Here is a 51,794-nt window from a genome sequence, read left to right on the forward strand (position 1 = left end):
GCGGACGCGAGCCGGGTGCTGCGCATGGGAGTCGCTCCTTCGAGGACGGTGGCCGGAACTGTGTTTCCCGGCTTGTCATGAGTGATTCGGTACCGGTCGGACACCGGATTGGTCGAAGCCGGAAAAAAGTCGGGCCGTCTCCGGGGCGACCGCGGTGATTCCTCAGACCAGCGGGAGGACCACCACGGTCGGGGTCGTGGGTCGGGGGGACCCGCCTCGTGGCTCCACGGTCAGGCCCACGGCTTCCCGGCCGGTGAAACCACTGGCCAGCAAGGGATCCGGTGGTCGGTCGGAGGACGCGAGCAGACCTGCCGGACGCGGTCCGTCGGCACCGATCAGCCACAGCTGGTACGTGCGGTCCTCCGGCAACCGCGCGAGCCCGTGGGCGAGGAACACCACCTGTCCCCTGGTCGACGACGCCACGACGGTGCCCGTGCCACCACCGGCCACGTCACCCCGCACGAGCTTGGCGTCCGGTGCGGCCAGCAGGTCGGCGACCTGGCTGTTGCGGGTGTTGACCTGCTCCAGGGCGCGCAGGTCGCGTTCGAGTCGGTTGTTCGTGTCGACGGCCTGGACGCCCAGCGTCACGGCCACCGCGATACCCGCCGCGGCGGCCAGCGCCGCCGTCCCGCGCGACCACCTCGATCGCGTTCCCAATCGGACGGTCACGGTGTCCGGCCGCAACTGTCGGGTGTGGACGACGGCGGCCAGCACCCGGTCGCGCAGGTGGGCGGGCGGTTCGACGGTGGCCTCACCCGCCAGCAGGGCGGTGGTCTCGAGCAGTTCGGCGGTCTCCTGGGCACAGCCCGAGCAGCCCGCGAGGTGGTCCTCGAAGAGGCGCCGCTCGTCGTCGGAGAGCGCGTCGAGCACGTAGGCGCCGATCAGCGTGTGCGCTTCGATGCGCGCGGTGTCGTCGGTCATCGGGTCACCCCCAGGCAGTCTCGGAGTCTGATCAAGCCGTCGCGCATCCTGGTCTTGACCGTGCCCAGCGGGATGCCGAGCACGGAGGCCGTCTCCGGATAGGTGTAGCCCTGGAAGTAGCCGAGCAGGATCGACTCGCGCTGCAGGTCGGTCAACGTCGACAGGCACCGCCGCACCTGCCGCCGTTCGATGCGTGCCGCGACCTGCTCGCTGACCGCGTCGAACGGCGTCTCCACGTCGAGGCGGGCGGCGAGGTCCTCCCGGCGGGTCGCGGCCTGCGCGGACCGGACCCGGTCCACGGCCCGGCGGTGCGCCATCGTCATCACCCACGCCAAGGCACTGCCCCGGCCCGGGTCGAAGCGGGCAGCGGTGCGCCACACCTCGACCAGCACCTCCTGCGTGACCTCCTCCGACTGCGCGTGATCACGCACCACGCGGCGAACCAGGCTGAACACCCTGCCCGCCACCACGTCGTACAGCCGCGCGAACGCCTTGTCGTCACCGCGCGCGACCTGGGTCAGCAGCTCGTCGGCGGTGGCCTCCTGCCCGGCGGACACGGCCTGGAGCTTGCGCTCACGCCCTGCCATCGTGCCCCTTGCCGACCCGCCGGTTGACCGACCGAAACATGAACCCTCCTCAGACTGAGCGCACCGCTATCCCTTGTTCGTCTCCCGAGGCGGATCGGATTGGTTCGCGTGGTCGCCGTCACCCGGCGGCGCCCGGCCGTCTCGGTACGGGAACCGATCCAGGATCCCGAACGACCCTCTGCACAGCACGACAAGCCGCCGGTTCACGCCACCACCCACTTCCGGAGGCAACCTGTGAGGCCAGTGACGTCGTATCCGCACGAACGGGAGGTCGACCAGGGCGAAGCCGTCGACAGGACCGCGGGCGCGCGCGACACCGCGACCTGCCGGATCACCGGCCGTGACTCCTCCGTGCTCGGTCCGGTCCTCATCCGCGCCGGGCTGGGCATCGCCGGCCCGGGACCGGCCGACGTCGAGGTCAGGTCCGGTCGCGAGGGCTACGTCGGGCTCGCGGACGGGCGGCGAACCGACCTGCCCGACGTCACGGCCGTGTTCCGGTGGGCGCGGGCGTTGCCCACCGGCCCGCGGGCGATCCGGCGTGCCGACCCCGCCGAGATCGCCGCCACACCGGCGTCGGTCATCGGCGCGTACCTCGCGGTTGACGACAGCGGCGAGCCGTTCGACTCGTTCCACGACGACCCCGACGCCTTGGCCGAGGCCGTGCGACGGGTCGGCGCGAAGTTCGGGATGGCGGAAGCTCGCGCCGCGGCCTCGACCCTGCAGTTCCTCGTCGCGGCCGGGCTGTGGTCGGTGGCCCTCGGCGCGCTGGCCCGCGGCGGAGTCGTACCCGACCTGGACGGGCTGCGGTACCGCCTCGGCGAGGACGCTTCCGTGCGACTGGCCCTGGGCGAACCCGGCGGCTGGACCACCACCGACGACCCCGCGCCGCTGCTGCTGAGCGCCGTGGTCGAGGAGCACTTGAAGCCGTTCCACGCGAGGTTGCGCACCGTCGCCAAGGTCGCCGAGGGTTTGCTGTGGGGCAACGCCGCCGCAGCCCTGCGCAGCGCACTGCGACCACTGCCCGCCGGTCTGCACGACCTCGGCGCCCGTCTGCTGACCACAGCGGAACTGCGCGACACGGTGTCCCCTGACGGCGCCCGCCGCAGCTGCTGCCTGTTCTACCGCACACCCACCGGCCACACGTGCCGCACCTGCCCGCTCGTCGGCGCCACCGTCATCCGGCAACGAGGACACCACGCCTGAGCAGCATCGTCGCGTCACCCGATCCACGTGGGCGGCTGCGTGACGATGCGGGGGTGCTTCGTTCACCGGCTGACCGCTGGGGATCACAGGTTGCTCGACGTCGCGGTGCGGACGTTCCGCGGGATCGTGGTCGAGGACGAGGTGGACGGGTGGGTGTGGGGCTGCCGGCAGCCCCACGTCGGTGGGTACTCGCAGTCGGTCCGAGGGGATTTCGGCGTCAATCGTGGTCCGGACGGCCGGTGAGGTGGTGGTCGGCGGTCTCGACCGCTTCGGCCAGCAGCCGCCGCACGTGGCCGCCCCGCACCCGGTAGACGGCGCGGCGGCCCTCGCGGCGCACGGACACCAGGCCGGCCAGCTTCAGCTTCGCCAGGTGCTGGGACACCGCGGGCCGGGCGATCCCCACCGCGGCGGCCAGGGTGGTGACGTCGTACTCCGCACCGCACAGCAGCCACATCATCCGCAGCCGGGTCGCGTCCGCCAGCATCCGGAACCCGTCGACGGCCGCCTCGACGTGTCTGCCAGTAGGTAGCTGTTGCCAGTCATGCGTTGTTGCAACGTCGTCGCGTGCGTACATGAGCACGTATGGTGTCACCCGGTTCCGCCCAGCGCCAGCCGACCGGAGGTGCGCACCAATGCCCGGGGTGTTGTCGAATCGCACGTACCGACGCCTGTTCACCGCCCAGGTCGTCGCCCTGGCCGGCACCGGCCTGGCCACCGTCGCCCTGGGCCTGCTGGCCTACGACCTGGCCGGACCGGATGCGGGCGCGGTGCTCGGGACGGCGTTCGCGATCAAGATGGTGGCCTACGTCGGCATCGGTCCCCTCGCGGCGGTCCTGGCCGCCCGCTTCCCGCGCAAGCACCTGCTGGTGGGCCTGGACCTCGTGCGCGTGGCGGTCGCGGCCGCCCTGCCGTGGGTGGCCGAGGTGTGGCAGGTGTACCTGCTGATCTTCCTGCTCCAGGCGGCCTCGGCGGCGTTCACCCCGACCTTCCAGGCCACCATCCCCGACGTCCTCACCGAGGAACGCGACTACACCCGTGCCCTGAGCCTCTCGCGCCTGGCCTACGACCTGGAGAGCCTGCTCAGCCCGCTGCTGGCCGCCGCGGTCCTCCTGGTGGTCGGCCACGACTCCCTGTTCGTCGGCACCGCGACCGGGTTCGCCGCCTCGGCGCTGCTGGTGTCGGCGGCGGCCCTGCCCCGATCACACCGCGCGGCGGCGGGCCGCTCGATCACCGCCACCACGCGTGGCCTCCGCGTCTACCTGGGCACACCGCGCCTGCGCGGCCTGCTCGCCGCGCACCTGGCCGTCGCCGCCGCCGGGTCGGTGGTCCTGGTCGATACCGTCGTCTACGTCCGCGACCTGCTCGGGCGCGGCGAGACCGCCGTCGCCGTCGCCCTGGCCGCCTACGGCTCGGGTTCGCTGATCGCGGCCCTGGCACTGCCCCGCGTCCTGGACCGCCGGCCCGACCGCCCGGTCGTGCTGCGCGCGACGGTCGCGCTCGCCGCACTGCTGGTGGTCGCGGTTCCGGCCACCGCCTTCCTCGACGACCTGCGGTGGTACGCCCTCCTGGCGCTGTGGGCCGCGCTCGGCGCCGCCGGGTCGTTCGTGCTCACCCCCGGTGGACGGCTGCTGCGCCGGTCGGCGCACCGACCGGACCTGTCGGCCGTCTTCGCCGCCGATTTCACCCTCTCCCACGCCTGCTGGCTGGTCTGCTACCCCCTGGCCGGGTGGCTGGCCACCGTCACGTCGATGACCGCGACCCTGCTGGTGCTCGGCCTCGTCGCGACCGCCGCCGCCACCGCCGCGATCCGGCTGTGGCCCGCCCACGACCCGGAGGTCGTCGAACACGAGCACCACGGCCTCGACTCCGACCACGACCACCTCCACGGCGCGGTGATGGTGGGCGAGTGGCACCGACATGCGCACCCGTACCGGATCGACGACCTCCACGCCCGCTGGCCGGCCGACGTCCGGCGTTGACGGCTTCGGGTCACCAGGTGACGGGGAGTCGGTCCAGGCCGCGTGCCATCCGGCCGGGCCGCCAGGACAGCTCGTCCGCACCGACCGCGAGGCGCAGGTCGGGGAAGCGGCGCAGCAGGGAGCCGATGGCCACGCGCAGCTCGGCTTTGGCCAGCTGCGCGGCGACGCAGTAGTGCGGGCCGAACCCGAACGCCAGGTGCGGGTTCGGTTTGCGGGTCAGGTCGAGGTCGTCGGGGCGGTCGAAGACGCGGTCGTCGCGGTTGGCGGCGTCGGGGTGCACCATGACCGCGTCGCCGGCGCGGACGAGGACGCCGCCCAGTTCGACGTCCTCCAGGGCGATGCGGGTGAAACCCGCCGAGGTGACCAGGGGGTTGAAGCGCAGCAGTTCGTCCACCGCGCGGTCGACGAGCGAGAGGTCGGCGCGCAGCGCGGCGAGTTGGTCGGGGTTGGTGAGCAGGGTGTAGACGCCGTTGCCGAGTTCGCTGGTCGTCGTCTCCAGACCGGCGTAGAGCAGGGTCACGCCGAGCACGACCAGTTCGTCCTCGCCGAGCCGGTCGCCGGTGTCCCGCGCCTCGACCAGGGCACCGAGCAGGTCGTCACTCGGCGCACGGCGGCGGGCGGCGACCAGGCCGGCGACGTAGTCCTTCAGCTTCGCGAACGCGTCGTGGATCTCCTCGCTGGAGAACGCGGTGGTGGCCAGGGCGACGTCGATCCAGCCGGCGAACCGGTCGCGGTCGGCCACCGGCACGCCCAGCATCTGGCAGATGACCGCCACCGGCACCGGCACCGCGAAGCCGGCGATCAGGTCCGCGGGCGGACCCTGGTCCTCGATGCGGTCGAGCAGTTCGTCGGTGACGCGTTGGGCGTGGTCGGCCAGGTGCCCGATCCGCCGGGGGCTGAACGCGGCGGCGACCAGGCGGCGCAGCCGGGTGTGCTCGGGCGGGTCCACCGTGTGCAGCGTCGCGTCGGTGTGCCTGCGGGGTGAGGCGCGGGGCACGTCGCGGTCCAGGAGCGCGGCCCGGCTGAACCGGGGGTCGCTGAGCACCGTGCGGACGTCGGCGTGCCGCACGGCCAGCCACGCGTCACCGCCGTGGGGCAGGGAGATGCGGCTGAGCGGTTCGTGGTCCCGGAGGTGGGTGTACTCCGGTTCGAGCTCCAGTCCGGTCGGTTCGCGGAACGGGTAGGCGCGGGCTGCCTGCGTGGGTCGCATCGGTGTCCCCAATCCCGTGAGGTCCGGTCACCGCCAGTGGTCGTCCTGACGGGTCGCGAAGTTCCCGGACCGCTCACCGCGGGAACCGATCGGCACCCGCCGACGACCAGTGGGACGGAGCGGTCCGCGCGATCACACGACCTGGATGGAGCGGCATGGGCTGGTACGAGGACGACGACCTGTGGGTGAGTTTCGCCGAGGTGATGTTCCCGCCGCGCCGCGCGGTGGAGGCGGAGCAGCTGGTGGCCACCTCGCCGTTGTTCGAGGTCGCCCCGGGCGATCGGGTGCTCGACCTGGCGTGCGGCCCGGCGACGCACCTGGTGCCGTTGGCCCGGCGCGGGGCGGTGGTCACGGGGGTGGACCTGAGCGAGGCGATGCTGGCGCGGGCGCGTGAGGCGTGCGAGGAGGCGGGAGTCCAGGCGCGGTTGGTGCGGGCGGACATGCGGGAGCACGTCGAGCCGGCCACCTACGACCTGGTGATCAACGTGTACACGTCGTTCGGCTACTTCACCGACCCCGGCGAGAACCTGGCCGTGCTGCGCAACGCCCACGCCAGCCTGGCACCCGGCGGCCGACTGCTGGTCGACGTGATGGGCAAGGAGGTGTTCGCCGGGTGGGTGGGCCGACCGCAGGCGGTGGACGTCGCCGGTGGCACGGTGTTCATGCGCGACACCGTCCTGGACGACTGGACGCGCGTGCGCAGCGACTGGACCTGGGTGCGCGGTGACGAGGTGCGGCGCACGTCGCTGTTCTCCACCCTCTACAGCGCCGCCGAGCTGCGCGGGTTGTTCGAGGCGGCGGGGTTCGGCGAGGTCGAGTGCTTCGGCGACTTCGACTGCTCCCCCTACGACAACCGCGCCCGGCGGCTGATCGTGCGGGGCACCCGCGCCTGACGGTCGATCAGGACGAGCGGGCGAAGCAGGTGCCCTCGGCGCCCGGGAACAGGTCGGGTGCCAGGCCGATGGCGATGTCCCGGATGAGCACGTCCACGTCGAGGTAGGTCTTGGCGCGGCACTCCTCGAAGTTCTCGTCCACACCGGCGATGAAGCTGTTCTCCCTCAACGGCCGGAACTGGTTCGTGCGCGGGTCGGCCTTGAGCGCGTCACGGGTCATCTTGATGGGGTCGTAGACGATGAAGAAGTCGGCATCGGCCGCGGTGCCCACGGCCTTCTCGAAGTCGTACGGTTGGCCGTTGGGCGCCGGGTTGTCGGGCGCGAACACGTTGTCCACGCCGAGTTGGGTGAGCAGCCTGCCGACCAGGGTTTCGGCGCCGTGCCCGTGGACGAACTCGCAGCCGCGCTCGGGCGCGACGCAGAGGTAGCCCACCCGGCGGTTGTCGATCTTGCCGGAGACGGTGGCGACGACCTCGTCGTAGCGGGCCTTGATGCTGTCGAACTCGGTGTTGGCGGCGGCTTCGGCGTTGTAGAACGCCGCCACCACCTTGATCCACTCCGCGGAGGCCAGGGCGTGGCGCTCCAACCGGTTGGACACGCTCACGCCGGGCATCCCGGCGGCGCGGGCGTTGCTGATGTCGTCGAAGCCCTTGCCGAACCCGGACATCAGGATGACCTGGTTCTCCAGGCCCAGCACGGCTTCCTTGTTCAGGTCGGTGTACTCGCCGATCGACATCGGCTTGCCCGCGGCCTCGACCACCCCGGCGTACCACTCGTCCTTCTGCGCGTTGCCCAGCAACTGGCCGCTCAGCCCGGTGATGCTCTTGTTCTTGCCCAGCCGGTCGACCATGGCGAGGGCGTTGAACGAGGTGACCGACACGTTGGTGACCGGGACCTGGACGACCAGCGCGCCTTCGAGGTCGCCGGTGGCCTCGGGTGCGGGTGTGCCGCACTGGTAGAGCACGTACTTCAGCTCGGGGCCGCCGGCGTTCTCGGTGTCGGCGAGCGTGATGGTCTTGTAGGAGTCGTGGTAGCTGATCTTCCACAGCTCGGACTCGGTGACCGTGCTCTTGTCCGGGAAGTAGTCGCGTCCCTCGGCGTAGTCGGTGACGCAGCCCTCGGCCTCCGCCGGGCTGCCCGACGCGCCGGAACCCGGGCTCGCGCAGCCGGCGAGGGCCAGGGGTAGCGCGAGCAGCGCGACGACCGAGCGGGTGAGTGTGTTCACGGTGGTGCTCTCCTGCGTGCGTGAGTGGTTGGTGGCGGGCGCTCATCCGGTCCGCGCGTCTTCGCGCAGGGGTGTGGCGCAGCCGCGCAGGTGGGTGACGAGGGAGTCGAAGCCGATCCCGTGCGCGCGGGTCGCGTCCGGCACGTGGGTTCCGTCGACCCGCCAACGACAGGGCGTACCGGGTTCGACGGTCAGGACGTGGTCGGCGGCGTCCGGGGTGGGTGTCCAGCCGGCCCGCCGGGCGGCGTGCTCGGCCCACTGCCGCGGCCGTCCCTCGCCGACCACCCGCACGGTCGCGCCGGGCACCTCGTCATCGGCGACGACGATCGTGGCGGCCGCGTCGTCGAACGACATGTTCTCGCCGGTGAAGGCGCGGGTGATCGCGTCGCCGCACGCGAGGTCCTCGGGCGCGCCGGCGGTCACCGTGCCGTCGCCGCCGACCAGCCACACCTGGTCCGCGCGGCGCAGCGCGAACGCCAGGTCGTGGGTGGACAGCACGATCGCCGTGCCGGTGGTCGTGCTCAGCCGGGTCAGCATCGCCGCGAACTCGATGCGGCGGGCCACGTCCAGGAACGCGGTGGGCTCGTCCAGCACCAGCACCGCGGGTTCCTGGGCCAGGGCGCGGGCCACCATCACCCGCTGCCGCTCGCCGTCGGACAGGTCGGTCAACGGGCGGTCGCGCAGGTCGGCGACCCCGGCGTCGAGCAGCGCCCGGTCCACCGCGGCCCGGTCCCGCGCGTTCTCCCGGCCGATCCACGACCGGTAGGGAATCCGGCCCAGCGCCACCACCGCGTCGACGGTCATCTGCCCCACGTCGACGGGCTCGGTCAACGTGACCGCGAGCCTGCGGGCACGCTGGCGCGGTGAGAGCGCCGCGAGGTCGCGGCCGTCGAGCAGGACGTGACCGGCCAACGGCGGCTGGGCGCCCACCAGGGTGCGCAGCAGGGTCGACTTGCCCGCGCCGTTGGGGCCGATCAACGTGATCAGCTCCCCTGGCCGGGCCGCCAGGTGCACGTCGCGCAACACGGTGACGGCCGGGTGCCGGCGGCGTCGCCGGTAACCCGCGCTCACCGCGACCGCCTGCAGCGCCGGACGGGGTTCGACGGTCATCGTGCCTGCCTCCTCGCCCGACCCGACAGCAGCACCCACAGGATCACCGGCGCGCCGACGAACGCGGTCACCGAGTTCAGCGGCAGCGACGTCCTGGTCAGCCCGTTGCCGCCCGCGACGTACTCGGCCACCAGCACGATCACCGCGCCGATCAGCGCACTCGCCGGCAGCACCAAGCGGTGGTCGCTGGTGCGCAGGAGCCCTCGCGCCAGGTGCGGCGCGGCCAGGCCGACGAAACCGATGGCACCGCAGTAGGCGGTGATCACGCCCGACAGCACCGCGACGCTGGCCAGGGACAGGAAGTGGACGCGGCGGACGTTGACGCCCAGGCTGCCCGCGTACCGCTCGCCCAGCAGCAGGGCGTTGAGCGGCTGGGCCAGGAACACCGACAGCACCAGCACCACCGCGCAGGACACGGCGACGACCTGCAACTCGTGCCACGTCACGTTGCGCACGGAACCGCGGGTGAAGGTGGCCAACGCCTGCAACCGGTCCGGGTCGGTGTAGTAGACGAGCATGTCCACCACGGCACCGGCCAGGTAGCCCAACATCACGCCCACCACCAGCACCACCACCGGATCGCCGACGCGACGGGCGATGCCCAGCGCGATCAGCAGCACCCCGGCGGCCCCGGCGACCGCCGCACCGGTCACCCCCAGCTGGCTGACCACGCCCAACCCCGACAACCAGCCCACACCGCCGGTACCGAGGATGACGATCGCGGCGCCGAGGATCGCACCGGAGCTGACGCCGAGCACGAACGGGTCGGCCAGCGGGTTGCGGAACAACGTCTGCATCTGCGCGCCGCCGACCGCCAGCGCGGCACCGGCCAGCAGCCCGGCCACCACCTTCGGCAACCGCGCGTCCAGCACGATCGTGCGGTTCACCGCGGACTCGGCGTCCTGACCGGTCAGGATCCGCAGCACCTCCCCGACCGGGATGGGGATCGAACCCTGGGCGATCAACACCACCACGACGCCCAGCAGCAACAAGACCAGCAGGCCGAACAGCCCGGCCACGTACCCGACGCGGGACCTGTGCCGGCGCCCCGGCGCGGCCCGGGACGCCACCTCGTCCTCGGTCATCTCCTCGACACCCGTGCCACTACCCGACACCGCGCACCCTGTTCCTCCCTCCGGTGTGGAACCGGCCACCACCGTAGAAGTCGTGCCGCGGCGGCATCCGGTTCCCGGCGATCGGGGAAATACACCATGGCGTTCGTCGTGTTCAGCACCTTCTTCTTCCTGCCGGACCAGGGTGTGTCGGGCATTGGGGGGATCGGGTGGAGGAGCGGGTTCCGGCGCGCAGCAGGACGGCCAGGTAGGGGTAGACCGCGAACGTGCCGATGTTGACCAGGCACCCGCCCACCAGCAACGCGGTCTGGGCGCCGGTGAGGCCCCAGCCCGTCCCGGGGCACCGGGAACGGGTTCCCGCACGACGCGACACCCCGGTGACCCCCTGCCCGCGCGTGGTTCCCCTTCGGCACAGCAGTGGTCGTTCCGCCACGCGGGGAAGTTCCCCGGCGCCCGATTCCACCGCCGCGGGAACCGACGACGCCTCGCCAACGACCACTAGGACCGGAGCGTTGCGGCCGCGTGGAGGGATGTGCGAGGGGCGGACCGCGGTGGCCCCCGGACTTCCACGACCCGCACCGACGACACGACCACACCCGAGAGGGCTCGACCATGATCCTGACACGCGCGACACCGGGCACGATCCGCTGCCCGGGCTCGATCGGAAGGTGAGGACCGTGCTCGACCACCACGCCGTGGCCCCGCCGGTCCACGAGCACATCACCGACGCCGTCAAGACACCGGCGCTCGTCCGGCTCACCCCCAACACCGTGCTGGTCCGCTTCGAGACGCTCAAGGTCTACGCCGCCCTCGGCGCGGTGCGCCACCTGCTGGACACCGGGGTGATCAGGCCGGGGCAGACGGTGGTGGACAGCTCCAGCGGCATCTACGCCCTCGCGCTGGCGATGGCCTGCCACCGCTACGGCCTGCGCTGCCACATCGTCGCCTCCACCACGGTCGACGACACCCTGCGCGCCCAGCTGGAGATCCTCGGCGTCAGCGTGGACCAGATGCCGCCGTCGGACGACCTGCGCCTGGACCAGAGCCGGCGGGTGGCCCGGGTGCGGGAACTGCTGGCCCGGCGGCCCGACATGCACTGGATGCGCCAGTACCACGACCCCGTGCACCACCTCGGCTACACCGAGCTGGCCGAGTTGCTGCTGCGCGCGTTACCCGGCGAACCGCTGACCGTGGTGGGCAGCGTCGGCACCGGCGCCTCCACCGGCGGGCTCACCCGCGCGCTGCGCGAGCACGACCCGCTGACCCGGCTGGTGGGCGTGCAGCCGTTCGGCAGCGTCACGTTCGGCAGCGAGCGGTTCACCGACCCGGACGCGATCATCGCGGGCATCGGCAGCGCCATCCACTTCGACAACGTCCACCACGAGCTGTACGACCGCATCCACTGGCTGGACTTCCAGCACGCCATGGCCGCCGCGGTCGGCCTCCTGCGCGACCACGCCGTCTTCGCCGGCCTGTCCACCGGCGCCGCCCACCTGGTCGCCACCTGGGAAGTCGCCCGCGATCCCCTGCGCACGCACGTGGTCATCGGCGCCGACACCGGCCACCGCTACACCGCGCGCGTCTTCACCCGCCACCGCGAAGCCCTCGACCCCGCGCTGCTGGCCCCCGTGGAGATCGACTCGCTGGACCGGCTGGCCCCGCCGTGGGCGGCGATCGACTGGGCACGGCGCACCCGCGGACCGGCCGTCCCCGCCCAGGAACGTCCTCACGAACGCAGGAAGGACCCCGTGCCGTGACCATCGTGCTGCTGGAAGCCCTCACCTTCGGCCTCGGCCGCCTCGCCGACGCGGCCCGCGCCCACGGCCACGACCTGGTCCTGCTCACCGGGGATCGTTCTATCTACCGCCACGAGCTGTCCCGCCACGGTGACCGGGTCCGGGTGGTGGACGTCGACACCACCGACGTCGCCGCGTGCGAGAAGGCGTTGCGGGACGTGCCGGACCTGTCCGGGCTGATCAGCTCCACCGACACCTGGGCCTTGCCCGGCGCGGACCTGGCCGAACTCCTCGGCCTGCCCGGCCCCTCCCCCGACGCCGTCCGCACCCTGCGCGACAAGGCCGCGGTCCGGGCCAGGCTGCACGAGCACGGCCTGAGCCGCAGCGGCCCGCTCGACCCGGTCACGACCGAGGTGTTCCCGTTGGTGCTCAAGGATTCCGCGGGCACCTCGTCGCGCGCGGTGTGGCTGGCACGCACGCCCGCCCAACGTGACGCCGCCCTGCTGGAGGCCGCCGCCACGCCGCTCAAGGGCCGCCTGATCGCCGAACCGTACTTCGAAGGCCCTCTCTACAGCGCCGAGACCATCACCTGGGAGGGCGAGACGCGGTTGCTCGGCTTGCTGAGCCGGGTGATGTCCCCCGAACCGCTGCGCCGCGAGGAGGCTTCCGGTTTCCCGGTCGCCTTCCCCGACGCCGACCACGCCGCGCTGGCCGACTGGATCGGCCGGGTGCTGCACGCCGCGGGGCACGAGCGCGGCTTCGCGCACACCGAGTTCGTGCTCACCGCCACCGGTCCCGAGGTCGTCGAGGTCAACGCCCGCATCGGCGGCGCCCTCGTCGGCGAGGCCCTGTGCCGGGCCTTGGGCGTCAACGCCTACGACGCGATGGTCCAGGTCGCGCTCGGCACGCGACCCGACCTGCTCGACCACCCGGGCGACACCGGCACCGCCACCGGCTTCATGGTCGTCTACCCGCGCCAAGCCGGCGTGCTGGAAGGCTGGACGGGCCTCGACCGCCTGCCCGGACTGCCCGGCAACCCCGAGTGGTACCCCACCGCGAGCCCCGGCGACGTGCTGGAGCACCTGACCGACCAACGCTCCGGCACCGGCATCGTCCTCGCCGAGGGCCCCACCGCCGAACTCGCCCTGCACCGCGCCCAAGCCGCCGCCGGTGGCGTCATCCCGGTGGTCCGGGTCGCCGAACGCGTCGACACACCGGCGTGACCGCGTCACCGGCGGCCGGCCGCACAGCTCCCGGTGCGGTCGGCACCCTCTTCGGTGATCGTCCGGGCGGCCGCGGGGGTGTGACGCCGGGACAGTGGGTGAGGACCGTCCCGGCGTGTCAGGCGGCTCGACGGTGGGCGGTGGGGCGCAGGTGGCCGCCCCGCCCGCGGCGCCCGCCGGGCTGGGGCGTGACGTCGTCGTCGTCGGAGTTGTCGCGGTGGTCGCGGTCGTGGTCGTGCTTGGCGGGGGTTCCCGGTGTCGGCCGACGCCGGTGGGCGCGGGCGACGAGGTAGAGCAGGACCAGGCCGGCCACCAGGGGCAGGTGCGAGACGACGCGGGTGGCGGTCGCGGTGCCGGTGAGCAGGTCGTTGACCGAGAACGCGACCAGCACCGCGACGAAACCACCCAGGGTGGGCAGGAGGCCGGCGGCGCGGTGCGCGTGCACCGCGGCAACCGTCAAGCCGATGCCCAGCGCGAGGTTCCACGCGGCGCCCTCGTTGAACAGGTGGGTGGAGGGCCCGTGCCCGGACTGCCCGCCGGTGGCGCCGGCGAGCAGCTGGTCGAGACCGAGCCACAGTTGCACGATGGCGACCGCGGCGAGGGCCAGGCGTGGTTTCAGCGCGATGTGGCGGGGTGGGGCGGCGGCCAGCACGGCGTCGACCAGGTCCGGTTCCGGCTCGACGGGCCGGACGCGGATGGTCCTGGTCAGCGCCTGTGCGCTCGCCTGCCACCGGGTGCAGGCGGGGCACTGTGCCAGATGCGCGTCCGTCTCGGCGGCGGGTACGGGCTCGGTCTCGCCGTCCAGGCGGGCCGAGAGCGCTTCACGGCAGGATTGGCAGTCCACACACCTATAGTCGCTCCATTCGGCTCACCGGTTCCCGACAGGGTGTCGTTACCATCCGAATCGTGAAAGCCTTCGACGACGAGGCAACGCGCTGGGCACTCGACGCGCGCTCCGGCGACCGCACCGCCCTCGAGCGGTTCGTCCGCGCCACCCAGCGCGACGTGTGGCGGTTCATCGCCCACTTGTCCGACGTGGGGCTCGCCGACGACCTCGCGCAGGAGACCTACGCCCGCGCCCTCACCAGCCTGCACCGCTTCGCCGGACGCTCGTCGGCCCGGACCTGGCTGCTGGTCATCGCCCGCCGCGTCGTGGTGGACCACATCCGCATGGCGCAGTCACGACCTCGGCTCTCGTCGGGCGCGGACTGGGCGCAGGAAGCCGACCGCAAGGCCGCCGACACCGGCTTCGAGGACACCGTCGCGCTGAACATGCTGCTCGACGCGCTCGACCCGGACCGCCGCGAAGCGCTGGTGCTCACCCAAATCCTGGGCCTGTCCTACGCCGAGGCCGCCGAGATCGCCGGCTGCCCGGTGGGCACCATCCGCTCCCGCGTCGCACGGGCCCGCGGCGACCTGCTGCGGGCCAACGGCGACGACGAGGCGACCGAGGTCGGCTGACGTCGAGGGCGGTGCCCCCGGTCGCGGTTCGGCGGGCCGCGCCAACGGTCACTTGCCGTGTTCGGTGCCTCCGTCGTGGCCGGTCTCGGGCACGACCGGTGAGGGCTGGTCGCCGAACGGGCCCACCGCCGCGCCGAGGGTCCAGGCGGCGGACGCCACCAGCACCAGCACACCTCCGAACGCAGCCAGCTTCAGCATCGGCGTCATCCGCGCGACCAGGTCGCCGGCGCCGCCCATCCCGATCACCAGGCCGCAGCCTGCCACCAGGATCACCGCGAGCACAGCCGCCACGGCCACCATCACGAGCGACCCATCACGCCGACCAGCCGGATCATGCACCGAGCGTACCGGCTTGCCCGGTCACCGCCTCCGCACAGCACCAGGCCCGGGCGGGCGGCCACGCCGGGGTCAGCTCCGGTAGGCGGTCATCAGCATGTAGTGGGGTTCTCCGGTGCGGGCGCAGTTGGTGAACACCGAGTCCAGCGCGGCGACCGTTTCGGCCCCGTACGCGGCGGTCAGCTCGTCGCGGTGGGCACGCAGGCGTTCCAGCAACATCGGGTAGTGCCGGTCGGTCTGCTCGCTGATGTCGAGGTACTCGATCAGGTGCAGGCCCGCGTCCCGCAACATCGGCGGGTACTCCTCCAGCCGGTGGAACGGCGTGTTCAGCGCGGCCCGGCGGTACTCCTCGATCATCGTCAGCCGCTCGCCGGTGAACGGGATCCGCTCGTAGAAGTCCGTCAGCGCCAGCCGTCCCCCCGGTCGCAGCACCCGGCCGATCTCCCGGAACACGCGTGGCCGATCGGCCATGTGCACCAGGGACTCGATGGCCCACGCCGCGTCGAACGAGGCGTCCTCGAAGGGCAGGTGCTCGGCGTCGGCGACCTCGAAGCGCACCTGACCGCCGAGGCCGGCCGCCCGTGCCCGCGCGGTCGCCTCGCGGACCATCGCGGGGCTCGTCGAGATCCCGACGACCTCCACGCCGCGCGCCCGGGCCAGCCGCTGGGCGGGCGCACCGAGCCCGCACCCGACGTCGAGCACCCGGCGGCCCGCGGTGACGCCCAGGCGCTCGATCATCACGTCGGTCAGGTTGTCCATGGCCTCGTGCAGCGTGCTGGTGTCCTCGCGGGAGTGCCAGTACCCGTAGTGGACGTTGTCACCGGCCAGGTTGGCGATCAGCGGCAGGGCGTTGTCGTAGAACGCCACGACCTCGGCGCTGCTGGGAACGTACTGGGTGGTCATCGGTTGCCTTCCGGGCCGGTGCGTCGGCGTGCGACCGGGTGGACGTGGTCGGGCGGGATCGGTCAGCCGGGCCGGTGGCCGGCCACCAGCAGGTAGCCGAGCTTGGCGCGGCACACCTCGAGCACCGGGGCCAGGCTGTCCTCGAACGCCCGCATCCGCTCGGATCCGTAGGCATCGGCCATGGCCTCGCGGCGGTGGTGGAGCAGCGAGAGCACTTCGTCGTAGGTGCGGCGAGCGCGGGCACCCCAGTCCCGCCGCTGCTCCACCACGAGCCCGGCGTCGGACACGAGGTCGCACAGCGCCGGGGCGGTGGGCGGGTCGAAGATCCCGTGCGTGGCGATCACCTCCCGGTCGGCCGGCGTCAGCGGCACCTCGGCGGTGTAGTCGGTGAGGGCGAACCTCCCGCCGGGGCGCAGCACCCGGCCCACCTCCCGGAGCCACTGTCCTTTGTCGACCGCGTTCGGCAGCGAGTCGAGGGCGAGCACGGCGTCGAAGGTGGCGTTCGGGAACGGCAGCGCGCCCGCGTCGGCCTGGCGCGCGGTCACCAGCCCGCCCACACCGGCGGCGGTGACACGTCGGGCGGTTTCCTCGACGTGCCAGGCGCTGTTGGAGATCCCGGTGATCCGGACGCCGGACCGGGCCGCGATCCGGATCGCGGGCTCCCCCACGCCGCACCCCACGTCCAGCAGGTGCTGCCCCGGAGCGAGCTCCAGCGCGTCGACGACGAGGTCGGTCATCCGCTCCAGCGCGTCGCGCAGGGGCGTCGGATCGTCGTCGTCGGCCCAGTAGCCGAGGTGGATGTTGCCGTAGTAGACGTCGACCAGGTCGCTCATCTCGTCGTAGATCTCGCCGACCTCGTCGGCTTCCTGCCTGGTGGGGCTGGACACGACCCGATCTCCTCCCGTTCACGAGCGCACGAGCCGCTCGCGGCGGCGACTGCCCTCACCCGCATCTAACTACAACATCATTCAACTTCCCGGTGCGACCGGCGCCATGTAGCCGGACGGGTGAACCGGCAACACTGGTCCCTCTAGTGAGTGAAATGGCCTCATCACCCTCCTGCACACACCGCACGCCAGGCGAAGTCAGTTGAGAAACTGATAGCTTGTGGATGTTCGGGTGACCACTGCCACGGGAGTCCTGGATGACCGACACCAGCGCACTGGGCGCCGAGGTCGCGCGGATGTACGAGCGGACCACCGCGCTCGTCGAGCTGATCTGGGGCCCCAACCTCCACTTCGGATACTGGGCCGGCCCGGACGACACCAGCGACAAGGGCCGGGCGCAGGAACGCCTGACCGACCTGATGATCGAGCGGGTCCCGCTCGTCCCGGGGCAGCGCCTGCTGGACGTGGGGTGCGGCGTGGGCCACCCGGCCCTCCGGTTCGCGCGCAAGACCGGCGCCGACGTCGTCGGCGTGACGATCGCGCCGGGCCAGGTGGCCGCGGCCACCGAAGCCGCGCGCGAGGAAGGGCTGCGGCACCGGGCCACCTTCGAACTGGCCGACGCCGCCGCGCTGCCCTTCCCGGACGACAGCTTCGACGGCGCGTGGGCCTTGGAGAGCATGCCGCACATGCCGGACCGCGCCGCGGTGCTGAGCGAGACCGCCCGGGTGCTGCGGCCGGGGTCGCGGCTCGCGCTGACCGACGTGGCCCAGTGCGGACCGCTCAGCGAGCAGCAGCGGCACGACCTCCGCGAGCGGATGCTGATCACCGCGCCACCGCGGCCGGAGCTGCTGAGCCTGCTCGGCACGGCCGGGTTCGAGGTCCTGGAGGTCGTCGACATCACCGCGAGCACCGCGCGCACCACGGAGTTGACCAGGCAGGCCTTGGAGGGCAACGCCCACGAGTGGTCCCGGCGGTACGGCGCGGACACCGTCGAGCACATGGCGCGCGTGCTGGACGTCTACGACGACGCCGTGGCCACCGGGATGGAGTACCTCCTGATCACCGCCCGCCTCGCGGCCGAGGCCGGACGACCGTGAGCGCGACCATGCGCGAGATGTCCGACGCGGAGTGGCGGGCCTTCATCGGCCACGGGACGCGCACCGGCAAGCTGGCCACCGTCCGCACGGACGGCCGGCCCCACGTCGCGCCCGTCTCGTTCGTCGTGGACGGCTCGGAGGTGCTGTTCTTCACGGGTCCGGACACGGTGAAGGGCAGGGCGCTGCGGCACCACCCGCACTTCGCCCTCTGCGTGGACGACGAACGGCCGCCCTTCGCGTTCGTCCTCCTCGAAGGTGAAGCGCGGGTGGACGGCGAACGGGAGCAGGTGCGGACCTGGGCCCGGCGCATCGCGACGCGGTACCTGGGCGAGGCCCACGCCGACGTGATCGCGCTGCGCAGCGAGGAGCTCGGCGAGGTGCTGGTGCGCGGCCGGATCACCAAGGTCATCGCCCGAGCCGGGCTCGCCGTCCCGGACGAGGCGGCGCAGCCGGTGAGCACACCGTGACGGCCACCGGTGGAGCAACTCCGCCCGGCACCACGCGGGCCACGATCGGCCGGTGATCACTCCGGATCACCCGGCTTGACCGGACTGTGCCGCGCACCGCCCAGGAGCGAACGGGCCACCGGCGGTGTGTCGAGTGAAGGAGACGACAGATGACCAGCGACCTCAAGCAACGCAAGTACGACAAGGTCTTCGAGCGGTTCGACGCCGACCACGACGGTCGGATCGACCAGAGCGACATCACGGCGTTGGCCGACAAGTGGCGCAAGGCGCTCGGGGTGACCACGGCCTCGCCCGAAGGGGCCAGGCTCGCCAAGCTGGCCTCCGACATGTGGGCGGGGATCCAGCGGCACACCGACCGGGACAGCGACCAGGCGATCAGCAAGGAGGAGTGGGCCGCCGCCGCCCAGGACCCCGGTTTCGTGGACAACGTCGCCGTGCCCTTCTCCCTGGCCGCCTTCGACGCGGCGGACGCGGACAGCGACGGCAAGATCACCCTGGAGGAGATGGTCGCGGCGCAGACCCAGGCCGGTATGTCCGAGAGCGAGTCGCAGGCGGTGTTCGACAGGTTGGACAGCGACCACGACGGCTTCGTGACCCGGAAGGAGTTCGCCGCCGCCACCAAGGAGTTCTACCTCAGTGACGACCCGAGTTCCGTCGGCACCGAACTGGCGGGCAGCCTGTGAGCCGTCGAAGTCGGTGAGCGGATTCATGACGCGGCCGCCGGGTGTTCCCGGCGGCCGCCGTCACCCCGGCCGCGGAGTCGCGGCCGTGCCGGTTCATCCTTTCGTGGCAACGAATTCTCGCTCGCCCGGTTCCTGCTCTAGCTTCGACGGGGTGTCCGGCTCATCCCGCACGGCAACCGCGACCGCCCGCCTGCTCGCCGAGGCGGCGTTGGAGGGTGCCCGCCGGCTCGGCGCGCGGCACGCGTCGTTCCGGCTCGACCGCGTGCGGACCGGCCGGCTGGTGCTGTTCGACGGCTCCGTCCACACCGCGCACGATTCCACGGTCACCGGTCTCTCGGTGCAGGTGTGGCACGACGGCGCCTGGGGGTTCGCCGCGTCGGGCGAGGTGACGGCGCGGTCGGCGCGCGACACCGCCGGTCGTGCGGTCGACCAGGCGAGGTTCTGCTCGGCGCTCGGCCGGGAGGAGGAACCCGTTCCCGAGCCCGTCCACGACGGCACCTGGTCCTCGGGCTTCCGGATCGACCCGTTCTCGGTGCCCGAAGCCGAGCGCGCCGACCTGCCGGCGGCGTGGAGCGCGCGACTGCTCGCCGCGCCGGGGGTCGCGCACGTGCACGCCAAGGTCGTCGCGGTGCGGGAGGACAAGTTCTACGCCGACCTCGCGGGCACGTCCACCGCGCAGCGACGCGTGCGCGTGCACCCGCAGGTCGTGGTGGCCGGCGGGTCCACCGCGCTGCGCACGGTCGGGCCGCCCACCGGACGGGGCTGGGAGTACCTGCTCGGCGAGGGGTGGGACTGGGACGCCGAACTGGCCGCCCTGCCGGGTCTGCTGCGCGCCAAGCAGCACGCGCGGCCGGTGGTCCCCGGCACGTACGACCTGGTGATCGACCCGTCGCAGTTGTGGCTGACGATCCACGAGTCGGTGGGTCACGCCACGGAACTGGACCGGGTGCTCGGTCACGAGGCCTCCTACGCGGGCACCAGCTTCGTCCGCCCGGGCGACGTGGGCGGGCTGCGCTACGGGACACCGCTGATGACGGTCACCGCCGACCGGACCACCCCGCACGGCCTGGCCACCGTCGCCTACGACGACCAAGGGGTGGCCGCCCAGTCCTGGGACCTCGTGCGCGACGGCGTGCTGGTCGGCTCGCAGTTCGACCGCCGCACCGCACGCGTCGCCGGTGCGGCGCGCTCGGTGGGCTGCGCGTTCGCCGAGTCGGCGCTGAGGCCCGCGATCACGCGGATGCCCAACGTCTCGCTCGCGCCCGCTCCCGGCGGTCCCACCACCGAGGAGCTGATCTCGGCCGTCGACGACGGCATCTACCTCGTCGGGTCCGACAGCTGGTCGATCGACGCACGGCGGGGCAACTTCCAGTTCACCGCCCAGCAGGCGCACCGCATCCGCCGCGGCGAGCTGGCCGGCCAGCTCGGCGGCGTCGCCTACCAGTCGGAGACCCGGGCGTTCTGGGGTGCGCTGTCGGCGATCGGCGGTGCGGGGACCTACCAGGTGTTCGGCGCCGACCTGTGCGGCAAGGGCCAGCCGGTGCAGACGGCCGCGGTGAGCCACGGCTGCCCGACCGCGGTCTTCCAGGGCGTGCGGGTGCGGAACACGGCGGGGTCGTGGTGACACCCCAGGAGATCGCGGAGTCGGCGCTGGCCGGCCGGGGTGACCGGATCGCGATCGTGGACGAGACCTCGACCGCGCACCTGCGGTGGGCGGGGAACGCGGTGATCGGCAACGGTGTCGTGCACAGCCGCACCCTCACCGTGATCGAGTCGGTGCCCGGGGCGGGGATCGGCGTGGTGTCCCGTGAGGGGGCGCTGGACCGGGACGCGGTGCGGTCGGCGGTGGCGGAGGCGAGGGCCACCGCGAGCCGGGCCGCGCCCGCACCCGACGCCCATCCCCTGCCCACCGCCGCGGAACGGCACTGGTCGCGACCCCCGACCGGGACGTCCTCGGCGGCGTTGGCCGGGGTCGTGGGGCAGTTGGCGGAGGTCTTCGACCGGGCGCGGGCGCGCGGCGAGTCCGCATCCGGTTACGCCGAGCACGAGGTGCGCACGACCTACCTCGCGTCGTCCTCCGGGCTGCGCCTGTGCCACGCGCAACCGGGCGGCGTGCTGGACCTGACCGTGCACCGGGCCGACCACACCGCCTCGGGGTGGGCGGGCGCCGACCTGGCCGACCCGGCGGAGGCGGACCTGCTGGCGGGCTACACCGGCATCGCCGCCCGGCTGGACGCGCCACGCCACCACGTCGACCTGTCCCCCGGTCGCTACGAGGTCATCCTGGCACCGTCCTGCGTCGCCGACCTCATGATCCACCTCCACGGCGCCGCCGACCTCCAGGAGGCACTGGCGGGCGGCACGGTGTTCAGCGGGCCGGACGGCGGCACGCGCCTCGGCGAGCGGCTCGCCGAGGCCCACTTGACCCTGGCGAGCGACCCCGCCGCGCCCGGTCTGGACTGCCTGCCGTTCACCGTCGTCCGCGCACCGGGGCCGGGGGCGTCCTGCTTCGACAACGGCACGCCGCTGCGCCGCACCGAGTGGATCAGCGACGGGACGCTGGCCAACCTGGTCGGCACGCGGCACGCGGCGCGGTCGACCGGTCTGCCGTGCACGCCGCGGATCGGGAACCTGGTGCTGTCCGGCCGCGCCACCGATCGCACGCTGGACGACCTGGTGGCGGGCACCGACCACGGCCTGCTGGTGACCTCGCTGTGGTACCTGCGCGAGGTGGACCCGGCGCGGCTGCTGCTCACCGGCGTGACGCGGGACGGCGTGCACGTGGTGAAGGGCGGCGAGGTCGTGGGCACGGCGCACGACTTCAGGTTCGACGAGAGCCCGGTCGAGCTGCTGGCCCGCGTCGTGGAGATCGGCCGCCCGGAGCCGACGCTACCCAGGGAGTGGGGCGACCGGGAGTACCGGACCGCCATGCCCGCCCTGCGGGTCGAGGACTTCACCCTGTCGTCCGCCGGCACCGGGGTGTGACGGCGGGCGATCCCCGAGCGCCACGCGCAGCGCGTCGATGTGGGCCGGGGTGCTGCCGCAACAACCGCCCAGCACGGCGACGCCGTAATCGGTCCGCCACCGGCTCAGCGTGGCCGCGAACCCCTCCGGTTCGACGGCCGTGGGCAGCAGCTCGTCGGAGTGCCCGCCCGAGCGCTGTTCCAGGTTCGGGTAGGCGCCGATCGCACCGGCGCAGTTCGCCCGCAGCGCTTCCAGGCAGCTCTCGGTCCGCGTGAACGGCGTGCAGTTGACCAGCACGGCCTCCGCGCCTTCCTCCTCGACCACGCGGGCCGCCCGACCCAGGTCCTCCCCCGACAGCAGCGTGGCGCCGTCCCCGCACACGAAGCTCACCCAGGCGCGGGCGCCCACCGACCGGACGGCCTCCAGTGCGATCCGCGCCTCGCGCAGGGTGTTCATGGTCTCGATGAGCACCAGGTCCACCCGTGCCCGCACCAGCTCGGTCGCCAACCAGGCGTGTTCGCGGCGCAGGTCGTCGTCCGGTGGCACCAGGTCGGGGCGGTAGCAGTCCTCGACCGGCGCGATCGACGCGCCGACCAGTGCGTCCGGCGCCTCCGCCGAGCGACGCGCGGCCTGCGCGACGCCGACCGCGGCGTGCACCATCCAGCCCAGCCCCGCCGCCTGCAACCCGTTGGCGCGCAACGCCCGCTCGTTGCAGCGGAACGTCGCGGCGGTGATCACCCGCGCGCCCGACCGCAGGTACCGCTCGTGCACGTCGCGCAGCACCGCCCGGTTGGCGTCGGTCAGCAGCGCCCTAGTCGTCCACCACGGGCGGCGCACCGGCAGTCCGGCACGGTGCAGCTCCGTCGCCAGCCCGCCGTCCAGCAACACAGTCATCGTGCGCCGATCCTCTCCACGTGCGGGGCCGCCGCCATCGCGGCGGACAGGTCCTCCACCAGGTCCACGGGGTCCTCGATGCCGAACGACAGCCGAACGAGGTTGTCCGCGATCCCGGCCCGCGCCCGGACCTCGGCCGGCACCGGCCGGTGGCTCATCGAGGCGGGGACCTCGATGAGCGACCGGACACCGCCCAGGCTCACCGCCGGCGCGAACAGCTCCATGCGGCGCAGCAGTTCGCGCACGTCGCCGAGGTACTCGAAGCCGACCATCGACCCGGGCGCCGACATCTGGCGCGCGGCCAGCTCGAACTGCGGGTGGCCGGGCAGCCCCGGGTAGTGCACGGCGCCGACGAACGGTGACGCCGTCAACACCTCGACCACCGCCCGCGCGTTGGCCACCTGCCGCGCGACCCGCAGCGACAGCGTCTTCAGGCCCCGGTGCACCAGGTAGCAGTCGAGCGCACCGGGCACGCCGCCGACGACCGTCCGGTGGTCGACCAGCCGTCGGTGCAGGGCCGGGTCGTCCAGCACCAGCGCGCCGCCGAGCACGTCGGAGTGGCCCGCGATGAACTTGGTCGTGCTGTGCAGGCTCACGTCCGCACCCGCGGCGAGCGGTTGTTGCAGGGCGGGACTGGCGAAGGTGTTGTCCACCACGACGACGGCACCGGCCCGGTGGGCGGCGGCGCTGATCGCGGCGATGTCCGCGATCTTCATCAACGGGTTGGTCGGTGTCTCCACCCAGACCAGGTCGACCTCGCCGGACAGCGCCGCCGCTGCCGCGTCCACGTCGGACAGGTCGACCTGCCGGACGTCCACCCCGCGCCGGCGGCACAGCTCGAACAGCGCGTACGTACCCCCGTAGACGTCGTCCGACGCGATCACGCGGCTGCCCGGCTCCAGCAGGGACAGCACCGCCGACGCGGCCGCCTGGCCGGACGAGAACACCGCGGCGAACCGCACGTCCTCCAGCGCCGCCAGGCAGGCTTCCAGGTCTTCCCTGGTCGGGCTTTCCCCCCGCGCGTAGTAGTACCGCGCCGGGTCCTGGGCGAACTGGTCGAAGGTCACCGAGACGTGGATCGGCGGGACCACGTCGCCGGCACCGGGCCGCGTCCGCTGCCCTTCGTGGACCAGTTTCGTGTCGAACCGCATCGGGCGGCTCATCCGGTCGGGGCGGTCGCGCGCAGGCACAGGGCCGTGCTCGGCAACGGGACCGGGCCGTCCGGGCGGCGGCGTTCGGCGGCCGCCGCGGCGACGTCGGCCCACAGGCTCCGCTCCTCGGCGCCCAGCAGGTCGCGTGCCCGCTCCCGGATGCGCGCGGGGGTGACGGCCTCGGTGAACCGGGCGTAGGACTCCGGCGAGCCCAGTTCGAACGGCACCTCCACCTCGGTGATCGACACGTCGGTGAAACCCGCCTCGGTCAACTGCCGTGCCACCGCCTCGGGATCGGACATGCTGAACGGACCGGGTTCGCCCGGCTTCCCCGCCGGCAGGTCCAGCCGCCCCGCGAGCACGCGGTAGCCGAGGGAGAGCATCGGCACGGTCTCGGGCGGTCCCCAGGTCGACGCCGCGAGCACACCGCCCGGCGCGAGCACCTCGGCGATCGAGCGCAACGCCGCCGCCGGGTCGGGCACGAACATCAGGCTCCACCGGGCGAGCACCACGTCGAAGCCGCTCGCGGGCAGGTCGAGCGACTCGACGTCGCCGACCAGGAACTCCACGTTGCCCATCCCGCCGCTGCGCCGTCGCGCCAAATCGACCATGGCGGGCGAGAGGTCCACGCCGACCACCCGCCCGGTCGGTCCGGCGGCGACGGCGGCGGCGAGCGCGGGCTCGCCGACACCGGTGCCGACGTCGAGGACGGAACTGCCCGGTCCCACCCCGCCCAACTCCAGCAGCCGCGCGGTCACCACCGCCGCGCCGCGCTCGAACGTGTCGAGCACGGACAGCCAGCCGGTGCTGATGGCGTCCCAGTGGACCCGCTGGCCCTCTTTGAACCGGATGTGGTCGAGCTGTGTGGTGACCATGGGCCCTCTCGCGGGTGTCGGTGCGGTCAGAGGAAGCGCTCGGTGGGGTGCTCGGCGGTCCACGTGCCGGGCCGCACGGTCTTCAGCACCGACCGGAGGTACTCGATCTCCTCCAGCGTGTTGTAGACCGCGAACGACAGCCGCACGGTGCCCACCAGGCCGAGGCTGTCGAGGAAGGTGCTCGCGCAGTGCACGCCGCAGCGCACGGCGATGCCGTGGGCGTCCAGGTGGCCGCCGACGTCGTAGGGGTGGATGCCGCGCACGGACAGCGACACGATGCCGCACGGCACGGCGCCCGGGTCGCCGACCACGTCCACGTCGTCCAGGTCCGCGACCGCCTCGAGCACCGCCGCGACGAGGCTCTCGTCGTGGGCGCGGACGGCCGGTCCGCCGAGGTCGAGCAGGTACTCCAGCCCGGCCGCCAGCCCCACCGCGCCCGCCACGTCGGGCGTGCCCGCCTCGAACCGCGCCGGCGCCGGGACGTAGTGCACCGGCTCGTCGTGGCGGACGCCCTTGACCGTGCCCCCGCCCACCCGGAACGGTGGCAGGTCCGCCAGCAGGTCGTGCTTGCCGTACAGCACGCCCACGCCCATCGGCCCGTACACCTTGTGGCCGGAGAAGCAGTAGAAGTCCGCGTCCAGCTCACCGACGTCCACGGCGAGGTGCGCGACGGCCTGCGCGCCGTCCACTACCACCAGGGCACCGTGGCGGTGCGCCACCTCGGCCATCTCCCGGACGGGATTGACCGTGCCCAGCACGTTGGACACGTGGGCCACCGCGACGATGCGCACCTTCGGACCCATCAGCGCGGTGAAGGCGGGCAGGTCGACCCGCCCGGCCGGGTCGGTGGGCGCCACCACCAGCCGCGCGCCGACCTGGTCGCACAGCCGCCGCCACGGCAGCAGGTTGCTGTTGTGCTCCATGCCGCTGACGACCACCTGGTCACCGCGGCCGACGACCCGCCTGCCGACCACCTCCGCGAGGAGGTTGGTGGAGTCGGTCGTGTTGGCGGTGAACACGATCTCCTCGGGGTGCCGCGCGCCGAGGAAGCGCCCCACCGCGGCCCTCGCGCTCTCGTAGCGGTCGGTCGCGGTCAGCGCGAGCCGGTGGTGGCCGCGGCCGACGTTGCTGTTCGCCGTGCGGTAGTAGTCCACCACGGCGTCCAGCACCACCTGGGGTTTCTGGGTGGTGGCGGCGTTGTCGAGGTAGACCGGCGCGTCCTCGCCGCGCAGCAACGGGAAGTCGGCCCGCACGGTCGCGGGCAGCACGCCCGGGTGAAGCTGGCTCATCGCGACTCCTCCGTGGTGAACAGCGCGCCGAACCGGTCCAGGTAGCGCCGGTCGAAGGCGAACACCTTCGGTTGCGGGTACGGCCTGTGCCGGGCGGGCACGTAGCCCTCGTCACCGGGCGGGCGCGGCACGCCGGAGCGGTCCCGCAGGTGCGGGCCGAAGAAGAACCAGCAGACCTGCCCTATCTGCTCGGTGAACAGCGCCGACCGCGCGGACACCGGGTACATCCGCGCGTGCAGGTAGGTGGCGGTGAACTCGCCGCGCGGGCCGAAGCCCTGGTCGAACGCCACGTGCCCGAAGACGTCGTGCACCACCCGGAACACGTCGTTGTGGCACAACCGCACGCCGTCGACCTCGACGCCCGAGTCCGCGCGCATCGGGTGGTCGTCCGGTCCGGGAACGGAGCCGTGCCCATCGGCGGTCAGGTGCAGCTTCAGCACCCGCGTCCGGCGCACCTGCCCGCGCAGTTCGGCGGAATCGCGGTACGGGAGGCCGCCGCCGCGCCACGGCTCGACGCGGATGCCGCCGGCCACGACGAGCTCGAACTGCCGCAGGCTCACCCGCTGCAGCGCCCGGTAGCTGCGGGCGAGTTCGCGGTCCGGTGCCCACGTCGGCGCGCGGTCGTAGACGTCGGCGATCTCAAGGCAGAAGTTCTTGTCCAATCGGAGGTCTAACACGTCGGGGCGTATTCGATCCACAATAGACTCGAACAACAGGACAACCTCCCGGGGGCCGGGTTGTCGAACACTTCGACTGTATCAGCTGCTATATGTTCCTAAAGGCACCTGATCGAGTGGACGGTCCGCCTCCTGCGGCGGCGAGCGCGGGCCGTTTTCGCATTGCCGACTCCGCGCCCTCCGGTTACGTTCCGGTCATGCCGGTCCGCGGGGGTTCGACGTACGAGCCGGAAGTTCGCGCGTACCTGCGGATCGGCCTGCTCCTGGGCCGGATGGTCGACGGCTTCGTGGACTGCTGGTTCGGCGACCCGGAACTGGCCGGGCAGGTACGCGACGAACCTCTGCCGACCGCCGCGGAGCTGGCCGCGCAGGCCACCGAGGTCATGGCCCGCGTGGCGGACAGCGCCCTGCCCGATCGGCGCAAGCAGTTCCTGGCCGCGCACCTGACCGCGATGAGGTGCTCCGCCCTGCGGTTGTCCGGCCGGCCGGTGCCGTTCCGCGCCGAGGTCCTGGACTGCTTCGGCGTCGAGATCGGGACGGGTGACCAGGACCGCTACCGCGAGGCGCACGACGAGATCGGCGCCCTGCTGCCGGGCACGGACGACCTGCGTGCCCGGTTGGAGCGGTTCCACGACACCAACACCGTCGACCCCGAGCACCTCCAGCGCGCCGTGCAGTCGGTCTCCGACGCGCTGCGCCCGCTCGTGCGTGCCCGGTACCGACTGCCGGACGGCGAGCACGTCCGGTACGAGGTGGTGCGGGACAAGCCCTGGAACGCCTTCAACCGCTACCTCGGCGGCTACCGCTCGCTGGTCATGCTCGACTCGCGGGCGGGCCGCAACCTCGCCGCCCTGCCGCTGCTGGCCACGCACGAGTCCTACCCGGGCCACCACACCGAGCACTGCCTCAAGGAGGCCGGGCTGGTCGAGCGGCGCGGCGAGGGCGAACACACACTCGTCGTGGTCAACACCCCGCAGTGCCTGCTCGCCGAGGGCGTGGCCGAGATGGCGCTCGCGGGGTCGATTGGTGACGGCTGGGGCGCGTGGACGGCCGCGATCCTGGCCGAGCAGGGCTTGCGGGTCGACGGCGAGCGGCTGGAGGCGGTGATGCGCTCGTGGTGGAGGTTGCTGGGCGTGCGCCAGGACGCCGCGATCATGCTGCACGACCGCGGCGCGGAGCCCGAGGACGTCGTGGACTACCTGGTGCGGTGGCTGCTGCTGCCCGAGCCGCGAGCGCGGCACGTGGTGCGCTTCCTGACCGATCCCCTCTGGCGCGCCTACACGACCGCCTACGTGGAGGGCAGGCGCCTGGTCTCCGACTGGCTCGACGCCCGGGGCGAGGGCGAGACCGTCGCGGACCGGTTCCACCACCTGCTGGAGGAGCCCGTGCTGCCCGACGACCTGCGCGGTGCGGCGGTGCCGAATCACCCCATCGGGCAAGGCCCGGTGGTTGTGCCGCGCACCGCCGATGGGCAACGCTTTGTTCGCGGTGCCCGGGTTCCGGTGCGCGGGGCCACCACCGTGCCGTCCACTGCGGACGGACCCACCGCCGACGTGGAAGGGGCGAGATGAGCGGCACCCGGGATCAACCCGTCCTGCCGATCTGGCCGACGGGCGCGAGCCCGGAGTACCAGGCCGCCCGCATGGAGCTGGCCAGGGCCGAACGAGCGCTGCGCGACCAGGTGGAGGCCGTCGCCGCGGCCCGCCGGGCGATGCCGCCCGGACCGGTGCTGCGCGACTACGACTTGGCCGAGGACGGTCCCGAGGGCCCGGTCCGCACGCCGCTGCGCGAGCTGTTCGACGGCCACGACACCGTGTTCGTCTACCACCTGATGTTCCACCCCGACCACGACGCCGCGTGCCCCATGTGCTCGATGTGGGTGGACGGGCTGCGCGGTGTGGCCACGCATTTGGCCCAGCACACGGCGTTCGTGGTGATCGCCAAGGCACCGCTGGACAAGCTGCGCGCCTGGGCCGATCGGCGTGGCTGGTCCGGGTTGCGCCTCCTGTCCAGTTACGGCACCACCTTCAACGCCGACCTGAACGCCGAGCGGCCCAACGGGGAGCAGCGGCCGATGGTGAGCGTGCTGCGCGACGAGGGTGGCTTGGTGCGCCACCTCTACTCGCTGCCCGCGAACCACTTCGACGGCACCGAGCGCGGCATCGACCTGCTGAACCCGGTGTGGAACGTGCTCGACCTGCTCCCGGCCGGACGCGGCGACTGGTACGCGAGCAACGACTACATCCCCGCGCACGCGGGCGACCGGATGGCCGGGTCGTCCTCCGCGTGAGGCCCGGGTGGTCCGCACTGGTGTCCGAACGGTCGCACGAAGGGGACGGACCGTGGCCTTGAGCATCGACTTCGACGTCGACACCGACCTCGCCTCCGCGTCGTGGGAGAGGATCCGGGACATCTTCGCGCTCGACCCGACGACGACGCACCTGAACACGGGCACCATCGGCGCGATACCGCACGAGGTCGCGGAGACCTACGAGCAGGTCACCAGGGAGTGGGCGGGCGGCCTGGCCAACATCTACCCGCCCAGCCTCTACCCCGACTACCGGGCGCGGATCGCCCCGGACTTCGGTGTCGACCAGGACGAACTGGTCATCTGCCACAACGCCACCGAGGGCATCTCACGGATCATCGCCGGCCTCGACCTCGGTCCGGACGACGCCGTGCTGACCACCTCCCACGAGTGCTTCTCGGTGCTGTCGAACTTCAACCTCGCGCACAACCGCTTCGGGGTGCGGGTCGACCTGGTCACCCTGCCGTCCGGCCCGGACGTCACCGCCGAGCAGGTCGTCGCCACGTTCGAGGCCGCGCTCACCCCGCGCACGAAGGTGATGGCCTTCGCGGCGACCACGCTGTTCACCGGCACCCGGATGCCGATCCGCGCGCTGTGCGACCTCGCCCAACGGCACGGCGTCATCACCATCGCCGATGGTGCGCTGCTGCCGGGCGTGCTGGACGTGAACCTGCGCGAGCTCGGCCTGGACTTCCTGGCGGGCTCGGGCTCGAAGTTCCAGTGCGGCCCGCTCGGGACCGGTCTGCTGTACGTGCGCAACAAGGTGTTCCCCGAGCACAACCCGTTGCCGCTGCCCCGGTTCTGGCCGGTGGTCTCCACCTGGTACCCGCTCGTGGGCGACATGCCCAAGCGCACCACCACGTCCGTCGAGACCTGCAACATGGGCGACTACCTGCAGAGCGCGGGCAGCGCGAGCATCGCCCGCGCCGCCGCGCTGGCCAAGGCGTGCGAGGTCTGGAACCGGATCGGCAGGCGGCGCATCGAGGAGCGCGCCCTGGAACTCGGCTGGTACGCCAAGCGGAGGGTCGTGCAGCTCTTCGGGGAGTCCGCGCTGTACTCCCCGCTGCACGACGCGCGGCTGCACGCGCCGCTGGTCGCGTTCAAGCCGTTCCGCGCCCCCGAGGACGCCTGGAACATCAACAAGATCATGAGGTTCGTCGACCGACTGGAGTCCGAGCACCGGATCTGGATCAGGTGGGTCGAGTTCGACGTGCCCGGTTCACCGCACATGCACTACGCGGCCCGGGTCTGCACCCACCTGTTCAACCACCACGACGAGATCGACCGGGCGCTCGAGGTCATGGCCCGGCTCGCGGACGAGATGTCCTGACCCGGAGGTCACCAGCGATGAGCAGCAGCGAACCGCGGCGCGGGGGAACCCTCCGGCTCTACGGGCCGGGGAGCATGGACCACCTGGACCCCGCGTCGGCCTACTACGCGCTCGGCCACCAGATCACCCGGCTGTTCGCCCGCCAGCTGTTCACCTACCCGGCGGTCGCGGACCTGCGGGACTGGCGCGCGATCACCCCCGTGCCCGACGTCGCGGCCGAGGTGCCGACGACGTACAACGCCGGGCTGAGCGTGAACCACCTGACCTACACCGTCCGCCTGCGCCGCGGCGTGCGGTGGGACACCGCGCCGCCGCGCGAGGTCACGGCGCACGACTTCGTCCGCGGCTTCAAGCGGATGTGCAACCCGGTGTGCGGCGCCGGCGCGATCGGCTACTTCACCAGCACCATCCGGGGCATGGCCGAGTTCGCCGCGGCGTACGCGGCCGCCGTGCCGCACCCCGACGCGTCGGCCGCCGAGCTCGCGGGCTTCCAGGACAGCCACGAGATCAGCGGCATCCGCGTGCTGGACGAGTGGACGCTGGTGTTCGAGCTGATCCGCCCGGCCGCCGACTTCCTGCACGTCCTGGCGATGCCGTTCGCCTCCGCCGCGCCGGTCGAGTACGACGCGCTCGTGCCCGACAGCGACCGGTTCCGGCGGGAGGTCCGCTCCGACGGCCCCTACCGGGTGGTCGACTACGACCACGGCCGGTACCTGCGGCTGGAGCGCAACCCGGTGTGGGACAAGAGCACCGACGACGTGCGCAACCAGCACGTGGACGCCGTCGAGGTGGTCATGGAGCGGGCCGACCCGGTGGAGGTGGGCAGGAAGATCAACTCCGGTGCGGCGGACCTGTCGTGGGCCTCGCCGGTCACCGAGCCGTACGAGGCCAACCCCACCGACCCGGGCAACGAGCTGGGCTACGCGCTCAACCCGTACCTGGTGTTCAACACGGTGAGCCCGAACAACGGCGGTGCGCTGGGCAAGCCGGAGGTGCGCCGGGCACTGGCGTGGGCGTTCGACAAGATGGCGGTGCTCGACATCTACGACCGGCTCGCCGCGGGCACGGTGATGAGGGCGGCCCGCTCGGCGATCCCGGCGGGCAACGCCGGGTACGAGCCGTTCGACCTGTACCCGACGCCGGGTGACCGGGGCGATCCGGACCGGTGCCGCGCGCTGCTGGCCGAGGCCGGGTACCCGGACGGGTTGACCCTGACGTACCTGCACCGCGACGTGGACGCCAACCCCGAGGTGGCCAAGTCCTGCGCCGCGGACCTGGAACGGGCCGGGGTCACCGTCGACCTGCTGCCGATGGGGCACGCCGACTACTACGCCTACCTCCAGGACCCGGCCAACGCCGAGGCGGGCGCGTGGGACCTGACCTCGCCGTCGTGGACCCCCGACTGGTTCGGCGACAACGGCCGCGCGTTCCTGCAGCCGATGTTCCAGACCAACCGGGCCAGGGGCACCAGCAACTACGGCTGCTACAGCAACCCCGAGGTGGACCGGCTGATCGACCAGGCGCTCGCCACCGTGGACGAGGACCGGGCGCACGTGATCTGGCACCGGGTGGACGAGCTGGTCATGCGGGACGCGGCGATCGTGCCGATCCTGGAGCACGCGCCGACCATCCCGCACCTCAAGGGCAAGCGGGTCCGCAACGCCATCGCGATGCCGACCATCGACCGGTGGTTCGACCTGTCCAACCTGTGGCTGGAGCCGGCGCCGTGACCGCGCCGACGACCATCCCGGTGGTGCGCTCGCTGCCGTCGCCGGGGAGCTACCTGTGCGGGCTCACCTGGTTCGACGGCCTGCTGTGGCAGTCGGACCAGGACGCCGGGAGGATCTGGGCGATCGAGCCGGGCTTCGGCGAGGTGGTGCGCGAGCTGGCGTGCGACCGCGTCCGCGCCGACCTGACCCACCACGACGGGGTGCTGTGCCAGGTCGGCGACCGGCCCAAGCGCCTCGTCCTGGTCGACCCGCGGACGGGCGAGGTCGTCGGCACGAAGGCCGTCACCCCGCCCAGCGGCCGGTTGTGCGGCACGGAGGCGTCGGCGGACGGCCTGTGGATGTGCCTGCGCGGGCCCGCGGTGGTGCAGTTGCGGGACTTCGAGACGATGACCGTGCAACTGGAGATCCCGGTGGAGGGTTCGCCGTCCGGGCTGACCGTGGTCAACCGGACGGTGGTGTACGCGGACTTCGAGACCGGGCTGGTGCGGGCCGTGGACACCCGGGCCGGGCGGATCGTGGGCACGGCCCGGGTCGAGGGCGCCCCGACCGGGATGGCCTGGGACGGCTACAGCCTGTGGTACTGCGACTTCCGGGCCCGCCGGCTCAAGGCGATCAGGCTCGACGACGTGCTGCGCTGACCGCGGTCAGCGGGAGCTGAACCGACCTTTCATCAGCACTGGACGGGCGAGTTCCTGGAAGTCGGCCTGGGGGTCGAGCTCGCGGATCGTCGGCTCGATGACCAGCAGCGAGAGCAGGGGGAAGATCAGCTCGGACGCGGCGTGGATGCCGTGCCTGCGCTGGAGGTCGAACATCTCCGTGGCGAAGGCCATGAGGCTGAACTCGCGGGCGGACAGCTTGTGGCTGCGCCGCACCAGGTCGGCCATCCGGTCGAGGAAACCGGGCAGGTCGGCGTCCGGGCGCACCTCGGCGGAACTCTCCACCACGATCGCGGCGCACTTGTCGCCGTCACCGATGGCCATGTTGAGGAAGAAGTCGGCGAACAGCAGGCGCAGCCGCTCGCTCAACTGGACGCTGAACCCCGCGTCGAGCACCACCACCTGGGCCGACTCGGTGAAGTACAGGTTGCCGGGGTGCAGGTCGCAGTGCACGAAGCCGTTCACGAACAGCATCTCGTAGATGGCGGTGAGCCCGGACGCGGCGAACTTCCGGCGGGCGGCGGGCGAGCAGCGTGCCGCCGCGTCGACGTCGAGGTCCGGGATGAACTCCATGGCGATGCACCGCGGTCGGCACGCCTCCGGCACCACTCGCGGCACCCACACCCTGGGCACCACGGCCAGTTCCGCGCGCAGCCGGGCCAGGCTCGCCGCCTCGCGGTCGAAGTCCAGCTGGCCGAGCACCGCGGCGCACATGGCGTCCACGACCTCCACCACCGGGACACCGCGCAACGGCGGCAGCCCGGCCACCAGCCCGGCGACGCGCCGCACCAGGTGCAGGTCGAGCCGCATCACCCGCTCGATGCCGGGCCTGCGCAGCTTCAGCGCCACCTCGCGGCCAGACGCCAACCGCGCGCGGTGCACGCCCGCGATGCTGCCGCTGGCGACCGCCGCGTAGTCCACCTCGGCGAACAGGGTGTCGACCTCATCGCCGTAGACCTCGGCCAACACCTCCCGGGCCCGCCACGCGGGCAGCGGCGCGACCGCGTCCCGCAACGTCGCCAACTCGTCGCACATCGCGGCCGGCAGCACGTCGCGCCGGGTGCCCAGGACCTGCCCTGCCTTGACGAACGCGGGACCCAGCCGCGTCAGCAGGGTGGTCAGCCGCGACCACGCGTGCCGCCGTGCGGCCTCTCCCCCGCGCGCCAGCGCCACGACCGGCCCCGTGACCAGGACGGGGACCAGCGTCACCGCGGCGATCAGGACGATCCCGCCCAGCCGCAGCGCGAGCGCGAGCGACCCGGGCGGACCGTCCCCGTCCCGCTCAACCCTTGTCGACACCCGGTACCTCGATGGCCCGCAGCTGCAGGGTCGTGTAGTCGCAGTACCAGACGCGGGTGCCGTCCCAGGTGAGGCCGGTCGGGTTGCCCGCCACCGAGAACGACGCCACCTCGCGCCGCTCGTCGATGTCCACCATGGTGATGGTCGACGCGGCGTGATCGGCGTAGGCCAGGTAGTTGTCCGACACGGTCACGCCCGCCGGCCTCCCGGAGACCGCGAAGGTGTCCAGCAGCTCCAGGTCGCCGTAGCCGCGCAGGTCGATGCGCCGCAGGTCCTCGTAGCCCAGCCAGATGCCGTGGCGGGTGGCCTCCAGCCCGCACAGCACGTTGCCCGGCCTCGGGTTGGGTATCTCCCCGACCTCGTCGCCCGTGGCGGGGTCCATCACCCGCAGGGCCCGCCGGTCACCGACGACCTGCACGAGGTTGCCGCCCACCGTGGTCAGGTCGGTGCGCACCTCGGGGCACGGGATGCGGCGCTCCACCTCGCCGCTGTACGGGTCCAGCGCCATGATCTGGTTGGACACCGCCTCGGAGAACATCAGGAACTCCCCGGTCCACGTCAGGCCGCACAGCTTCAAGCCGTGCACCGGGATGTCGCGGACGGTGCCCGCCGCGAAGGGCATCACCGCCTCCCCGCCCGGACGATGCGGCAGTCCAGCCTCCACGCCGTGGCGTCGCGCTCCTGCCCGCGCCCGCGCGGCGGCACCACGGTCACGTGGACCTCGTCGCCCGCCCGCACGTCGGTGTGCCGCAGCGGCCAGACCCAGACCGCCCAGTTGCAGCCGGGGTAGGACGGGTAGTTCGACAGCAGCTCGCCATCGGCCAGTTCGGCGGTGAAGTACCCCATGACGGCGTGGAGGCGGCCGTCGCGGTGCACCGGCAGGCACAGGTCGCGCCGCGGCTTGGCCGTCGTGCCCTGCCCGACCACGTCGTCACCGAGCCGGGCGGGCGCGCTGAGGAACCGGGGCTCGCGCTGGAAGAAGTGCAGTTGGGCGTGCGGCTCGACGAACTCCTGCACGGCGTGGAAGCGGTAGCCGGGCAGGACGTCGCCCCACGTGCCCCAGCCCTCGCCGTCGAACTCGATGGCGACCAGCTCGGTGGTGAGGCGGCGTGGCACGACCGAGCCGCCGGGGCGCAGGTTGCGCCTGGCCACCGCGTCGAGGATCTCGACCATCTGCTCCTCCGGGCCGAGGTTGCCCATCATCTCGGAGACGATCACGTCGGCGCGGCGCGGCAACCTCACCGCCCGCGCGTCCCCCTGGACGAGGGTCACCCGGTCGCCGAGGTCGTTGTCCGCGATGATCCGCTCGGCCACCGCGGCCATGGTCGGGTCGGCCTCGATGGCGTAGACGTGCCCGGCTCCGTGCCGCAGGGCCAGCATCGACAGCACGAGCGTGCCCGCGCCGACGTCGGCGACCACGTCACCTGCCGTGATCGCCGACGCCAGGGCCCGGTCGTAGGCGCTCAATCGAGGACGGTCCGCGAGCATCACCTGGTGCATGACTAGGAGCCGCTGGTCCATGGGCGCCTTCCTGGGAGGGCGTTCCACCGGACGGCCGTCCGGTGGAACGACTGGTGTGTCCCGAAAACGGTCGGTGCGCGGTCAGACGTTGACCGCGGCGTGCTCGCCGACGAACGCGTCGCGCATGACCAGCTGCACGCCCGTGAGCCGTGCCTTCACCTCGTCGTCGGTGGTGAGCAGCGCGGCGTCCGCGCCGTCCATCGACAGCTCCGTGCCGGTCGCACCCATGTCGGTGAGGTTACCGTTGACGTGCACCGAGTTCGCCGCATAAAGGGTGCCCGCCGGTGTCACGAGTTCGAACTCGGCGTCGAGGTGCAGCGCGCCCGGGAACTTGACGCGGCTGAGGCTCTCCTCGGAACCTTCGCCCAGCGTGCCGCCGGACACCCGCGGCCAGCTCGCCCGCAGCATGACCCGGCCGCCCAGCTCGGGGCAGTGGCCCACGACGGCCAGCCGCGCCATCTGCGCCAGCACGCCGACGCCTTCGGCGTGCTTCTCCGGGCCGAACAACAGGATCTCCGTGCCGGCGGCCTTGCGGTGGTCGCCGGTCAGGTCGACGTGCACGGTCTTGCCGTTCACCTCGACCTCGATCTTGCCCTCCAGCGACACCTGCATGATCATCGACGGGTCGACCAGCATCGACATGCAGGGGCCCGCGCTCGGGGCGAAGAACACCGTCGGCGTGATGCCGACCGGCTGGTTCTCGTCGTCGGCCGGGTACCACGCCTCGGGCAACGTCGTGCCGCGGGCGACGTTGGGCGCCTGCACCACCTCGAACGGGCCGTCACCGCGCGGCTTGCCCAGGTACGGGCCGGTGAGCGGCTTCTTGAACGGCGGTACGTGGTCCACCACGCCGTAGATGTCGATGACGTTGCGGTGCGCGAGGCGCAGCGTGCTGGTCTCCAGGATGCCGAAGCGGCGGATGTAGAACTCGGCCGGGAAGTTCTTGCCCGGCACGATCTGCCGCACGTGGCCCGTGTTGGGCAGGAACGGGTTGGACAGGACCTGGATGCGGTCGTCGAGCTCGTAGCTGAAGCCCTTGATGCCGACCTCGGGCGCGCTGATGAGCTCGGTCTCGAACTCCGCATAGCCCTTCTCGTCAACCCGGTGCTCGAACCCCGGCATGGGCCACTTGTTCAGCTGGACGAAGCCGGACAGGTTGATGGTCTCCCGCCGGCCCGCGTAGTAGTCCTCGCCGAACACGACGGTCGCCGCGGCGAGGATGTGCGGTCGGATGGGTTTCGGTTCGAGGTTCAGCGACTCGTAGGTCTCCCGGGTGCTGCTCACTGCACTACCTCCAGCGTCTGTCCCGCCACGCGGACGTGGGCGAGACGGTCCACAAGCTACGAAAAGCTATACTTCCGCTGGTGATGGTCCCGCGTCGGCGCGATGGTCACCTCCGGCTTCACAACACAGGCGTGTGTCGGGTAATCCGTTGGCATTACAGGGCAACGCACCGTCAACCTCCTGCCGTTCGGTGGTGTTGGAAGTCGACCCGATCGTGGCAGCACACCGCACCGCCGTCGCGCTACGGTCGTTGATAGTTGATTTTCCGATAGCCATCCCGGAGGCCGACATGGTGCCGCGCCACGACGAGGTGTCGTACCTGGCGGCGCTGGCCGCTGCCGGGCGCTCCCTCCCCGAGGCCGGGCAGGAGCAGCGGGCGGTGCGGGACGACACGCCTTCACGTGGTCCCGCGCGTGAGGTCGTACGGCGCCAGCGCGGTGACCAGCTCGTCGGGGACGGTGACGGGCTCGACACCTGAGCCGACCCGGCGCAGCGAGGCGACGGTCTGCTCGCCGCGGGCCACGAGCCGGTCGTCGCGGCGGAAGTCGAAGGCCATCCGCAGCCCGCTGTCCCACCGCTCGCGCAGGGTCATCGCGATGTCGATCTCGTCGAAGGCGAAGCACTCCCCGAAGTACTCCATCGAGCAGGACGTGGTGGCGAGCACGAGAGCACCGCAGCTCAACTCCTTGAGCACCCCCGGTGCGTGCCGCGCCAGGAACATCTCGCGGCAGTGCCCCTGCCAGTGCAGGAACTGCGCGAAGTAGACGTTGCCGACGAGGTTGGTCTCGTCGAAGGTCACCACGTGCCGCCAGTGGTACTCACGCACCGCGTTCACACCTCCGGGGCAGGGCGACGGCGACGGTCCGCGCACCGGTGAAGGTGACGACCCGAGCAGCGTCGGTCCCACCGACCAAGACCCCGTCGTCGGTGGTCCGGTCGACCACCACCTCGGCGTCACCGGGCAGCCCCAGGTCCAGCAACGCCCGCGCGGCAGCGGTCCGGCTGTCACCGGCCCAGCCGACGCCCGCGGGCGCGTCACCGCGGGCGACCACGCCGTCCTCGGTGCTCTCCAGTTCCAGGCGGTCGGCGATGCCCAGCTCGGACAGCCGCCGGCTCAGCAGCGGACCGACCAGCCGCGCGGGCACGGGTCCGGCCCAGGGCCGGTCGCCGAACGCGCGCAGCCGCAGGCCGTCCCACCGGGCAACCGGCGCACCGTCCTGATCGGACAGACGCAGGTCGTAGACGTAGTCGTCGCCGTCGTGCGACCGCTCCTCGGCGGTGACCAGCACCATGCCGGTGGGGTGCCGCCACACCACCAGCCGCTCGGCCGCGACGGGCAGCGCCCTGCGGTGCGGCAGGCACGCCAGCAGCACGTGGATCCCGGCGTCGTGCACGCCCGGGTCGCCCAACAGCAACCGCGGCGCGTGGTGCTCGGAGAACCAGTGCTCCGGTCCGGACCGGACCCACGCCCGGACCCGGAAGGCCGACAGGTGCTCGTAGTCGACCAGGCGGCACATGCGTCCGGTGTGGAACAGCAGCGGCCCGTAGAACCCGTGCGGCCCGTCACGCCGTGGCGGTGTGGTCGTCGCGGCGGTGCCGTGCGGCGCGGGCGGGGCGCACCGGACCACGGCGCGGAGGCGATCGGTGGCGAAGCCGTCCGAACCGTCGCGCAGCACCACGTCCACCGGGGACCCGGCCTCGTCACGGGCGAGCGCCGCCACGCGCAGCGCCCGCGGTTCGTGCGGGTTCACCATCACCGGCGAGGACAGCTCCACGTCGGTGAACTCCCAGCTCTCCCGATCGCCCACCACCGCCGCCGCGGCCTGGGCCATCGCTTCCAGCCCGACGACGGCGGGCAGCACCGGGACACCGTCCACGCGGTGGTCGTCCAGGTAGGGGTCGCTGCCGGTGGAGACCACCGGCCCGAGGACCGCCTCCACCCCCGCGACGCGGACGAGAGGGGCGGCGGAGAAGCGCAGCGGTGCGAACGGCGGCCCCGCCACCGACAGCGTCGGACCGTCCGGGAACCTCCCGGCGACCAGCTGGGTCACCGGCGCGCCTTCGTCGGCGAGCGCGGCGAGCATCGCCGCCACCCCCTCGGCCGGGTCGATCGGCGTGATCCCCCGGTCGCGCAACGAGTCCAGCACCCCCATCCGCGCACCCATGCCCACGTCGGACCAGACCGACCACTCCAACACCCTGGTGCGGCACGCCGGGTTCGCGGCGGACCACCGCTCCAGATCCGCGCGCAGCCAGTCGTTGGCGACGCAGTACTCGGCCTGGCCCGGCAGGCCGCGCCGTCCGATGATCGACCCGAACCCGACCAGCAGCGCGGGTGGCTCCGCCACGGCGGCCAGCAGGTTGCGCAGCCCGGTCACCTTCGGGGCGAGGGTCGCGGCGAGCGTCGCCCCGGTGACCGCGCCCAGCGGTCGCGGCTCGTTGACGGCGGCGCCGTGCAGCACGGCGCGCACCGGCCCGTGCGCCTCGGCCGCCGCGACCGCGGTCCGCAGCCGGTCCGGATCGGTGATGTCGCACTCGACGTAGTGGGCGGTGATCCGCCGGTCGAGCGCGACCAGTCCGGCCGCCACCCGCGGCGCCTCCCGGGGTGACCGCCCCACGAACACGAGCGTGCAGCCCGTGGTCAGGGCCAGCGCTTCCGCGCAGCGCGCCGTGATGCCGTCCACACCGCCGGAGGCCAGGCAGACGTCGCCGGGGCCTACGGGCAGCGGCCCGCCCGGTGCCGCCGGACGCACCGTCGTGACCTCGCGCCGCACGCCGCCCGCCGCGTCCACCCGCAGCGGTCCGCCGATCCAGGCCAGGCGGAGGTCGACGTCACGGGCGCCCACGGGCAGCTCGATCGAGGTCGCGGTGCACGAGGCGAGTTCGACCGCGGCGCTGTTCGCCACGGCGGGGGCGGCCGGGTGGCCGTGGTGCAGCACGACGAGCAGGTCCGGCCGGTGCGCGCCGATGGTCCGCACCGCGTCCGCCACCGCCGAGACCTCCGCGTCGTCGCCGAGCCACACGACCAGGCCGTCGCGGTCCGCGCCCTCGGTCCCGGACCTCCGCGCCGCGTCGTGCAGCCATCGGGGCGCCGCGGCGGGCACGGTCCACCGCACCTCGCCGGCGGGCGCCATCGGGGTCCACGGCTCCCACCGGTGCTCGAACGAACGCACCCACGGGCGGACGCCGTCCACCGCGTCGGTGGTCTCGTCGACGGGTGGCCTGCTCGCGACCAGCAGGGCCAGCTCGCCCACGGTCATCGTCTCCAGCGATGGCGGCAGCACCGGCACCCGCCTGCCCATCAGGTCCGCGGCCTCGGCGACGAGCTGGACGACCTGCAACGAGTTCAGGTGCAGGTCGGCGAGCAGCCTGCGGTCGGGCCGGATGCCGTCGAGCGGCAGCTCCAGCGTGCGGCTGAGGTGGGCGCGCAGCACCCGCACCGGGTCCGTGTCCACGGTCGGCGCGTGCTCCGGTGGCCGCACGACGGGTGCCGGTTCGGTCTCGGTGGGGTTCGCCAGCAGCGTGATCGGGGTGTCCAGGTCGAGGTGGCGGTGTGCCCGGTCGCCGAACCACCGGCCCAGGTCGCACGCGGACACCGCGGTCAGCGCGGCGAGCGCGATCGCGTGCTCGCGCCCGGAGCCGCCCGGGTCGAGCGAGACCGCCGGGAGCCCGGTCACCAGCGAGGTCAGCGTGGTGCCCGGCCCGGTCTCGACCAGCAGGTCGCACTCCGCGGTCAGGGCGGCGAGGGCGTCGGCGAACCGGACCTGCGCCGTGAGCTGGTCGACCAGCAGCGAGCGCAGGTCGGTGCCCGGGTCGAGCCGGTCGCCGGTGACGGTGGAGAACACCGTCCGGAGCGGCGGTCCCAGCCGCACCCGGCGCAGCTCCTCGGCGAACGGCGCCGCGGCCGGGCGCATCGCCTCGGTGTGGAACGCGTGCGACACCGCGAGCACCTTGGCCCGTGCCTTGGCCCGCACCGCGCGTTCGGCCACCTGCCGCACGTCGGCCGCCTGGCCCGCGATCGTGACGTGGTCGGGTGCGTTGAGCCCGGCGACGACGAACGGCGTGCTGCCGGCCAGTTCCTCGATCGCGGCCAGCGGCAGGCCGATGCTCGCCATGGCGGTGCCCGCACGGCCGTGCTCATCCATCACCCGGCCACGGGTGGCGGCCAGCCGCAGGCCCTCCTCGGCGGACAGGGCGCCCGCCCACACGAGCGCGGTGATCTCGCCGAGGCTGTGCCCGACCGCGGCCACCGCGTCGCACCCCAGCTCGGCGAGCAGGGCCAGGGCCGCGAGGGACTGCCGGACGATCGCGGGCTGCGCGACGGCGGTGGCCGTCGCGCCGTCGCGCAGCCGCACGCCATCGGGGATCCCGGGCACGGCCAGGTCGCGCGCCCAGTCGTCGAGGTGGGCGCGCACCGGCGCCGCTTGGCCGGGGAACAGCAGCCCGACCCGGTGTGCGACCCCGCGGGCGAGCACGAACCCCTCCTCGCGGTCGACCAGCAGGGTCGAGTCCCACTCCCGCACGCGCCGCGACGCGCGCTCCGCGACCCGCGCCAGCCGCTCGGGGGAATCGCTCACGAGCAGGCAGCGCAACGGGTGGTCGTGAGCCGCCGCGCGGTACCGGGTGGCGGCGAGGTCGTGCAGTTCCGCCGCGCTCAGGCAGCCCGCCTTGGCCGCCAGGACGTCGAGCCGCGCGGCCAGCTCGTCGCGGTCCGGAGCGGTCAGCAGCACGATCTCGTGCGCCGGCAACGGCCTGCTCCACCGCAGCACCGGTTCCGGGACGACGCCGGAGCCACCACCCCCGGAGAGCACGACGTGCGCGTTGATGCCGCCGAACCCCATCGCGGACACGCCCGCGACGGGCGCCCGGTCCGGCCACGGCTCGGGCCCGGCGAGCACGCGCACGGTGCTGTTCGGGCCTGTCACCAGCGGATGCGGGTCCTCGCACCCGGTGGTGGGCGGCAGCACCCGGTGGTGCAGGGCGAGTGCCGCCTTGATCAACCCGGCGACACCGGCCGCGGCTTTGGTGTGCCCCACGTTGGCCTTGACCGAGCCGAGCGCGGCACGCGTGGCCGCACCGGCGCGGAAGCGGTTGAGCGCCGACAGCTCGACCCGGTCGCCGACCGCGGTGCCGGTGCCGTGCCCTTCCACGAGGTCGACCGACGCGGGGTCGACACCGGCCATCGCGTACGCCCGCTCCATCGCGCGCACCAGGCCCGAGGTCTCCGGGCGCGTCAAGCCGCCCGACCCGTCACTGGACGTGCCCCACCCGGACACCTCGGCGTACACCCGCAGCCCTGCCCGGCGTGCGTCGTCGGCACGCATCAGCGCGACCACGCCGCAGCCCTCGCCCGGCAGGAAACCCGTGGGCTCGGCGTCGTACACCCTCATCCGGCGGCCCTCGGCCAACGCGCCCAGCCGCGCGAACCCGACCAGCTCGAACGGGTCCAGGCTGAGGTCGACCCCGCCGGCGAGGGCGAAGTCCAGCTCGCGGGACGCCAGGGCGCGACAGGCCGTGATCACCGCCAGCAGGCTCGACGAGCACGCGCCGTCGACGGTGTAGCCGGTGCCGTGCAGGTCGAAGTGGTTGCAGACGCGGCCGGCGATCGTGTTCGACAGCGCTCCCGCCAGCGTCTCGTCGCCCGGCTCCGGGAACGGGTCGCGGACGAGGTCGCGGAGCAGTGCCAAGGCGTGCTCGGCCTGCTCGTCGGCCACGCCCGCGCCCGACAGCGCGGAGGCCGCCGCGCGCCGGACGAACGGCCAGCGCAACCGCAGCTGGGCGGCGCGGGAGAACTCACCGGTGAGCGAGTTGCCCAGGACGACACCGGCACGGTCGCGGTCGAGCCCGGCGGCGTCGGGGAACCCGGCGTCCGACAGCGCCTCCGCGCACGTCTGCAACGCCAGCCAGTGCGTCTGGTCGACGGTGCGGAACAGCAGGCCGGGCACCTCGAACCGGTGCCGGTCGAACTCCCAGCCGCGCAGCAGCCCCGCGTGGGTCACGTAAGTCTGGTCGGCCTCCGTCCCCCGGTACCCGGCACCGAGCCGCCGGTCGGGCAGCAGGCGGAACGCGCGGCGTCGGCCGACCACCGTTTCCCACAGTCCGGCAGGGTCGTCGGCGTCCGGGTAGCGGCACGCGAGGCCGACCACCGCGACCGACTCCCCGCTGCTCACGGGGTGGCCCCGACCGCGCCCCGCAGGCCGGTGCCGAGGAGCCGCACCAGGCAGCGCAGCACGCAGGTGATCACCAAGGCGAAGAACAGCCCGAAGGAGATGCCCGACACCACCAGGACGCCGTAGACCGCGGCCACCGTGACGCCGAAGACGACCTGCTGTCGCGTGGCGTTCGGGGTCGTGGCGGGATCGGTGATCATGTAGTTGGTGAACAGGATGAACGCCAGCCCCGTCATGGGCGCCAGCGCGGCGAGCAGGTCGTGGTCGAGCAGCAACCAGCGCAGCAGCGCCTGCGCCACGAAGCCGCCGAGCCAACCGGCGATCAGCGGCATCCGGCCGGTCAGCTTGAGGTTGATCACGGTGCCCGCCGCGAGCACGGCCAGCGGCAGCAGCCAGTCGATCGCGCCGGCCGTGTTGCTGGTGAAGTGGTAGGGCGGTGCGATGCCCACCCAAGGGAACAGCACCAGGACCACCGCGATGCCCGTGTTGGACGGGTTCAGGACGTGCCGCAGCCTGCCGTTGACGCGCAGCCGCACCACGTACTTCGACCCGTTGCCCACCAGGATCGCGAAGATGTAGGGCCACACGGAGGCGTTGCCCCACAGCAGCATCGCGGTCGCCAGGCCGGTGATGTGGGCCGGCAGCAGGAAGACCACGAACGCCCGCCTGCCCTTGGCGAACTCGGCCCGCCTGCCGAACGCCCAGGCGTCGAGCGCTTCGAAGCACAACGCGGACGCGTAGCCGGCGAGGACGGCCACGATCGGGGTGATGGGCGCCTGCTCGAACCCGAGGAACACGTGCCCGATGACGTTGAACACCGTGATCGAGACCGCGAACCGGGTCAGCGCCTTGACCCGGCGCTGGTCGGGGGTCAGTCCGGGTTCACCCGGTGCGACGAGTGCCGGCTCGTCCAGGCCGGCGCCGTCCAGGCGTGTCGCCGTCATCGCGCCACCGCCGTCGCGCCGGGCCCGAGCTCGACCGTGCGGTGCCCCGGCGTGACCAGGACGTCCGCGCGGTGCGTCCCGGAGGCGTCCCGCCAGGTGACGGTGGCGCGCACCGCACCGCTGCCGGGCAGCGCGAAGTGCAGTTCGGCGGCGGACACCCCGCTGTGCCCGTTCGCCGGGTACAGCTGGGCCTTCTGCGGCCGGTCGGGGTGGTGCAGCTCCACCTGCGCGCCGATGGCGTCGACGAACCTGCCTTCGACCGCGCCGGGGCGCACCAGGCGCAGGTCCGCGGCCGGGCCGCCCTTACCGCCGAGCAGCAGCACGGAGTCCTCCCACTGGTTGGCCACCAGCACGTCGAGCAGGCCGTCACCGTCGACGTCGCCGACCGCCAGCCCACGGGTGTTGTCCGGGAAGGCGGCGCCCACCCGGTCCGCCAGGTCGAAGTACCGGCCGTCGCCGTCGCGGACCCAGAACCGGTTCGGCTCGTGGCCGGACAGGTCGTCGCCGGGACCGAAGCGCGGCCACGCCGCGGGGTGGCGCAGCAGCTCGTCGTTGGCGATCGCCAGCTCCTGCAGCACGGGCCAGCGGTTGACCTCGCCCTTGAGGAACCCGTTCGCCTGGACCAGCTCGTCGACGCCGTCGTTGTCGAAGTCGCCCGCCTTGACGTCCCAGCACCAGCCGGCGCGGGCCAGGCCCAGGGCCTCGCTGCGCTCGGTGAAGGGCACCTTCCCCGCCATCAGGTCGTCCGGGCTGCCCACCGGGACGAACGCGAAGTTGCTCTCGTGCAGGCCGTAGGGGACGGTGATGTTGCTGACGACCATCATCGGCAGGCCCGCGCCGCCCGGGTAGGTGAACGCCACGCCCATGCCCTTGAACGAGTCGCGTCCCAGCACCTCGGACTTCGGCGTCACCAGGTCGCGGGCACCGGTGACCTCCCGCAGGCGCACCGCGCCGGGCACCGAGTGGTTGACCATCAGCTGGTCCGGCCCGAAGTCGTTGGCCTGGTAGACCTCCGGGAGCCCGTCACCGGTCAGGTCCTGCAGGCCGGTGGCCAGCGTCCACGACTGGGCCGCGTCACCGGTCAGGGCCACGCTCGCGTCCACGATGGCGGGCCTGCGGTCGGCGGCTCCGGTGGGCCGCGTCAGCAGGATGCGGTTGGTGCCGCCGTTGCGGCCCAGGGACATCGAGTCCTGCATCTGGATGCGGGTCTCGTCGGACGCGGTCGGGTCGAGGATGCGGGCGCCGTCCGGGAAGTAGTTGCCCACCAGGAGGTCGAGGTGCCCGTCGCCGTCGATGTCGCCGACGTTGAGCGTGCCGGAGTTCCACACCGCCATCGGCTCGATCAGCTCGTCGGCCCGGAACCGGGTGGGCGCGCCGACACCGCCGGTGTTGACGAAGAGGACCGGCGAGCGACCCCAGTAGTGCACGACGAAGTCCACGTCGCCGTCCTCGTCCAGATCGGCCGGGACACAGCCCATCGGGGCCATCGTGGAGTCGTAGCGCAGGCCGTCCGGGCGCAGCTCGAACGGCGCGTAGGTGGCGCCGCCGCCGACCGGCACCGGGCGCAACGTCACCGAATCGTCGCGCGGGTCGACCAGGCAGACGTCGGCCGCGCGGCCGGTGCCGCGCACGTCCGCCAGCGCGACGGCGGCGCCGACCGAGGAGATCCAGGCGCGGATGTCGTGCAGTTCCGGCGCGACGGCGCGTTCGGTCCGCGCGCCGACCGGCGTCTCGTTGAGGTTCAGCGCGGTGAACGCGAACCGGGCGGCGACGGAGGTCTCGTCGCCGAGGCTGGGCCGCACCACCATCAGGCCGGCGGCGGCGCAGACGGCCACCACGGCGATCACGGACAAGGTCTTGCGCGCGGCAGCGGTCACCGTCGCACCCATCGGTCCTCCTGACGAACGGTCAGCTCAGGTCTCGGGCAATCCGGTCGCGCAGCCGCGCCTTCCACTCCAGGTACGCCCGCACGTCGGGGGAATCGAGCAGGTCGGCGCAGGCCTCGTCGGCCCAGCGGGCGGCCTCTTCGGCGGTCACGCCGAGCACCTGCGCGCACGTGTCGCGCGTGTGCCGCGGCACGATCCCCGAGCGGACCCGGGCGCCCGCCGCGAAGACGACGCCCTGCGCGAAGTGCGCCCGGTGCCGTCCGACCAGGTCGAGCAGTTCGGTGCGCGCCGCTTCGTCCACCGCGCCCGCGTAGGCGGCGGCGAGCCCGACGCCGCTCCACAGCTGCGGTCGCGCGACCGGGGGCGTGCGACCGATCACCTCGGCAACCCCTGAAGGGCAGGCGGACTGGGCGAACCACAGCGCGCGCCCGCACCCGGCCAGGCGGGCCTGCCACACCGCTCCGGGGGTGCGCGCGGCCCGGCGCAGCAGCGCCGGCGTGCCGCCGAAGTACACCTCGCCGAAGCCCGAGCCGTCGACGGCGAGCCAGCGCAGCAGCGACGTACCGGGCAGGCGCGGCACCACCGGCACGCGTGCCGCGGTGAACAGCCACCCGGCGCCGACGTGCACCAGGTGGGCGTACGCGTCACCGGGCCCGGCGAGCAGTCGGTCGAGTGCGCGCGCCCGGCCGGCGGTGGCCAGGTCGAGCAGCCCGGCGAACATGGCGGCGCCTTCGTAGGCGAACCCGCGCTCCTCACCGTCCACCCGGCTCAGCGGCTCGTGCGGTTCCCGCCACGACCGCACCGCGAGGTTGAACCCGGCGAGGAAGTTCCGGGCGTGCCGTTCGAGGACGGCGCGCTGTGCCGGGAGGTCGGTCCGAAAGCCGCGACGCGAGAAGTCGGCCATCCGGGGCGGCAACCGCAGTCGCGCCGCGACCGCCGTCGTCACCCCGGAGCCGGTAAAAGCAAGCCCGGAAGCCGCATCACTCCTCCAACGCCCCGGAATCACCGTTCCCGGACATGATTGACACCGTGATTCCTGCCTACCAGAGCACCAGGGCACCCCCAAGATCCACTGGTCAACTTCACGCGATGGTGGAGCCGGATCTCCCGTGACCACACCGAAAAACGGAGTGCGACAGCCCCACCAGGTAGTGCCCGCGCCTGCGGAACAGCTCGCCGAACGTGCTCAGCCCGAGGTCGACTCGTCCGCATCCACCAGCCAGAGGTTGGTGAGGTCACCGTTGAGCACCGGGTAGGGCAGCCAGTCGCGCACCCTCGTGGAGTGCCACCAGTACTGGTGGGCGAACAGGACGGGCACGATCGCCCCGTCCCGCAGCACCTCCGCCTCCACCTCCCGGAACAGCTCGCCCGCGCGCTCCTCGTCGGCACAGGTCAAGGCCTCGGTGAGCAGCCGGTTGACCCGCTCGCTGCGGTAGCGGCCGAAGTTCGAGCCCCAGTCACCGTCCTGCGGCACGTCGCGGCTGTCGAACAGCGGCTGGAGGTAGGTGCGGGCGTTGTTGCCGTACCAGTCCGGTTCCCAGCCGGTGAGCGCGAGCTCCCAGTCCTGCGACCGCGCGGACGACGAGGACAGGAACTCCGAGAACAGCTGGTTGATCGACGCCGGGACGAGCCGCACCCGGATGCCTGCCCGGGCCAGTGCCGCGCGCACCGCCTCGGCGGTGGCCGGGTGGATGTCCCGGTCGCGGTAGACCAGCCGCAGGGTGAGGCCGTCCGGATAACCGGCCTCGGCGAGCAGCCGGCGGGCCTGCTCCGGGTCGCCCCGGCCGCCATCGGTCGCGTAGGGGTCGCTCTCGCGGTGGGCCAGGCACAGCGGCGGGAGCACCTGGCCCGCGATGTCGTTGAGCCTGGGGCCGCCCCACACCTGTGACACCGCCGCCTTGTCCACCGCGTACTGCAGGGCGGTGCGGACGGCCTGCTTGCCGGTGGCGCCGTCCTCGGCCGCACTGGCGAAGTTCACCACGATGTACGGGCTGAGCAGCCCGGCGGGGCACACCTCCAGGCGGGGGTCGTCGGTGGCGAGCAGCGCGGGGAGTTCCTCGGTGAGCGGTTGGACGTCCCAGAGCATGTCGGCCGCGCCTCGGGCGACGAGGTCGTGCGACTCCCGCTCGACCAGGCCCTGCCTGATCACGATGCCGTCGACGTGTGCGGCCCGCAGGTGGTCGGTCCCGGGGTCCCAGGCCGGGTTGCGGCGCAGCTCGATCCGCTCGCCGGGCCGGTACTCGGTGAGCCGGTAGGGGCCGTTGGAGATGACGGACTGGTCCAGTTCGGGGCTGCCCGGCGCGAAGCGCAGGTACTCCCGCGGCGCGGGTGAGGCGAACGGCAGGGCCAGCATGTTGAGGAAGTCCGACATCGGGTACCGCGTGGTGAAGCGGACTTCGGTGTCGTCGAGCGCGACGACACCGCTGATCGCGGTGTGCTCCAACCGGTCCGCGACGGCTTCGACCGTGCGGGGCGAGTCGGCGAGCAGGTCGCGGAACTCCGCCATGCCCTCGATGGCGTTGAGGTAGTAGGCCAGCCCGGGGCTGTTGGCCATCGGGTGCGCCAGGCGCTTGATGCCGCGCACCACGTCCCAGGCCGTGACCGGGCGGGAGCCGCTCGGGGTGTGCCACCGGACGCCGTCGCGGAGGGTGAACGCATAGCGGGTCCCGTCACCGGTGAGCCGCCCGTTCGCCGCGGTCGGCACCTCGGTGGCCAGGTCCGCGACGAGCTTCCCCGCCTCGACGCGGTCCCGACTGGCGGCGTACCCCACGAGCTGCCTGGTGTACGCGCGCAGGATGCCCCTGGTCACCGTGTGGTAGGCCAGGGCCGGGTCGAGGTGGTCGACGTCCCCGGCGCCGACCATCGTCAAGATCCCGCCGCGACGGGGCGTGACGCCGACGTCCGCGTCAGAGGCCTCGCGCAGCGCCTGACTCACGGTGGACACCGAACCTCCCACTGGTCAGCCGGGATCCGGGTGGCGCGCTCAGCTCCCGCCGATGCCGTCAGGGTGCCGATCGGCCACGAGGGTCAGCACGATGTCGTGCTCCAGCAACGCCTTCGCGGCGGCCAGCACCTCGCTGAACCCGCCCATCGAGCCCAGAGCCCAGGCGACGACCGCCTCGGGGTCGTCCCCGCCGAACCCGGTCTCGGTGAGGTCGACCTTGGTCGTGTCGTCCGGGTAGGGCGTGAACCGCATCTCCCACGTCGTCGGCAGCGGCCCGTTCTGCCACTCGATGACGAATCGGCGGTCCTGCTCGAACTCCTTCACCCGCACCGTGACCGACAGGTCGTACATCTCCCACGTCCACCGCAGTTCCGCGCCGGGCTCGACCGGACCGCTGCTCTTGGTGAACCAGATCTTGGTGGTGACCTCGGGATCGGTGAACGCGCGGAAGACCTCGGCGGGTGGCCTGCGGATCAGCATCGTCGTGTTGACCACGGGAGACAGTTCGAGGCGGGAGTTGCCCATCGCTCTTCCTTCTGGAGGTGACCCACAACCTGCGCCCCGGGACGTTACCGCACCGGGATACCGCGAACCCGCCGCTGCGGGGCGGTTCACCCCGATCGAGTGCATCAGCCGTGGCCGGGATCTTCCCGGGCCACCGCGAGGCCATCGGCACGAGAGCCGACACCGCGGCTGTGCGCGATCATGGGCAACGCGTTCACCGGCATCGTGACGGCGGGCTTCGGCCGCACGCGGTGGCCGGGCACCGGCACCAGCCGCCAGCGCGCGGCGATCGTGGCCAGGGAGACGGTGAGTTCCGCCCGGGACAGCCCTTCGCCGAGGCACCCGTGCAGCCCGGTCCCGAAGGGCAGGAAGGCGCCGCGCGCCACCGGGTCGACGCGCTCGGGCAGCCACCGGTCCGGGTCGAACCGCTCGGCGTCGGCGTGGATGCGGGGGTTGTGGTTGAGCGCGTAGGCGCTGTAGAGCACGACGGCTCCGGCGGGGACGTGGTACCCGCCCAGTCGACTGTCCACTGTGGCCACTCGGCTCTGGAACAGCCCTTGCGTCCGGTGCCGGAGCGTCTCGGTGATCAACCGCCGGGTGTACTCCAGGCGGTCGATGTCCTGGTAGGTGGCCGTTCGGCCGGCCAGCACCCGGTCGACCTCCTCGTGCAGTCGGCGCTCGACGTCCGGGTGCGCACCGATCTCGTGGAAGGCCCACGACAAGGTGTTGCTGACGGTGTTGCTGCCCGCGATCAGGAAGGTCATGACCTCGTCGTGCAGCTGCCGGTCGCTCATGGCCGGTCGGCCGTCGTCGTCGCGGGCGAGGACCATCTTCGACAGCAGGTCGCCGCGATCGGTCCCGGTCGCCAGGTAGTCGTCGACCACCGCCTCGATCGTCCGCCGGAGGAACGCCTCCGCTTCCCGATAGCGGCGATTGCCCGGCGTCGGCAGCCTGGTGAACACCGCGCCCGCGCCGGTCATCCGCCGGAACAGCCCGCCGAGCACCACCGCGGTCGCGGCCATGAACCGCGCCCGGTCCAGCGTGGCACCGTCCGCGACGATGACCCGGACGATGTTCGCCAGCGCGAGTTCGTCCATCTCCTCGTGCACCGCGACCCGTTGGCCGTCACGCCAGGAGGCGGCCTTGTCCTCCACGTGCCCGCTCATGACGGCGACGTAGTCCGCGATCCGCCCGTGGTGGAACGCGGACAGGATCAACCTGCGCTGCCGCCGGTGGAAGGGACCGTCCGAGATGCCCAACCCGTTGCCGAACATCTGCCGGAACCGCTCGGCGATCGGGCCGCCCCTGGCGAACGCGTCGGGTCGACGCATGACGTCGCGCACCAGGTCCGGGTCGTTGACGACGTACATCGGCTCGCGCCCCAGCCTGATCCGGACGACCGGTTCGCCCGACTGGAGTTCGAGCAGGAAGGAACCGGGGTTGCGCTTCATCCGCAGTGCGTGCCCCAGCAGCGGCAGCGCGCCGGGGTACGTCCCGGGTGGACGGACGACGCCGCTCATCGCCGCCGGCTCCGCCGGACGGGAGGACCACCGGGGCTCACCCGACCGGGCACGTCCTGGTGGTGTCCGACGCCGATTCCGTTGGGAGACATCGGCTGTCCTCCCGTCGAGCGCTGTTGACCTCCGGGCAATGTAGCCGTGGGACGTGGATCCGGCGACCCGTCCGGCGGGGACGGTCGGGATCGGCCACTCGTGGGTGTTCAGGTTGGACCGAGCCGGTCACGGCCGCCGACCCGTGTCACGGTGGGTGACCGGCGGACACCCGGACCGCACCGGTCGCGGAACCGGGAGGGTCGGGTATCCGGACCACGGTCCGCGTGTGCCCGGAGTGGTGGTGCCTTTACCCAATCGAGCTACGAGCCTCGCTTCACCGGGTCTTTACGCGGTGGCGGCGCGGGGCAGATACTGGGCGCCGAGGGGAGTACTTCCCAAGTGCCTGCCCGGTCAGTACGGACACCTCGATCGGTGTCCCCGGGAGGCCACCCCGACCCAGGGGTGAAGGAGACCTCGGACGTCGACTGTTCGGGGAGGTCCGGTGCCCCTGTCAGCGGCAGTGCCGGCGAGTCCGGTGGAGTCCATCGGGTCGGTGGGCCTGTGGTCGGTCAGCCTCGCCGCCCTGGTGGTGCTGCTGGTCGCCGATTTCGCGGTCACCCACCGCCCGCACGAGGTGTCGATGCGCGAGGCCATCGGCTGGTCGGTGTTCTACTTGACCTTGCCGGTGGTGTTCGGGCTCTGGTTGTGGCGGGCGTTCGACGCCGGCCGGGCGCTGGAGTTCATGACCGGGTTCCTGGTCGAGAAGTCCCTCTCGGTGGACAACCTGTTCGTGTTCATGCTGCTGCTCGCCGCCTTCGCCG

Annotated in this window: 44 protein-coding genes and 1 pseudogene; 17 read left to right on the forward strand and 28 right to left on the reverse strand. The window is 72.7% G+C overall.

Annotated elements, in window-relative coordinates:
- Positions 1–162 precede the first annotated feature (162 nt).
- Positions 163–921, reverse strand: coding sequence for an anti-sigma factor (locus B0I31_RS38990; protein ID WP_106620409.1), 759 nt, complete (start codon positions 919–921; stop codon positions 163–165).
- On the reverse strand, positions 918–1,508 hold the full coding sequence (gene sigK / locus B0I31_RS38995; RefSeq protein ID WP_106620410.1) for an ECF RNA polymerase sigma factor SigK: 591 nt from the start codon (positions 1,506–1,508) through the stop codon (positions 918–920). The genes B0I31_RS38990 and sigK overlap by 4 nt, the downstream gene beginning before the upstream one ends.
- 243 nt (positions 1,509–1,751) lie before the next feature.
- On the opposite strand from sigK, the gene B0I31_RS39000 reads away from it, so the two are divergent.
- Positions 1,752–2,711 carry an IucA/IucC family C-terminal-domain containing protein gene (locus tag B0I31_RS39000; protein WP_106620411.1) on the forward strand — a complete coding sequence of 320 codons (960 nt, stop codon included), beginning with the start codon at positions 1,752–1,754 and terminating at the stop codon, positions 2,709–2,711.
- Between the two features lie 217 nt (positions 2,712–2,928).
- Here the strand turns inward: B0I31_RS39000 and B0I31_RS39010 are convergent, their stop codons facing one another.
- Positions 2,929–3,285 carry an ArsR/SmtB family transcription factor gene (locus B0I31_RS39010; RefSeq protein ID WP_106620413.1) on the reverse strand — a complete coding sequence of 119 codons (357 nt, stop codon included), beginning with the start codon at positions 3,283–3,285 and terminating at the stop codon, positions 2,929–2,931.
- 58 nt (positions 3,286–3,343) lie between these two features.
- Between B0I31_RS39010 and B0I31_RS39015 the strand changes: the two genes are divergently transcribed.
- Entirely contained in the window at positions 3,344–4,690 is a 1,347-nt protein-coding gene (locus B0I31_RS39015) for an MFS transporter (protein WP_106620414.1), read from the forward strand.
- Positions 4,691–4,700: 10 nt separating this feature from the next.
- Here B0I31_RS39015 and B0I31_RS39020 read toward each other — a convergent pair whose 3' ends face one another.
- Positions 4,701–5,900: a cytochrome P450 gene (locus B0I31_RS39020; RefSeq protein WP_106620415.1), complete on the reverse strand. Its 1,200-nt coding sequence runs from the start codon at positions 5,898–5,900 to the stop codon at positions 4,701–4,703.
- Between the two features lie 155 nt (positions 5,901–6,055).
- Between B0I31_RS39020 and B0I31_RS39025 the strand changes: the two genes are divergently transcribed.
- Positions 6,056–6,793, forward strand: coding sequence for a class I SAM-dependent methyltransferase (locus B0I31_RS39025; protein ID WP_106620416.1), 738 nt, complete (start codon positions 6,056–6,058; stop codon positions 6,791–6,793).
- Positions 6,794–6,800: 7 nt separating this feature from the next.
- Here B0I31_RS39025 and B0I31_RS39030 read toward each other — a convergent pair whose 3' ends face one another.
- The 3 genes from B0I31_RS39030 to B0I31_RS39040 are packed head-to-tail and all read right to left on the reverse strand — an operon-like array spanning position 6,801 to position 10,213.
- Positions 6,801–8,018, reverse strand: coding sequence for an ABC transporter substrate-binding protein (locus B0I31_RS39030; protein ID WP_106620417.1), 1,218 nt, complete (start codon positions 8,016–8,018; stop codon positions 6,801–6,803).
- Between the two features lie 42 nt (positions 8,019–8,060).
- Positions 8,061–9,128: an ABC transporter ATP-binding protein gene (locus B0I31_RS39035; protein ID WP_106620418.1), complete on the reverse strand. Its 1,068-nt coding sequence runs from the start codon at positions 9,126–9,128 to the stop codon at positions 8,061–8,063.
- Positions 9,125–10,213, reverse strand: a complete 1,089-nt coding sequence (locus B0I31_RS39040; protein WP_106620419.1) for a FecCD family ABC transporter permease — start codon at positions 10,211–10,213, stop codon at positions 9,125–9,127. The genes B0I31_RS39035 and B0I31_RS39040 overlap by 4 nt, the downstream gene beginning before the upstream one ends.
- A 665-nt stretch (positions 10,214–10,878) precedes the next feature.
- Between B0I31_RS39040 and B0I31_RS39050 the strand changes: the two genes are divergently transcribed.
- On the forward strand, positions 10,879–11,958 hold the full coding sequence (locus tag B0I31_RS39050) for a pyridoxal-phosphate dependent enzyme (protein WP_245950791.1): 1,080 nt from the start codon (positions 10,879–10,881) through the stop codon (positions 11,956–11,958).
- Complete coding sequence (locus B0I31_RS39055) at positions 11,955–13,160, forward strand: ATP-grasp domain-containing protein (RefSeq protein ID WP_106620421.1); 1,206 nt, start codon at positions 11,955–11,957, stop codon at positions 13,158–13,160. The genes B0I31_RS39050 and B0I31_RS39055 overlap by 4 nt, the downstream gene beginning before the upstream one ends.
- Positions 13,161–13,278: 118 nt before the next feature.
- Here B0I31_RS39055 and B0I31_RS39060 read toward each other — a convergent pair whose 3' ends face one another.
- Positions 13,279–14,004 (reverse strand): zf-HC2 domain-containing protein, encoded by a 726-nt coding sequence (locus tag B0I31_RS39060; protein ID WP_106620422.1) that lies wholly within the window; start codon positions 14,002–14,004, stop codon positions 13,279–13,281.
- A gap of 62 nt (positions 14,005–14,066) precedes the next feature.
- On the opposite strand from B0I31_RS39060, the gene B0I31_RS39065 reads away from it, so the two are divergent.
- A complete protein-coding gene (locus tag B0I31_RS39065) occupies positions 14,067–14,621 on the forward strand; it encodes a sigma-70 family RNA polymerase sigma factor (protein ID WP_425444484.1) in 555 nt (184 codons plus the stop codon).
- Between the two features lie 48 nt (positions 14,622–14,669).
- Here the strand turns inward: B0I31_RS39065 and B0I31_RS39070 are convergent, their stop codons facing one another.
- From B0I31_RS39070 to B0I31_RS39080, 3 genes are all read right to left on the reverse strand, one after another.
- Entirely contained in the window at positions 14,670–14,912 is a 243-nt protein-coding gene (locus B0I31_RS39070; protein ID WP_146174123.1) for a hypothetical protein, read from the reverse strand.
- Between the two features lie 117 nt (positions 14,913–15,029).
- Positions 15,030–15,860: a class I SAM-dependent methyltransferase gene (locus tag B0I31_RS39075; RefSeq protein ID WP_106620424.1), complete on the reverse strand. Its 831-nt coding sequence runs from the start codon at positions 15,858–15,860 to the stop codon at positions 15,030–15,032.
- Positions 15,861–15,922: 62 nt separating this feature from the next.
- Positions 15,923–16,747: an SAM-dependent methyltransferase gene (locus B0I31_RS39080; RefSeq protein ID WP_106620425.1), complete on the reverse strand. Its 825-nt coding sequence runs from the start codon at positions 16,745–16,747 to the stop codon at positions 15,923–15,925.
- 257 nt (positions 16,748–17,004) lie between these two features.
- Between B0I31_RS39080 and B0I31_RS39085 the strand changes: the two genes are divergently transcribed.
- The 5 genes from B0I31_RS39085 (at position 17,005) to B0I31_RS39105 (ending at position 21,979) form a co-directional block, all read left to right on the forward strand.
- Entirely contained in the window at positions 17,005–17,844 is an 840-nt protein-coding gene (locus tag B0I31_RS39085) for an SAM-dependent methyltransferase (RefSeq protein WP_106620426.1), read from the forward strand.
- Between the two features lie 17 nt (positions 17,845–17,861).
- The gene (locus B0I31_RS39090) at positions 17,862–18,311 is read left to right on the forward strand and encodes a PPOX class F420-dependent oxidoreductase (protein ID WP_245950793.1); all 450 of its coding nucleotides are present in this window, start codon (positions 17,862–17,864) and stop codon (positions 18,309–18,311) included.
- Positions 18,312–18,460: 149 nt separating this feature from the next.
- A complete protein-coding gene (locus B0I31_RS39095; RefSeq protein WP_106620447.1) occupies positions 18,461–18,994 on the forward strand; it encodes an EF-hand domain-containing protein in 534 nt (177 codons plus the stop codon).
- Positions 18,995–19,145: 151 nt separating this feature from the next.
- Positions 19,146–20,618, forward strand: coding sequence for a TldD/PmbA family protein (locus B0I31_RS39100; protein WP_245950795.1), 1,473 nt, complete (start codon positions 19,146–19,148; stop codon positions 20,616–20,618).
- Positions 20,612–21,979, forward strand: a complete 1,368-nt coding sequence (locus B0I31_RS39105; protein ID WP_106620428.1) for a metallopeptidase TldD-related protein — start codon at positions 20,612–20,614, stop codon at positions 21,977–21,979. The genes B0I31_RS39100 and B0I31_RS39105 overlap by 7 nt, the downstream gene beginning before the upstream one ends.
- On the opposite strand, the gene B0I31_RS39110 is transcribed toward B0I31_RS39105, so the two are convergent.
- The 5 genes from B0I31_RS39110 to B0I31_RS39130 are packed head-to-tail and all read right to left on the reverse strand — an operon-like array spanning position 21,884 to position 26,844.
- Positions 21,884–22,852, reverse strand: a complete 969-nt coding sequence (locus tag B0I31_RS39110; protein WP_106620429.1) for a homocysteine S-methyltransferase family protein — start codon at positions 22,850–22,852, stop codon at positions 21,884–21,886. The genes B0I31_RS39105 and B0I31_RS39110 overlap by 96 nt on opposite strands.
- A complete protein-coding gene (locus tag B0I31_RS39115; RefSeq protein ID WP_106620448.1) occupies positions 22,849–24,003 on the reverse strand; it encodes a trans-sulfuration enzyme family protein in 1,155 nt (384 codons plus the stop codon). The genes B0I31_RS39110 and B0I31_RS39115 overlap by 4 nt, the downstream gene beginning before the upstream one ends.
- Positions 24,004–24,011: 8 nt before the next feature.
- On the reverse strand, positions 24,012–24,878 hold the full coding sequence (locus B0I31_RS39120; RefSeq protein ID WP_106620430.1) for a class I SAM-dependent methyltransferase: 867 nt from the start codon (positions 24,876–24,878) through the stop codon (positions 24,012–24,014).
- Positions 24,879–24,904: 26 nt separating this feature from the next.
- Positions 24,905–26,167 carry an aminotransferase class V-fold PLP-dependent enzyme gene (locus B0I31_RS39125; RefSeq protein WP_106620431.1) on the reverse strand — a complete coding sequence of 421 codons (1,263 nt, stop codon included), beginning with the start codon at positions 26,165–26,167 and terminating at the stop codon, positions 24,905–24,907.
- Complete coding sequence (locus tag B0I31_RS39130) at positions 26,164–26,844, reverse strand: crotonobetainyl-CoA--carnitine CoA-transferase (protein ID WP_219911008.1); 681 nt, start codon at positions 26,842–26,844, stop codon at positions 26,164–26,166. Before B0I31_RS39130 ends, B0I31_RS39125 begins: the two co-directional genes overlap by 4 nt.
- A gap of 197 nt (positions 26,845–27,041) precedes the next feature.
- Between B0I31_RS39130 and B0I31_RS39135 the strand changes: the two genes are divergently transcribed.
- The 5 genes from B0I31_RS39135 to B0I31_RS39155 are packed head-to-tail and all read left to right on the forward strand — an operon-like array spanning position 27,042 to position 32,850.
- A complete protein-coding gene (locus tag B0I31_RS39135) occupies positions 27,042–28,415 on the forward strand; it encodes a DUF885 domain-containing protein (protein ID WP_106620433.1) in 1,374 nt (457 codons plus the stop codon).
- Positions 28,412–29,134, forward strand: a complete 723-nt coding sequence (locus tag B0I31_RS39140) for a DUF899 family protein (protein ID WP_106620434.1) — start codon at positions 28,412–28,414, stop codon at positions 29,132–29,134. The genes B0I31_RS39135 and B0I31_RS39140 overlap by 4 nt, the downstream gene beginning before the upstream one ends.
- 52 nt (positions 29,135–29,186) lie before the next feature.
- The gene (locus B0I31_RS39145) at positions 29,187–30,482 is read left to right on the forward strand and encodes an aminotransferase class V-fold PLP-dependent enzyme (RefSeq protein WP_219911009.1); all 1,296 of its coding nucleotides are present in this window, start codon (positions 29,187–29,189) and stop codon (positions 30,480–30,482) included.
- A 17-nt stretch (positions 30,483–30,499) separates the two neighbouring features.
- Positions 30,500–32,212 carry an ABC transporter substrate-binding protein gene (locus tag B0I31_RS39150; RefSeq protein ID WP_106620436.1) on the forward strand — a complete coding sequence of 571 codons (1,713 nt, stop codon included), beginning with the start codon at positions 30,500–30,502 and terminating at the stop codon, positions 32,210–32,212.
- The gene (locus B0I31_RS39155; RefSeq protein WP_106620437.1) at positions 32,209–32,850 is read left to right on the forward strand and encodes an NHL repeat-containing protein; all 642 of its coding nucleotides are present in this window, start codon (positions 32,209–32,211) and stop codon (positions 32,848–32,850) included. The genes B0I31_RS39150 and B0I31_RS39155 overlap by 4 nt, the downstream gene beginning before the upstream one ends.
- 6 nt (positions 32,851–32,856) lie before the next feature.
- Here B0I31_RS39155 and B0I31_RS39160 read toward each other — a convergent pair whose 3' ends face one another.
- The 12 genes from B0I31_RS39160 to B0I31_RS39210 form a co-directional block, all read right to left on the reverse strand.
- On the reverse strand, positions 32,857–34,167 hold the full coding sequence (locus tag B0I31_RS39160) for an ABC1 kinase family protein (protein ID WP_245950796.1): 1,311 nt from the start codon (positions 34,165–34,167) through the stop codon (positions 32,857–32,859).
- Positions 34,151–34,789 carry an NHL repeat-containing protein gene (locus tag B0I31_RS39165; protein WP_106620450.1) on the reverse strand — a complete coding sequence of 213 codons (639 nt, stop codon included), beginning with the start codon at positions 34,787–34,789 and terminating at the stop codon, positions 34,151–34,153. The genes B0I31_RS39160 and B0I31_RS39165 overlap by 17 nt, the downstream gene beginning before the upstream one ends.
- Positions 34,789–35,688 carry a class I SAM-dependent methyltransferase gene (locus tag B0I31_RS39170; protein WP_106620438.1) on the reverse strand — a complete coding sequence of 300 codons (900 nt, stop codon included), beginning with the start codon at positions 35,686–35,688 and terminating at the stop codon, positions 34,789–34,791. Before B0I31_RS39170 ends, B0I31_RS39165 begins: the two co-directional genes overlap by 1 nt.
- 81 nt (positions 35,689–35,769) lie before the next feature.
- On the reverse strand, positions 35,770–36,972 hold the full coding sequence (locus B0I31_RS39175) for a DUF6004 family protein (protein ID WP_106620439.1): 1,203 nt from the start codon (positions 36,970–36,972) through the stop codon (positions 35,770–35,772).
- 397 nt (positions 36,973–37,369) lie between these two features.
- Positions 37,370–37,798, reverse strand: a complete 429-nt coding sequence (locus B0I31_RS39180; protein WP_106620451.1) for an acyl-CoA thioesterase — start codon at positions 37,796–37,798, stop codon at positions 37,370–37,372.
- Positions 37,791–43,142 carry a type I polyketide synthase gene (locus B0I31_RS39185; protein ID WP_181320769.1) on the reverse strand — a complete coding sequence of 1,784 codons (5,352 nt, stop codon included), beginning with the start codon at positions 43,140–43,142 and terminating at the stop codon, positions 37,791–37,793. The genes B0I31_RS39180 and B0I31_RS39185 overlap by 8 nt, the downstream gene beginning before the upstream one ends.
- Complete coding sequence (locus B0I31_RS41085; RefSeq protein WP_181320770.1) at positions 43,139–44,086, reverse strand: enediyne biosynthesis protein UnbU; 948 nt, start codon at positions 44,084–44,086, stop codon at positions 43,139–43,141. The genes B0I31_RS39185 and B0I31_RS41085 overlap by 4 nt, the downstream gene beginning before the upstream one ends.
- On the reverse strand, positions 44,083–45,975 hold the full coding sequence (locus B0I31_RS39190) for a CRTAC1 family protein (RefSeq protein WP_106620441.1): 1,893 nt from the start codon (positions 45,973–45,975) through the stop codon (positions 44,083–44,085). Before B0I31_RS39190 ends, B0I31_RS41085 begins: the two co-directional genes overlap by 4 nt.
- Positions 45,976–45,994: 19 nt before the next feature.
- On the reverse strand, positions 45,995–46,918 hold the full coding sequence (locus B0I31_RS39195; protein ID WP_146174124.1) for a DUF1702 family protein: 924 nt from the start codon (positions 46,916–46,918) through the stop codon (positions 45,995–45,997).
- A 240-nt stretch (positions 46,919–47,158) separates the two neighbouring features.
- Positions 47,159–48,916 carry an ABC transporter substrate-binding protein gene (locus B0I31_RS39200; RefSeq protein WP_219911010.1) on the reverse strand — a complete coding sequence of 586 codons (1,758 nt, stop codon included), beginning with the start codon at positions 48,914–48,916 and terminating at the stop codon, positions 47,159–47,161.
- A gap of 39 nt (positions 48,917–48,955) precedes the next feature.
- Positions 48,956–49,441 (reverse strand): SRPBCC family protein, encoded by a 486-nt coding sequence (locus B0I31_RS39205; protein WP_106620443.1) that lies wholly within the window; start codon positions 49,439–49,441, stop codon positions 48,956–48,958.
- 104 nt (positions 49,442–49,545) lie between these two features.
- Complete coding sequence (locus tag B0I31_RS39210) at positions 49,546–50,940, reverse strand: cytochrome P450 (RefSeq protein WP_106620444.1); 1,395 nt, start codon at positions 50,938–50,940, stop codon at positions 49,546–49,548.
- A 535-nt stretch (positions 50,941–51,475) separates the two neighbouring features.
- Here B0I31_RS39210 and B0I31_RS39215 point away from each other — a divergent pair.
- Positions 51,476–51,794 (forward strand): annotated as a pseudogene (locus B0I31_RS39215) (TerC family protein); the annotation flags it as partial.

It is taken from the genome of Saccharothrix carnea, from assembly GCF_003014735.1.
Lineage (GTDB): Bacteria > Actinomycetota > Actinomycetes > Mycobacteriales > Pseudonocardiaceae > Actinosynnema > Actinosynnema carneum.

Bases quoted from the DNA above. Each gene is read 5' to 3' on its own strand.
- B0I31_RS38990 (WP_106620409.1), bottom strand. From the start codon at position 921: ATGACCGACGACACCGCGCGCATCGAAGCGCACACGCTGATCGGCGCC.
- sigK (WP_106620410.1), bottom strand. From the start codon at position 1,508: ATGGCAGGGCGTGAGCGCAAGCTCCAGGCCGTGTCCGCCGGGCAGGAG.
- B0I31_RS39010 (WP_106620413.1), bottom strand. From the start codon at position 3,285: ATGTACGCACGCGACGACGTTGCAACAACGCATGACTGGCAACAGCTA.
- B0I31_RS39015 (WP_106620414.1), top strand. From the start codon at position 3,344: ATGCCCGGGGTGTTGTCGAATCGCACGTACCGACGCCTGTTCACCGCC.
- B0I31_RS39020 (WP_106620415.1), bottom strand. From the start codon at position 5,900: ATGCGACCCACGCAGGCAGCCCGCGCCTACCCGTTCCGCGAACCGACC.
- B0I31_RS39025 (WP_106620416.1), top strand. From the start codon at position 6,056: ATGGGCTGGTACGAGGACGACGACCTGTGGGTGAGTTTCGCCGAGGTG.
- B0I31_RS39035 (WP_106620418.1), bottom strand. From the start codon at position 9,128: ATGACCGTCGAACCCCGTCCGGCGCTGCAGGCGGTCGCGGTGAGCGCG.
- B0I31_RS39040 (WP_106620419.1), bottom strand. From the start codon at position 10,213: ATGACCGAGGACGAGGTGGCGTCCCGGGCCGCGCCGGGGCGCCGGCAC.
- B0I31_RS39075 (WP_106620424.1), bottom strand. From the start codon at position 15,860: ATGACCACCCAGTACGTTCCCAGCAGCGCCGAGGTCGTGGCGTTCTAC.
- B0I31_RS39085 (WP_106620426.1), top strand. From the start codon at position 17,005: ATGACCGACACCAGCGCACTGGGCGCCGAGGTCGCGCGGATGTACGAG.
- B0I31_RS39090 (WP_245950793.1), top strand. From the start codon at position 17,862: ATGTCCGACGCGGAGTGGCGGGCCTTCATCGGCCACGGGACGCGCACC.
- B0I31_RS39095 (WP_106620447.1), top strand. From the start codon at position 18,461: ATGACCAGCGACCTCAAGCAACGCAAGTACGACAAGGTCTTCGAGCGG.
- B0I31_RS39110 (WP_106620429.1), bottom strand. From the start codon at position 22,852: ATGACTGTGTTGCTGGACGGCGGGCTGGCGACGGAGCTGCACCGTGCC.
- B0I31_RS39115 (WP_106620448.1), bottom strand. From the start codon at position 24,003: ATGCGGTTCGACACGAAACTGGTCCACGAAGGGCAGCGGACGCGGCCC.
- B0I31_RS39120 (WP_106620430.1), bottom strand. From the start codon at position 24,878: ATGGTCACCACACAGCTCGACCACATCCGGTTCAAAGAGGGCCAGCGG.
- B0I31_RS39125 (WP_106620431.1), bottom strand. From the start codon at position 26,167: ATGAGCCAGCTTCACCCGGGCGTGCTGCCCGCGACCGTGCGGGCCGAC.
- B0I31_RS39135 (WP_106620433.1), top strand. From the start codon at position 27,042: ATGCCGGTCCGCGGGGGTTCGACGTACGAGCCGGAAGTTCGCGCGTAC.
- B0I31_RS39140 (WP_106620434.1), top strand. From the start codon at position 28,412: ATGAGCGGCACCCGGGATCAACCCGTCCTGCCGATCTGGCCGACGGGC.
- B0I31_RS39150 (WP_106620436.1), top strand. From the start codon at position 30,500: ATGAGCAGCAGCGAACCGCGGCGCGGGGGAACCCTCCGGCTCTACGGG.
- B0I31_RS39165 (WP_106620450.1), bottom strand. From the start codon at position 34,789: ATGCCCTTCGCGGCGGGCACCGTCCGCGACATCCCGGTGCACGGCTTG.
- B0I31_RS39170 (WP_106620438.1), bottom strand. From the start codon at position 35,688: ATGGACCAGCGGCTCCTAGTCATGCACCAGGTGATGCTCGCGGACCGT.
- B0I31_RS41085 (WP_181320770.1), bottom strand. From the start codon at position 44,086: ATGACGGCGACACGCCTGGACGGCGCCGGCCTGGACGAGCCGGCACTC.
- B0I31_RS39190 (WP_106620441.1), bottom strand. From the start codon at position 45,975: ATGGGTGCGACGGTGACCGCTGCCGCGCGCAAGACCTTGTCCGTGATC.
- B0I31_RS39205 (WP_106620443.1), bottom strand. From the start codon at position 49,441: ATGGGCAACTCCCGCCTCGAACTGTCTCCCGTGGTCAACACGACGATG.
- B0I31_RS39210 (WP_106620444.1), bottom strand. From the start codon at position 50,940: ATGAGCGGCGTCGTCCGTCCACCCGGGACGTACCCCGGCGCGCTGCCG.